Genomic DNA, 56,679 nt, shown 5'->3' with positions numbered 1-56,679 from the left:
TCACCTGCCACAGGGGAAAGTTCCAGGGCATCACCGCGAGGATGGTGCCGATGGGCAAGAAGGAAACGTGAACCTGATCGTCTCCCTCTACGTTGACTGGCTCATCAGCCAGGATCGCCGGGCCATTGTCAGCAATCCAGTCGATGGTCGCGGCACACTTCTCCACCTCTGCGCGGGCTGAAGCCAGGGTCTTGCCCATTTCAGCGGTGATCAGCCCAGCAATGATTTGCGCACGCTCGCGCAGGATTGCGGACAGACGACGATAGGCCGTGACACGTTCGCGCATTGGTGTGGCACGCCACAAGCGGAAGGCAGCGGCGTTTACGTCCAGCAGTTGCTCGACTTCGCTCTGGGTCTGAAACGGGTAAGTCGCGATCAGTTCACCGGTCGCCGGGTTACGCGAAGTGGCGAAAGCAGGGGCGGTCGAAATAGCGTTCAGGTTGGTCATCGGTATCACCTCGTTGGCGGTGGTGCAGCGCGTTGTGCGCTGCGATGACCGTCACATTAGGTAAGCCCGAGAGAGCCAGGAAGGCGTGTTGTTATCCTATGACTGCGGGTCATAGGCAGTGTGTCGAGGGATATAGGTCACCATCGAAAGATCCGGGCGTCCCTCTGGCGTCAGGGCCACATAGGTGAAATCGATATAGCCACTCACCGGGTGCAGCAGACGCTTGCGCCCTTCGTCGAAGCCTTTGACTTCTGTGTCCTGCCACCACTCGCGGAATTCCGGGCTCAGGGCGGACAGCTCCTCGATCAGGCTGTCGAAAGGCGCCTTATCCTGCGCCAGCGCACGGGAAGCGCGAAAAGCGCTGATCATCCCGCGCGCCATCTGCTCCCAATCCAGGATCAAGGTTCGATAGGGGATGTACAGGAACAGCAGGCGCAGGGTGTTGCGCTCATGGGGCTCTAACGAACCGTAGTCGACGAACAGGTCGGCGATTGCATCGTTCCAGGCCAGAATGTCCAGTCGTGAATTACGCACATAGGCCGGAATGGGATTGATCGCACGCACGAGCATTTCCAGCCCTGCGCTGACGCCGCCGCCAGTTTCAACCGCGGGTGCTTCAAGCGCAGACAATGCAAACAGGTGGGCGGACTCGATACGGTCGAGTTTGAGCACTTTGGCGATGCGGCGCAGTGCGTCTGGTGAAGGCTGGATATCGCGGCCCTGCTCCAGCCAGGTGTACCAGCTGACGCTCACTCCGGCGAGCACTGCGACCTCCTCGCGGCGCAGCCCTTGCGTGCGACGCGGCCCTTCCGGCAGGCCGAACTCTTTGGGCTCAAGACGCGCACGTCGGCTAGAGAGAAATTTCCCGAATTCCCGGCGCTGTTCCATGGAAGGTCTTTTCGCCATAATCTTTATCTCTCCAGTCCAGTGATCGATACCGGTCGTTGAATAAGCGAGGTGCCCAGTGCCTTGTCAGCTGCTCACTGGCGCCAAGGGGTGCTCCAAACAGCCTGGCGCACTGCCTTGCGACCAGTACAAGATGGATCGTCCAATCGGCACGTCCCGCTAACGCATGCGCCTCCGACATCGGTAAATCCTGATACTACAGATAATTGAACAAAGTGATGAAATCCCGTTCGACTCGCTTCATATATTCCCTTGATGGCTCGGACACATCACCGCTCTTCCGGCTCAGATGACCCACAGACTGCTCTGGAAACAGCCCGCGATACACAATTCGACTTGATCATTTCTGACATTGGGATGCCGAAAGTGAACGCCCATGAGCATCCAGCCATGCGTTCGCAAGTAAAATGACGTTTCATTAGATCGCCATGAAAATTAAACACCTTGTATAGGCAAGTTCTGTTTTCAGCCCGCCGACCTCACACTTAAAAAACCCTGTTCCTTCCGCATATCAGGACTTGTGCCGACAGACACCCGCGCCCGAAGCAGAAATTCTGCATACCTATTTGCACGCCCCGCAGGCTGAGCGGGACGCATTGCGCGTACAGCTCAACGAATTGCAAACCATCCTCCAATCTCTGAAGAGCGGACGAGAATTCGACGGAACGCAGAAACAAAAAAACCCGCCAGAAGGCAGGTTTTTCAAGGCTTCCAAGGAACTGAACAGCTTCCAGTGGAATGTAAAATGGTGCCCGAACCCGGAATCGAACCGGGACGCCCTTACGAGCGGGGGATTTTAAGTCCCATGCGTCTACCAGTTTCGCCATTCGGGCGGTAGCGCGGTGTTGCAGGGTTGGGAATATATAGACCCCGGCGCTTGGACGCAAGGTCGAAGCGTACCTTTATGGTGCTCATTGCAAGCTGAAAAAGCTCGGCAGATCAGTGATCTACGCAGTAAACCCGGCATTGCATCAAGCCGGTTGGCTGACTGTCCTGGGCCGATACCACGGGTTAAATACAGCACTAGTTTTCCAGGATCAGCTAAGTTGAAGACTTTGGCGATACCAAAACCCATGATCAAACAGGAATGATCCCAATGCGCACCTTTTCAATCCAACATATAGATCATGTTGTTTTACGCGTGAAGGACATCACCCGCAGCCTGGCGTTTTACACCTCGGTACTGGGCTGTGACGTCAAAAAGCGCCGTGACGACCTCGGCATGATCCACCTGAGTGCCGGGACGTCCCTGATTGACCTGGTCGATGTGAACGGGTCGATCGGTCGTGAAGGCGGGGAGCCGGCGGGCAAGCAGAGGCATAACGTCGATCACGTTTGCCTCAGGGTTGAGCCTTTTGATGAGTCTGCCATTCTCAACCACCTGGCTGAGGCGGGTGTGTTTGCTGAGAAGGCGCAGCAGCGCTATGGCGCAGACGGGACTGGCTGGTCGATTTATTTCAACGATCCGGATGATAACCGGATCGAGTTGAAAGGCCCTGCCATTTAGGCTGCCCCTCAGTTGGCAAGAATAGGTAGATCCAGCTAAATCCATTACGACCCGTAAAGCATATTGCTTTACCGTAAAGCATTATGCTTTACTCTTCCGGCATACAGAGCGAAGCCTCTGCTACGCGTTTCTGATCAACGAGGAAGGTGTCATGGCACAGATAAATTCGCGAGTCGCGGACGAAGACAAGGAAAAAGCTGAAAAGGTACTGAAACTCCATGGGCTGTCTATGAGCGGTTACTTTGCCAGTATCGTGGAATACATAGCGGATAGCGGTGCTATCCCTTTTGAAATAAAGCCAAAGCCCAAGCTGATAAACCTGGATGAAGTTTATGCCGAGGCTGTCAACAAATTTATAGACCTTCACCACCGATTGCTGGCGTTAAAATGCTCCCTGCAACCTGGCGTTGAGGATCAGTTAGAGCAATCTCAGCCTCATCGTAATGACTTTCACCTCATCACCGCTTATTTACGTGAAAACGAACGATACGTTTACCGAGCACCATGCCAGATTGAAAAAATCACGATCAGTGATGGGCAAGTACTCGATTTTTCCAGCAGTCGTGAAGGGTTTAACACTGCACAGTCGTCGCTCGCTGAAGCATTAAACTGTGTGAGTTTCAATAACTATCCCTTACGGCAGTCTGATCTGGATGAAATGGATGCTCCTCTTGCTGCGGCTAAAAAGGTTCTCGATTCACTCCGTTCTCGGTGCTCACACGATCTGAACGAAGAATCCAAAGCAGCATTTTTTGCAATAGCTGCCAAAGATGCAATCCAAGCCGCTAGAGCGCTGACTGACGGCCCCTATGATCCACTGTCTTTTCCACCCACATTCAATACAGTTGATGCCTGTTGCCGTGACGCCCTTGCATGCCACAAGCGAGTTGGCCCTGGCAAGTGGAGCACTCAAGCAGCAAGGATCGCTGAACATCTGGTCAAAATGAGAAACGAGATTGATCGCTGGAACCAGGAGCGGCTCACTCATGCGACCCTACAAAACAATTATGAATGGCTGAATTTCAAAAGCGACATTATCGACATGACTGACGAACTTGTACGCGCGTTGCTGCGAAGCACGATGCGTAATGGTTCGCGCTAATTGGCCGGTAATCTAACTGTCACGAATCAGGGCAAGGACACCCTACTTAAAAGGGTCGGCATAATGAACTTCATGCAGCCCTGATACTTGACCTTCAACGCACTAGTCAAAAGCGCCGTTAAGCACTTCGTAGATGATCCCGGAAGCAATAGCCACGAGGATCAGATCCGTGCCTGCCTGCTGCCATTCGTAGCCGTCGTAATGAGGCAGCCTGCCGAGTAATCGGCCGTCCAGCTTTTTCGCAATCCCTGGAGGCAGCGGCTTTCCTCGGGCGAGGTTCTTTTGTATGCCAGGGGGCAGTGGTGGGCCAGGCCGCCAATAATCACGATAGCCACCGAGCACGCCCAGCACGCTGCCTCGATCAACGCTTGGACCATAGTGCGAATCGCCGCCTTTGCCCTTCTTGCCCTGCCCGCCTTGGCCGTTGCCGTTGCCGTTGCCATGGCCTTGCCCCTTCCCGTTACCAGGATCAGCCAACGCCGTCGCCGAGCCCGCGACCAGGGCAATGCAAGTGATGACGACTACCAACGAGCGAGATTTGAACATGATCATTCACTCCAGAAGGGACTGCCCTTTTGAATATAGATCGAATTGCCGAAATCAGTAGCGCTCGCCCATTACGGAGCGCTCAAATGCAGCCCGCTCAACTTTATAAAACCGATTCTCTTGCGAACGCCCTGCGAAGGTTTTTATTGAGGTATGCGAAAGCTGCCCGCCGATTTTCTCCATCGCCCGTTGCGAGCGAATATTGTCGGCGCCGACGTGGAACCATACGGTATCGACCCACTGAAAGGCGTGCTTGAGCATCAGTTGTTTAAGCTCGCCATTGGCCCCACCGCCCCATTTTTCACGCGCCAGAAACGTGTACCCGATCGCCACTTCACGCTGCGGCTCACTGAAGTCGTAGTAACGAGAGCTGCCCACTACCCTGTTGCTGCTTCGGTCGATCACCACCACAACGCTGGGGGATGCCAGCGCCTGCTCGAACCATTCGCGAAACACCGGTTCCTGGTAGCGCGTGGGGCTGGGGTGCTGGGCCCAGATCAACGGGTCGCAGGCGACGCCATACAGGGCCTCGAAATCCCCGGCTTCCAGCGGGCGCAGCTCAAGTAACGCGCCCTTGATGGAGGGCGGGATGGGTAGCGATTGCATTACTGTACTCCAGGCGCTGACAGTGCCAGATCATCGCGCATGGGATATGGCACTCGCAACAACCGATGAGCCACAGTGAAGCTACACCCCCACTTCTCTGTTGCGTGCAGTGGGCACAAGGCTGGGATCAACTTTGGCCATGAGCTGGGTGAGCGTGTCGAGGTCCGGCAACGGCAATGCACTGATCAAGACCTTGTTCTGACGGCACACCAGAAACGCCGGTATACCTGCTTGCCTTTCATCGTAGATCATTGCGTAACGCACGTGCGGGTTGTCCATGCAGAACGAAAACAGATCAAATTTCACGCCTTTCACCAGTGAAGCGTTGATGATCAGCAGGTCCAAGGGTTCGCAGTCATACTCCAGCGCGCTTAATACCTCCTCCAGCCGGTGCATCGGCGCAATCCGGTAGTAACCCAGTTGGTTCAGGGTACGCTCGATCCTCAACCGGGAGAAATGCTGGTCATCTGCGATCAGAATCCTGAGTGCTTTATTTGGCATTTTTCGCATCCTCGCGATCAGTCCTACGTACTCCATCACTGATAAATAATCGTAAACGTCGCCGACGCGTTGGCCGGCCCTGGCGTGACCTTGGACTGGGTTTGCAGATAACGGGCGCGCAACGGGATTGAATAGCTGCTTTCGGTCACTCGCAGGGCCAGGCCACTGTTTTGATTCGTCGCTAAAGGCAAGCCGATTCCGTTAGGGGTTGCGACCTGCACACCTACGCCTGTGGCGGCGGGTGCAGTGCTGCCCGTTGTAGGGTCGAGGCTCAGCACGCCATTGCCGCCGTTGATCGCAGTCCGCGCCGGGTCGACGCGATATTGCAGGGTGTTATTGACCACGGTGCCAGGCGTGCTACTGCCGGAGGGTGAATTGCCGCTCTGGGAAATCCAACCGGGACCTGTGGTCCTGAAGGTCCCCGTAAACGCCGGGCAATCATTTAATCGAATGGCAAAATCGACCCAGGCGCTGGCAGTGTTGACTCCCGTAAATGTCTTGGTCTGATGTGTACCCATAGGGACGTTCACATCCGGCGTGCTGCAGGTGCGCGACACAATCTGGATACTGCCGGAGATGCCCATTTTGAAGCCCAGCATTCTGGCGTCGCCAAAACTGCCAAATAGGCTCACGGTTGGCAACGTATTGCCCACCAACACGCCCGGTTCCACATCGCCCAGTTTGATTAATATCAATTCAAAATTGGAAGGTCCGTCAAACGGGACCAGGCACCGCCAGCCCGGCGTACACGAGGTCCAAATTTTGCTCGTTGCCCGTGGCAGAGGGCCGCCCGTGCTAGTGAAGGCGACCCCTAGTCCTTGAATGCTGGTTCTGTAGACTTTGTTGGCATACACCCCGCTGGTCACATTGGCCAGGCCATAGCCCGAATCAACCGTAATCTCAGTCGACTGTTCATACGGAGCATACAAGCACTCCAGCTTTACCGCCTGGCCCGCTGCCATGCTGAACTTCTGTCGATAAACTTCGGCGCCTACCGGCACATCGCGCCCGACGGTGATCGCCGATATTTGCAACGGCATGGAGCCATTCGCTGGCTGGATGCCATTCATGTAGGTGCACGTGACCGCCATGGCCGTGTCCGCCGCTACCCACAATGCGATGACTGCCAATCCCGAGTTGATCAAAGCCCTGATGTTCATAACGGTACCTTTTGCATAGTGTTGGGCCGCACGCGGTCAGCGACCTGTTTGCCTGCCGCACACACGGCGTCCAGCTGCTGCAACTGCTGGCCCTCGCCCGGGCCCGGTGGAATGATCAGTGCACACTGCTGATGCGCTTTGCTGCCCCAATGGATCAGCAACTGCCGGGTATCAGGCTTGATGCGTGCGTAGAGCTGACCGCCCTGCCCGACCACGCCCACCGTGGCGCCTTCGCCATCCGTTACGCCGGCCCCAAATGGCAAGCTGCTGCCATCGTCCAGGCGCACGTTGAGCAGTACTGCCCGCCCCTGGTTGGTGGTGTATTTGAGGTGCACTACGGCGCCGGCACGCGGCGCGACCTGCTGGCTGGTTTCGTTGAATTCAACGTCCAGGGAACTGCCGATCGGGTCGATGGCGACCTCGTTCAATTCATAGGGGCGCAAATACGGCACCACGGCGTTACCGCTTGCATCGAGCCTCAGACCTGGATAGCCCGACACCTTGGCGCCCTGCGCACCCGGCGCGCTGATCACTGCCATGGTCTCGCCACGATAAGGGGTCATGGTCATACCGTCGGCATGGGCCACCAGCGTGCCGCTGGCGCCCACGGAAGCACTGGTGTAGCCGTCGCCACGCCCCAATGCGGCACTGAGCATCGCCCTGGCGCCGGTGTACTGCCCGTTGAGCGCCACACTTTTGCTATTGCTGCCACCGTCATGCCCGAAGGTTGCGCCGTAGCCGTACTGGCGATCGTCGCCCGCGGTGCCGCTGATGCCGGCCTGCTCGCTGTAGTTGCCGCGCGTGTCACGGCCAACCTGCGCCGTCACCTGTGGGCCATAACCAGACCCACCAAACTGGAGGGGCATGCTCATGGTCAGCAGGAAGCTGTTCTCCATATCGCCCAGGCCCATGCGGCTGCGATTGGCGTTCACGCTGAAACTCACGCGATTGAATTGCTTGCTGTAGCTGAACTGGTACTGCACATCACTGCCCGGCTGGTTCCAGTAATTCTGCGCATAGCCGCTAAGAGTCACTTGGCCCCAAGGTCCCAACGTCTGGTCTGCGGTGATGGACAGGCGGCTGCGCGGGCGTCCGAACATACGGGTGTCCCAACCATTTTTCTCGGCATCCACCAGTTGCACGGCATTGCTGAAATCCAGGTAGTCACCGGTAGAAAAACGGTAAGCCGCCACCGAGAAGTTGCTGCCGGTACTGAGTACATTCTTGCTATAGGACACACGCATGCTCTGGCCTTTGGCCGTCCCGGCAGCCAGCTCGGTCTGGGCGTGAGTCACGTCTACCGCCATGGCGCCGATGGGCGTGCCAAACGCCAGGCCCGTGAGCAGCGCCGTGTAGTGGTCGCTCGACTGCAGGCCACCGAAGCCTGTGAACGTGTTGTTCAGGCCATATTGCAGCGTGCCTTGCAGCACGCGTGCCTGTTGGTCGACAAAGTTGTTGCGGGTTTCACCGGCGGTGAAGCTGAATCGCGAGGTACCGGGGCGCAACAACTGGCTGACCGAGGCATAGGGCACGATAAAGTTCTGTTCGGTGCCGTCTGCCTCGGCAATGCTCACGTTAAGGTCACCGCCGTAGCCGGTGGAGTACAGGTCATCGATCACGAAAGCACCCGGCGCTACGGTAGTCTCCAACAGGACGTTGCCGGCCTGGCGAATGGTCACGCGGGCGTTGGTGCGGGCAATGCCACGGATGACCGGGGCATAACCGCGCATGGAATCAGGCAGCATGCGGTCATCGCTGGCCAACTGCACGCCGCGAAAGGACAAGGTGTCGAAGATCTCGCCACTGGTGTTGGACTCCCCCACCGTCAACTGGCTTTTCAGCGCCGTCACATCACGTTGGGCGTAGGTGTCCAGAGCCTGGTACTTGTTGCCCTGACGCGATTGCCAGCTCATTGACGCGTTGTGGCGCAGGCGCCAGTCGCCCAGATTAAGGCCTGCATTAAGGCCCATGAACGCCGAGTCATAGTCGCCCGCGCGGGTGCGATTACGGTTGGCGTTGAAGGTGTAACTGAGCATGCCGGCGGTCACACCGCGGTCCCATAACTCAGGGCTGACGTAACCCCGGGAATTACGCTTCAAGGCGGCCTGAGGAATGCTGAGGTCTAGCGCCTGGTTCTCCGGTGAAAAACTCGCGCTGGCACCTTGGATCAAACTGCCCAAAGACACGCAGCCTGTGGTGTCCAGCGGTTCGGACAGCTTGGACATGTCCACGCCCTGACGTTCAAGCCAGCCATGGTCCATGCACACCACCGGTTTGCTGCCGTCGGGCTGGGCCTCGATACGAATGTCCTGACGGCTGTTCAACTGGCCGTTGAGCAACACATCGGCGCGGTATTGCCCCGGCGTCACCGGGTTGCCGGCCTGGTATTTACCCAGGTCGAGGTTACGCGAGTCCTCAGGCAGGAATGCGTCGTTGAACTGCACCTCTTGCGCCAACACGCCCTGTATTCCCCATGCACCAGGCGCGATGGCCAGCACCTTGAGCACCAAGGCTGTAAGCGGATTCAAGGCAAAGCGAGGCTGCGCCCGCAGGGCAAGCCTGGAGCTGGAAGAGGTTTGCATAATTAACTCGCGTGTAAAGACGTCAGGAGTTGATCAAGGCTTGAGTGCTTTCCGAGTCGGGATCAGCGCGCCGTAATCGTTGATGGCGTTGAACTCCACTTGGGCATCGGCGGCAGGCCGAGTCTTGAGAGTCGGCAGTGGGAACTGTCGGGTTTCACCCGGAGCGACCATGCCGTCCTCACTGCGAGCACGTACTGAGCCCGACACCAGTTCCAGTTCAACCAGCGACACGTAAAAGGCCGACGGGTTGAACGCCTGCAAGGCCAGGCCCAAGCCATCACGGCTGGAAACCACTTGCCATTGCACCTGTTCAATCGCTTCAGTGGCGGTTCCGGGCAACTCGGTGGGGCGATAGAACAGCTTGATTCGCGAGCGAAATGCCATTTGCAGGGTGTTAAGGTCCTCACCCGCTTCGGGCTTGGGCGGAATTTCCAACACGTTCAGCCAGAACACCGATTCCTTGTCCGAGGCCAACGCCGCCCCCGTGAACAATACCCGCAGACTTTGGCCTTTGGCCGGGTCGATACGTGCCACCGGCGGCGAAAGCAGAAACGGTGCCTTGGAACTGGTGGGAGTGGATGTAACACTGCCGGTGTCGATCCACGCCTGCATCAGTGCAGGCTGCGTGCCGTTGTTATTGAGTTTGACGGTGACTTCCTTCTGTCCGGCCGGGTAGATCACCCGCGTGCCGGTAATCACCACACCCGCAATGGCCTGGGCGCTTGCCAGGGCCAGAAGGCTTGCCAGCAGCAACTGTTTGAGTGGAAGTTTGCAAGGCATGACAGTGTCCCATCGCCGCCAGAAAACACGCCCTTTTATCGACCACACAGGGCGTGTGTTCATTGGCGAGCGACTTACTGATAATTAATGGAGTACGTCACGTTACTGATAACGGTGCCCGGCGTAGTTGCGGCCTGGGCGTAGTACTGAACGGCGTAAGGCAGGTCGGCACTCAGTGTTGTTGTATCGATGCTGATACGGCTGGTAGACGCTACTTGCCCGGTATCACCGGCTTTGATGGCTTTACCATTTGAGGCGTCAACCAATTGCAGTTGCGCCTTGGTGGCGGTGCCGCTCAAGTTCTTCAAGTTGCCGCTGGCCGGGTCCACCGAGCCACCGGCTTCAAAGAACGCAGAGGCGGTTTTAAGCGCCGCAGAGCACTTGCTCAGTTGAATGCTGAACCCGGTCTGGCCCGCCACTTGGCCCTGTGCAGCCAGCGAAGCGGTCGAAATCGTCGGCAGCGTGACGGTGCTGCCTGCTGAGCCTGCCGCGCCATTGACTGCGACTTGGCAAGTTTCGGCTTTCAGTTCGCCGTTGAAATTGATGGTGCCGTCCGACGCCATGGCGGCGGAAGTGGCGGTGGCGGCGACCAGTACAGCGAGGACGCGGGCTTTGTAATCCATGAGTAACTCCAAGAGCGCAAGATGCTGAGTAGAGAGTGAGTTCCCTGTTGCAGGAGAACGGCTGTGTTGTTGCGGAGTTAAGTGTAAGGAAGTGACCGAACTGCCCAAATAGGACTGCTCCGAAAAAGCAACTAAGCCCTGCAGATTTTAATTAATTAACTTGGCGATGGCCGCGCAAAACAATTCAATCTACCGAGGAGGGTTTTTATTCTGCAGACAACTTTATGGTCAATAGGAGTGCTCCTAAAAACAACGCCGTCACCCTAACAATTCAACGGCAACGCTCAAGCGCTTAATGCTGCCCACTGTTCAACCATACGGCTGAGATGACCGGCAATAACGACAGTTGGCCAGGCTGTTTTATCCTGCAAGGCCGCACCGATCAGGTCAGCCGTGGTCGCGATGTCTATCCACCCCGCCACTAACGCGGCGGCCTGCAGGTTATGCGCGGCGTGCAACGCCAGGCTGCGATCACGCAGGGCTACCGCCTCAAGCAAGCCGCCAAGCTGTTTGCGAAGTATTTCAGGCCCGGAAGTACTCGGCGCCGATGAGGGTTGCAGCAGGTTGACCTCGCACCACAGTTCAATGGTTTCGCGTAGAAGGCCCTCGCCAATGGGTTTGCTCAGCGCGCCATCCATACCCGCTTCAAAGCAGCATTCCAGCATGTCATTGCCGGTAAGCTGTGAGACCGCGATGATCGGGCAGTGTGTACGCTGTCGCTGGCTCTGCACCTGCCTGAATTCACCGGCCAGTTTATAGCCAGCGCCTGCTGGCAGGTCGCAGTCGATAAGTATCAAATCAACCTTGTGTGCATTGAAAAACCTTAAACCCTGGTTGGCATCGTCCATTGGTAAGGGATGGCAACCTAACGCGCGCAACTGCGTCACCAGCCCTTGCTGGTCGACATTGGTGCCCCCCACCACCAACACCGTCAAGCCCGCAGGTTCGTCGGGCGAAGGCACCACCTGCGCAGGTGAATCAAGCGGCGCAGCCCATTGAACCGGTAACCTCACACCCACGCGGGTGCCTTTGCCCTGGAGGCTGCTGAGCGTCAACTCGCCCCCCATCAACTGCACTAACCGCTGGCAGATCACCAACCCCAGCCCGTTACTGCCCCTGGCACGCGCGGATGAACTCAGCAATGAGGCGTGTGCCTGGTCGGACAACCCGATCCCATTGTCGATGACCTCAATCATCAGTTGCCGATCGCCCTCAAGCACCTGAAACCGAATCTCGACCTGGCCACTGCCGGAGAACTTGATGGCATTGACGATCAGGTTACGCAAGACCTGCGCCACGCGCAGTTCATCCAGCAATAACGGGGCGCGCAGGTGCTCACCCGTTACCGTCAGTTCAAGGCCTTTTGCCTCGGCAGACGCGCGCTGGCTGTCCACCACGCGCTGGACCAGCACACCCAGGTCCACGGCTTCCACATTCAGCGTCAATTGCCCGGCCTCCATCCTGGAGATATCCAGCACATCGTCCACCAACCGCAACAGGGTATTGGCGCCGTTGTTCGCAAGGGCCGCAAAGTGATGTTGCTGTTCGTCAAGTGCGGTGTGCTCCAGCAACTCAACAGCGGCCAGTATTGCGTTCATGGGCGAACGGACTTCGTGGCTCATAACCGCCAGGAACATCGCCTTCTCCCGTTCGTTATGGATGGCGCGCCGGCGTTGCACGCGGCTTTGCCACACCAGCGTGATGAGTATCAGCACGCTGCTGAGCAGCAACCACAACTCACTTTTGTAGTGATCAAGGATGGCCTTGATGGGCGGGATATCGAGGTTCATGTCCGCGAACCAGGCATCGTAGATCGCCTGGCGCTCATCGCCCGAAATGGACCCCAGTACCTTCTGCAGAATCGATAGCAAAATCACGTCGTTGTCGCGCACCGCCATGCTTACCCCGGTACGCTGCTCGGGCACCACACCGGAAACCTGCAGCACGCCCTGGTACTGGCGAGACAGATACGGGATCAGCAACCACTCGGAAGCAATGGCGGCGTCCGCATCGCCGTCCTTGACCATTGCCATCATGTCGATCGCGTTCTGGGCCGAAATGATCGTGATGCCCGGCACCCGCTCACGCAAAAACGCCGAATAGCCTTCACGCCCCAGCATCACCAGGCGTTTGCCGGCGAGCTGGCCCAGTTCGGCAAACGGCTGATCGTCAAAACGGCTGATAAGGATGGTCGAGCTGTTGTTGTAAGGCGCGGTATAGAGAACGCCGCGATCTTCAGCAGGGTCGTCCGACCGGCGCCGGGTGGACAAGATATCCACCTCGCCACTGAGCAGCATGTCTTTGCGCGCACTGCGTGAGGTGGTCGGCACAGACTTGAAACGCAGCCCCGTACGCCGTGCGATCAAGTCCAGGTACTTGGCCGACAGCCCTCGCAGTTCGCCACCGCTGATGTACTCAAAGGGCAACAGGTTATCGAACACCCCCACACGCAATACCGGGTGGGCTGCAATCCAATCGAGTTCCTGTGGTGTCAACGCCAACGCCGGCGCGTTGGCCTGCGCAAAACACAGACCAATCTGGCCCATCAGCGCCAACACCGCCAACAAGCGCCACATCAAGGCACCATCCGGTGCGAACGAGTGGCAGGCAGTGCATCAACCTGCCGATCGCCGCCCAAGTCACGCCATTGTTGGAGCAGCAACCGCAAAGCCTGCGCATACGCCGGGTCATCCCATCCCGACTGCGCGCGCAGCAGGTTTTGCAGGTTTCCGGCAGCCTGACCCATCGCCGACCATTCCATGATCAGCGCTGCGCCGTGCAAACGGTGGGTCACGTGCAGAGCGGATGAGCGATCACACAGCGCAAGCGCCTTGGTCAGGCTGCCCAGGTCAGCGGCCACTTCGCGATTGATTCCGGCCTGGTCCAGCACGGGGGCCATCAGGTTTAACCGAGGGTCTGCCAGTGTGACGTCGCACCAACGCTCAATCACCTCGCGCAATGGCCCCAGGCGAATAGGCTTGCTCAACACCGCGTCCATTCCCGCCACCAGGCAGCGCTGAAGATGTTGCTCACCGGTCAAGGCAGAGATGGCAATGATCGGGCAACGCAGTCGGCCCACCTGCTGTTCGAATCCGCGCAGTTCGCGGGTCAGGCTGTAGCCATCCTGGTCCGGCAGATCACAGTCCATCAGGACCAGGTCGTAACGGGTGTGCACAAACAAGGCGCGGGCTTGGGCGGCATCGCCGGCTATCACCGGCAGGCCACCGAAGCTGTTGATTTGTGCGCCCAACACCTGCTGGTTCGCCCGGGTGTCCTCCACCACAAGGATCTGCAATGCTTTGCCAGCGTTTGCCGTTAATGGCGCCTCTGCCGGTTGCGATGCAAGGGGTTGCGAGGCGATGACCACGGGCAAGCAGATCGTCACCGTGGTGCCTGTGCCCGGCACGCTCCTGAGCGTCAATGTCCCGTTCATCAAGTTGACCAACTGCTGGCAGATCACCAGCCCCAAGCCTGAGCCGCCCGCGCGTTTGTATGACTGGCTATGCTGAGCGTAGGGTCGAAACAACGACGCCTGCAGCGCCGCCGAAATGCCGATGCCGGTGTCGCGGACCTCGATCTGCAAGCGGCCGTTGCTCGCGTCCAGGCCGACCTGGCAAACGTAGATATCAATACTGCCCGCATCGGTAAACTTGATCGCATTCGAGAGCAGATTATGCAGGATTTGCGTCAGGCGCGCACTGTCGAGCATCAACAGGGGCAACGCCTCCTGGATGTGCGCATTCAGCTCCAGGCGTTTTTCCCTGGCCCGCAGGCGATGCAGCCCGACGACTGCCTGCACCAACGCCGTCACATCTGTCGACTCCACCTTCAGGCGTTTCGGCTTGACCTGCGACCCGGAGGTTTCAAGCACATCGTCCAGCAAACGCAGCATCGCGTCGGCACCACTGTTGGCCAGTTGGGCAAAGTGGCGTTGTTGCTGATTGAGCCGTGTATGCCCCAGCAACTCCATCGCCGCCAGCACGGCGTTCATGGGCGAACGTATTTGATGGTTCATGACCGCCAGGAACATGGATTTTTCTTGTTCATTGCGCAATGCCCGCCGGCGCAACCGATGACCGCGATAGACCAACGCGCACAAGCTGGCCAACGCCAACACGCCGAGAATGAACACATGCGCATAATGATTGACGATGTTTGACAGGGACGGCACGTCCACTTCCAGGTCGTGATACCAATTCTCATAGATATCATTGCGCTGCTCCGCCGTTATTGAGCCCAGTACCTTTTCAAGTATGGAGCGCAACATGAGGTCATCAGCGCGCACGGCCATGCTCACATCCAACATCTGGCTGCCGACCACGCCGGAAACTTCCAGCACGCCCTGGAATTGTCGATACAGGTAAGGCATTAAAAAGGTTTCCGAGGCCACTACCGCCTCGGCCTTGCCCTCCTTCACCATGGTCAGCATCTGCAGGGCCGAGGTGCTTCTGATTAGATGGGACTTGGTGGCCTTGTCCCGGAATATCGTCTCGTAATATTCCACATCGGGAATCATCACGTTTTTGCCCTGCAGTTGTTCAAGGTCGAAGACACCCGGGCTGTCGACACGCGTGACGATGATCGGCGAGGTGGTGTGGTAAACCAGCGCAACAATGCCCTTGGTTGCAGGCTCAGAGCGAAAGCGCAAGTATGAGGACAGCAGGTCCACTTGCCCTGCCAGCAGCATGCTTTCGCGTGCGGCCAGAGTATTTCCGGGCACGTAGCTGAAACGAAGGCCCGTAGCGGCCGTCACGAACTGCAAATACTGCATGGACCGCCCGCGCAGTTCCCCGCCGCTCATGTACTCGAAGGGAATCAAGCCCTCCACCACCCCGACGCGCAACACGGGGTGCAGTGCTATCCACTGCAGTTGCTCGTCGCTCAACGCGACGGCACCCGCACAGACGAGCGGCCAGCCCAGCACCATCAGTGCCAATAACACTGCCCTGCACAACCCGATTGTCATGGCGTGCCGATAAGTTTATTCAACTTGAACAGCTCGTTGTTCGAGGTGACCCCAAGCTTGCGAAACGCCGCGGTTTTCTGGGTGCTGATGGTTTTGATGCTGCGGTTGAATTTCTCTGCAATCTCACTCACCGTCATGCCCGCCAGGTAACAGCGAATGACTTCCTGTTCACGGCTGGTCAACTCCGCCTGGACCAACGCGTCAGGCGCATCGCCACGGCCTTGGCCAGTATCGCTGGTCACCGTCTCCGCCAGGCGGTAGGTCATGTCGGTACTCAGGTACACCGCACCCGCCGCCACCTTGCGGATGGCCTTGACCAACTGCGCCATTTCTTCACCCTTGCCGACAAAGCCACGGGCACCGACACGCATGGCCAGGCTAACCGTCGCCGGGTCGTGATGCGTGGACAAAACAAGGATATGACAGCTGGGAAATTTGACCCGCAAGGCGCGGATCAGTGAGACCCCGTCCAGCTCGTCGGGGTTCAGGGAGAAGTCCAGCAGCAGTAAGTCTGCCGGCACCGAGGCGAGGCCGGCGATAAGGTCGCGGCTGCGCGCATAAATGCCAACTACTTCAAAGTTTGTCTCGGCCGCCAACGTCGTGGCCAGCCCGTGTCGAACAACTGCATGATCATCCAGCAAAGCGATACGTATTGGTTTCATCGTGATCGACCCACTCGGCACAGCGCTGTCGGAATACTGGGATACCCCACCGCTACAACGTTCAGCCCGTCTTTGAGTATAAGCAAGGATCGGTAAATCACACCCCGCTCGTTCCCAGGTGTCGGGAACCAGGATCAAATACCCTCAATAATGTGTTTGATTCTGAACAACTCATTGTTCGATACCACGCCCAACTTGCGAAACGCCGAGGCTTTTTGTGAGCTGATGGTCTTGATGCTGCGATTGAATTTTTCGGCGATATCGGTAATGGTCATACCCGTCAAGTAACACCGAATCACGTCCTGTTCACGCGCGGAAAGGCTGACAAAACGCAAGGCTTCATCGCGGTTCTGCTCGTCACCGATATGGTTCACCGCCGTCGCTTCGGCTACCCGGTAGGCCATGTCCGGGCTCAGGTAGACCTCCCCGGATGCCACCAACCGAACGGCACTGATCAACTGGTTGATATCTTCACCCTTGCCAAGAAACCCGCGCGCGCCGACACGCAGGGCCAGGATCACGGTGGCGGCATCGTGGTGCGTGGAGAACATTAGAATGCGGCACTGTGGGTACTTCACCCGCAACGCTCGAATCAACAAGATGCCGTCCAGTTCGCTGGGCCCGAGTACGAAATCCAGCAACAGCACATCCGCCGGCAGCAACGCAAGCCCCGCCATCGCTTCACGGCTGCGGGCGTAGACACCCACTACTTCAAAATCAGGTTCCTGCTGCAATCGATTGATTAACCCGTGCCGCACGATTGCATGATCATCGAGCAAAGCGATTTTTAAGCGTTTCATAACGTGGAAGGCACTCTTTATAACGAGCAAAAGGATGAGGCCAGTCACATTCTCATCTTTAGTAAGTTCTCGTCATCGCAGACGAACCTATAAAATCAACGGCATCCGTGATATTGAACAATCGCACATCACACACATAACACATAACAACTGCCAAACTAACTCAGCGACCGATAGTTCTTAAACAGTGAGAGGATGCGAAAGTTAATGCACTGACACTCATTCGGATATCAGATCACTCCTAAAAGCGCTCAGCACCTGCACTATTTTCCCGCTGAATAACAAAGTTCAAGAAATCTTCCATTTCCATGGGGCGAGCCAGCGCGTAACCCTGCCCCACTCGGCAACCCAAACGATAGAGCAACGCAATCGTCGACTCGTCTTCGATGCCCTCAGCCACCAAATTCAAACTGAGCAGGCGCGCCCAATTGACGATACCGGCAATGACTTTGCGTGAAGACGAGTGCTGTTCCACCCCACGTACGAACGAGCCGTCGATTTTCATCTCATCAAACGACAGGTTCGCCAACAGGTTCAACGTAGCAGCGCCTGTGCCGAAGTCGTCCATCGAAACCTGGAACCCCTTGGCCCGAATTGCCGTCAACGAGGCGGACAGGTAGAGCTCATCCGGTTCGGGTACATCTTCTGTAAGCTCGATTTTCAACAGCCGGTTCGGCAGGCCGGCCTGGCGCATACGCGCGGCCAGGCGCTCGGAGAAGTCGGGAGTGCAAATGGTTTTGGCCGACGCATTTACAGCAATGGGAATGCCGATATGTTCGCGCTTGAGCGCGAGCATGGCCTTGATCGTCCACATTTCCACCAGGCTGAACAGCAGCAGGTCCAGACCCAGGCGGTTGACCAAGGGCATCAATACCGAAGGAGGGATTTCCCCAAACCGTGGATGCTTCCAACGCACCAGCGCTTCGGCTCCCACGATACGCCGGCTCAGCAGTTCAAATTGCGGTTGGAACACAAAGCGCAAGCCCTCGCCTGTGGTCAGCGCGTTGATCACCTCATCTTCGGCCAAATCATCGAACGTGTTCATGTTCAGCCTTGCGTCCGGCTGCGTACGCGTCAGCACGACCGCGCGCAACGCGTCGCCCAGCGCCAGGGTTGCGCCTTCGCGCAGGATTTGCACAGAGATGCCCGCCGTTCGCGCCAACCGCGCATGGGACTCCAGTGCGCTAACCGCGACCCCGCCCATGTACTTGATCCAGAGCGGGCTTGCAGGCTTTTTGCGGGACAAGTCGACCTCGCCAGCGGGCGCGTCCAAGGCCGTCTCTCCGGTCCAGAAGATGCAGGGCAGCCGAGCCAGCGTGCCCGCTTCGTGAAGCCCCCTGAGCAGGCTCGGCAACATCAGCCCATCACCGCACTCTGGGCGAATTTCACAGACAATGACGTCGATCGGGGACTCGCGCAACCAAGCCTCAACGGCGCTCAAGGTGCCAATATTGGCAATCGGAGTTACCCCCATGCTGCTCAAGGCGAAGGCGAGCCGATGCGCACAGGCAGCATCGGATGCCAACGTGACGACACGTAGCGCGCTGAACTCGTTGGGCACGGCGGCATTTTGGATCATGACAAAAATTTCCCGAGATTGTTTCAGGAAAAAAGCTTATCAGCGCCAAAACAGAAACAAATAGGACTGGGACTAAAACCGCAGTACCGCTCAGGCGACCAGTTCGCCCTTACGCGCCAACGCCCACGGCGCAACCAACCGTTGCGGCGTCTGGCAGGTTTTGCGCTTGAACACGAAGTTGCGACACTTCTCGGCAAATTGCTGGCGGTTGCGCACCATGTCCAGCTCCATCTGGGCCAACTCGTTTTGGCGGCAGCGTTCCATTGGCTCAAGGTCGATATTGGCTTTGCGCGTGCGTTGCGCGGCGTATTTCTCATCGCTCGGCGCACCTTGGGCCGCTTGCAGCAACCATTCACTGAACGCACTCGGGCAACGTGGGCCAATGTCCTGCACCATGCCCCACTGCTGTGCCTGAATGGCGCTGATCGGCAGGCACTCTTGCGTGAGCTTATGGGCAATTTCGCTGCCTACCGCACGCGGCAGGCTGTAAGTCCAGTATTCGGAGCCATACAGCCCCATGCTCTTGTAATGCGGGTTAAGCACCACACCGGCGCGGGCGAAGACGATATCGGCCGCCAGGGCCAGCATTACACCGCCGGCGCCGGCACTGCCGGTCAGGCCACTGACCACCAGTTGCCGGGCGCTCAGCAGTTGCTGGCACACATCGTCGATCGCCTGGATATTTGCCCAGGCCTCCAGCCCCGGCACGGGGGCGGCCTGGATGACGTTGAGGTGTACGCCATTGGAAAAGCTGCCGCGCCCACCTTTGATCAGCAGCACCTGGGTGCTGCGCGCCTTGGCCCAACGCAGTGCAGCGACCAACCGTTGGCATTGTTCGGTGCTCATGGCGCCGTTGTAGAACTCGAAGGTCAACTCGCCGACATCGCCGCACTCTCGGTAGCGAATCGGTTGATAAGCCTGTTCATTGAAGGCTTGGTGGGCGATTGAGCTGTCCAGCACGGGCACCCCCGCCAGGCGCCCGGCCAACACGTGACGGGCCGGCAACTTGAAGGTCTCCTCGCCTGGCTGGGCCTTGCGTTTAAGTGAGCCGACCCACACGCTCTGATCGCCGGTCGCGACCAATACCGCATCATCCTGTACCGCGAGCATTTCACCCGGCAGGCCCCGGCGTGCATCCAGGTGCGCGTCGTACAAGTAATACTGCTCGCCGTGGATACTGGCCAACACACCCGGCTGGCCGTCGGCGGCGTCGATGCTGCGTTTGATGAAGCGCGCGCAGTCGTGCCAGCTGAAAGCCCGGTCTACCTGCTTCATGTTCGGCTGCAAGCGCCCGATAACGTTGGGCTGCGTGTAATCCAGCGGCGTAGGGAGCACACCACGGGTGAATTTTTCCACCACGTCGCGAATACAGCTGATCGCAGCATCACTCACCAGGCCGTTGTACAACTCGGACTTGCGCACCTCGGCGGGCATGTCGAATTCGCAGGTCGACCAGACCGGCCCCGCGTCCATCTCCTCCACCGCCTGCAGCGCGGTGACGCCCCAACGACGAGCCTGCTGGGTGATGGCCCAGTCCAGCGCGCTGGCGCCACGGTCACCGACAATCCCCGGATGAATGATCACCACCGGGCGGTCGAGGTTGCTCCACAGCTGCTGCGGTACGCGGTCCTTGAGGAACGGGCAGATCACCAGGTCGGCGTCCGACGCCTCGATTTGCCGGCACACCGAGGCTTCATCGGTGAACAGCACCACGCTGGGGTCAAACCCCGACTGGCGCAAATCCAGCCAGGCCCGCTGGGTCAGGCCGTTGAATGCAGAGGACAACAAGATGATCTTCAATGATCGCATGGCAGACTCTTCCTTGAGGTGCACGGCCACAGGCTCGCATTGAGCCGTCCCTGGCCTTTGATGGAAGCACAAGGTTAAAAGGCCTGCCAGGCGGGGCACCTGATCGAGATCAATGTTCGGTCAGCCAGGACAAATTGCGTCGCAAGAACCGGAGTTTCAGCGACTTGGCGCGCGCCTACACTGGCGCAAATGCACCGTGACCGATGCTTTCATGACCACCGTTGCCGCCACCCTCGAACGCCTGGATTCGCTTCACCGCATTCGCGAGCAAGCCCGCTCCCACACGATGAGTGCAGCCCTTGGAATTGGCGCCTATAACTGCTGTAGTGAAAAACCACCTGACGGAGCATCACTATGAACCCGACGAAAACCGCATTGGTCCTGATTGAATTCCAAAATGACTTCACCACTGCGGGTGGGGTGTTTCACGACGCGGTCAAAGGCGTCATGCACAGCACCGACATGCTGGCAAACACTGCAGCCACCGTTGAACAAGCCCGAAAACTCGGTGTGAAGATCATCCATATGCCGATTCAATTTGCCGACGGCTACCCCGAACTGACGCACCGCTCCTACGGCATTCTCAAGGGTGTGGCAGACGGCAGCGCCTTTCGGGCCGGCAGCTGGGGCGCCGAAATCAGCGAGGCACTGAGCCGTGAGCCGGCTGACATCCTGATCGAGGGCAAACGCGGCCTGGATGCGTTTGCCACCACCGGCCTGGACCTGGTGCTGCGCAACAACGGCATCCAGAACCTGGTCGTCGCGGGCTTTTTGACCAATTGCTGCGTTGAAGGCACGGTTCGCTCGGGTTATGAGAAAGGCTACGACGTGGTGACGTTGACCGACTGCACCGCCACCTTCAGTGATGAGCAACAACACGCCGCCGAGAACTTCACCTTGCCGATGTTCTCGCAAACGCTGAAACACACCCAGTTTCTACAAGCATTGAACGCCCAATAAAAACAACGGCGACTCATCACTGAGTCGCCGTCTGCTTGCGGGCCGGCCTCACTCGTCAGGCACGTACTGCATCTCTCCGTTGCCAAACGACCAATCCTCGCGTTTCACATCCACCAGGTTGATCCACACATCCTCTTTGCGCAGCCCGGTCTTGGCCTGGATGCCCTCAGCGATAAATTTATAAAAAGCCTTTTTCACCGCGATGCTACGCCCGGCGCTCCAGGTCACCTGGATAAACACAATGTTCGGCGTGTAGGTAATCCCCAGATAACCCGCTGCCGGATACACCAACTCATCCTTGGCGTGACGATTGATGATCTGGAATTTGTCGTGCTCAGGCACATTGGCCACGCTGGTCATGGCGGCGTAGATCACGTCACCAATCGCAGCGGCGGTTTCAGTGGAGGTGTCGGCGGCCAGGTCGATTCGAACTAAAGGCATGGGAAATTCCTCGGCAGGTCAGTGGCCGGTGCTCGAAAGTGGCCATAGGCACTACGCTAGCCCGAAAGACAAAATTCATCAAGCGCATATTCATTTATTTAATAATGCGCAAATTGCATATTTCCAGTGCTCCCGGCACATTCATAATCAGCGCTGATCGACCAGGCAATCAGCGCCTCGCGCCCCTAAAGCATCGGCGACAGGCTGACCACCCGCAGCGCCAGCCCCTCATACGCGTCCAGCGTGATGGTGAACTCACCTTCAGCAGTCAGATCGCCCTCGACCCGCTCATTGATAATGTCCACCACCGGCCCCGGCGCAATGTCGGTCAGGTGCAGGGTTTCGGTCAGCGGCGTACTGCCGAAGTTAAGCGCGGTGATTTGCGTGCCCTTCCCGGCCGGCAACTCGTGAACCATGATCAGCAACCCCGGATGCTCCACATCCGGCACCAGAATCTGGCGGCTGGCGGCGATTCCGTAGGCGTTGCGCACGGCGAGAATTTTCTGCAACTGGGACGCGAACGACTCCGGGTCCTGCAACTGGCTGTTGAGGCTGCCGTACAAGGTTTGCGCGCGCGGCATCTGGCCGGCGGAAAGCTCAGCATTCGGGTTCAAATCCACCAGGTCATAGGCACCGCGATGAATCCAGCGGGTGTCGCCATCGCCCATCAAGTGGGCAACCGCATCGGCCGCCAACGGCAACGCACCGACCAGGTCCCAGCCAGACAGGGCAAACACCCCAGGCTGCATGGCGTTGTACATCACCAGCAGCACATGGATCCGGCGGATCTGCTCGATATCGGCCGGCGTGATCGCCTCCAGGTCACGGATGCCCAGGGCCGCCGTGATAATGCTGGCGGTGGTGCACGACACACCATTGGTGACGAACTTGAGGTTATACGGCGCATGCTCGCCGGCCAGGCGTTCGTACATCTGCTCGCGGATATGCTCGCGCAGGCTGTTGCCGGGGAAGGTCTGGCCTTGGTAGAGGTAACTGTCGTGGGCGTGCAGGGTCCAGAAGTGCACCAGCTCCAGGGTCAGTTCATCGTGGTTTTGCAGCGCATGAATCAAGGAACCGGGGTCGATGCCCTGGCTGTGCATCTCGCGCAGCATCAGGCGCAAAAATTCGGTGTCGCCCATCAGCAAGGCATGCTGATACGCCGGACGCGTGATGAAGTCGTAGGACAGGTCGGCACCGCCGTGGGACATGGCGGCGATATCGTCGACGGTGAGGTTCAACTCCTGAAAGCTGAAGCCGCCCGCCTTGCGAATCGCCCCGCCGAGCAGTTGGTTGCCGGTGATCGACAGAGGATGGCTTTCCGACCAGGCAGTGCCGTCCAGCTTGCGTTCCACGCCGAGGAAGCCGTTGGCGTCCAGGCGCAGGATCTTGGCGCCCATCACATCAATGGCATGCAGGGCGTCGCCGATGATCATCTGCTGCGCGGCAAACGAAGGGTCCAGCCAGTTCAGCGACGGCTGGCCTTCCTTGAAGTAATGCAGGTACACCCAGCGACGCGGTTTGGCGTCCACGCCAACGACCACCGGGGTCGCGCTCCAGTCGGTTTCCTTGACGCCGGGTTCGAAGAAGATCACCCGCTGCAACTGGCCGACGATGTAATGCTTGTCACGCAGCGCATCCACCTGCGCGGGGCTGAGGTTCTGCGCATCCCGCCCTTCGGCCACATCGGGCAGCAAGGGCCAGTCTTCCTCGCGGATCTCGACCATGTGGTAAAGCCCCGGATAATCCTCATACGCCATCTCGGCCAGGCGGAAGTCTGCGCCCTTGCCGGTGTGGGATGGGATCACATCGTCGATGATCACCGCGTTGTGCGCGGCGGCCATGCGCGTCAGCGCCTGCAACTGCGCTTCGGTGCCCAGCTGTGGGTCAATTTCGAAGCTGATGCGGTCGAAATTGCCATCGATGGTCGGCGTATGCCGCGTACCGTCGAGCCCGCCGGACTTTTTCAGCGGGCCGTTGTGAATGCCCTGGATGCCGATCTTCGACAAGGCCTGCCACAGGCTTTCGTCGCCCAGGGCTTCGAGCACCGTGCCGTTTTCACGGGTCACGATCGAGGCCGGGTACGCGGTGAACCACACGGACGACAACGCTGAGGCATCACGCGGCCGGGTCTGCGCGTACGGCTGCTGCCACAAGCGCCCTTGCCCGCTATAGAGCCTGGCCCGCTGACGCGCCGCATTGAGCATGGATTGTTGCACCAGCCAGTTCACATGATCGTTGTCCGCCGCCGTCATAAGCCTGTTTCCTCTTGCCGTGAAAAGGTTATTCGTAAGCATAGGAGCAGCGGATGCCATGATTCGTTGCATTTACTCCAATTGCCGATACTGCCTGGGCGTAAACCCGGTCAATGCCTTGAACTGGCGGGTAAACGCGCTGTGGTCGGTGTAGCCGCATTGCAGCGCCACCTCGGTGATCGGCAGTTCGGAGTGCAACAGCCGACGCGCATGCTCCAGGCGCACCTTCTGAATCATCTGCCGGGGCGTGAGGTGGAATACGCGTTTGCAGTAGCGCTCCAGCTGCGCCACGGAAATCCCGGCAATGCGGGTCAGCTCGCCAAGGGTGACGCGTCGGTTGAAATGCTGGCGAATGTGTTCATCCACGGCAGCCAGGCGCTGGTAGGCCGGGTGCGTTTCGCTGGCCGATTGCAGGTCCACCGAAATACCCGCCAGGCCGATGATCGTGCCCTTGTCGTTGTACAGCGGCCATTTGTGGGTCAGGCACCAGCCCGGTTCGCGGCTGCCATAGAGGTGAAGCTCAAGCTGGTCTTCGAGCACAAACCCCTGCTCCAGCACGCGCCGGTCCTGCTCGGTGTAGCCCGGCCCCAATTGCGCGGGGAACACTTCGGCGCTGGTCTTGCCCAGCAGTGGATGCAGCTGTTTAAGGCCGCAGCGTTGCACCAGGGTGTGGTTGGCGAGCACGTAACGGGCGTCGATATCCTTGATGAAAATCGCGGCATTGGGGATTACGTCGAGCAAGGGCAACAACTGCCCGACCCCGGCCAATAGTTGCTCGATGCTGTGGGGGCGATTGGCCTGTAGAACGCTCGCAAATGCACTGGGCAACATGGCCTGGACTCCGGTTTTTTTAGGCAGATTGCACTATGCCAGCCTGAGTATCCACACAACCTTGTGGGAGCTGGCTTGCCTGCGATGGCATCCACTCAGTGTGCCTGATGTACCGAGTCAACCGCATCGCAGGCAAGCCAGCTCCCACATAAAAAGCCTGGACCTACAGATTCAAACTGTGCCGAATTCGTCATCCACATCAACGCAAAACATCAATCGCAGCGCCCCTTGATCGGTTCAGGATATCGCCACTGCATGCCTATCCAATAACTCACAAGAAGGCGCCGCCATGTCTGCTCAAGGCAAGTTCAAGAAACAACTTTCACTGATGGACCTGACCTTTATCGGGTTAGGCGCCATCTTCGGTTCGGGCTGGTTATTTGCAGCCAGCCACGTGTCCGCCATCGCCGGCCCGGCGGGGATTATTTCCTGGTTGATCGGCGGCTTCGCCGTGCTGCTGCTCGGGATCGTGTACTGCGAACTCGGCGCCGCCCTGCCCCGCGCCGGTGGCGTGGTGCGTTACCCGGTGTACTCTCATGGCCCGCTGCTGGGCTACCTGATGGGTTTTATCACGCTGATCGCGTTTTCAAGCCTGGTGGCCATCGAAGTGGTCGCCTCGCGCCAATACGCCGCGGCCTGGTTTCCCGAACTGACCAAGGTCGGTTCCAGCGACCCGACCACCCTGGGCTGGCTGGTGCAATTGGCCCTGCTGTGCCTGTTCTTTGTGCTCAACTACCGCAGCGTCAAGACCTTCGCCATCGCCAATAACCTGGTGAGCGTATTCAAGTTCATCGTGCCGCTGCTGGTGATTGGTGTGCTGTTCACCTTCTTCAAACCGGCGAATTTCCAGACCCAGGGTTTTGCCCCGTTCGGCCTGTCGGGCATCGAGATGGCGGTGTCGGCCGGCGGAGTGATTTTTGCCTACCTGGGCCTCACGCCGATCATCTCGGTGGCCAGTGAAGTGAAGAACCCGCAACGCACGATCCCGATTGCCTTGATCCTCTCGGTGCTGCTGTCGACCGCCATCTATGTACTGCTGCAAACCGCGTTCCTCGGTGGCGTGCCGACCGAGATGCTCGCGGATGGCTGGGCGGGTATCAGCAAGCAACTGGCGCTGCCGTATCGCGATATCGCCCTGGCGCTGGGCGTGGGCTGGCTGGCCTATCTGGTGGTAGCCGACGCCGTGATCTCACCCAGCGGCTGCGGCAATATCTACATGAACGCCACGCCGCGTGTGGTGTACGGCTGGGCGCAGACCGGCACGTTTTTCAAGATCTTTACGCGCATTGATGAGAAATCCGGCATCCCGCGCCCGGCGCTGTGGTTGACCTTTGGTTTGTCGGTGTTCTGGACCCTGCCGTTTCCGTCCTGGGAAGCGCTGATCAATGTGGTGTCGGCGGCGCTGATCTTAAGCTACGCGGTGGCCCCAGTGACCGTCGCCGCGCTGCGCCGCAATGCACCGGACATGGTACGGCCGTTCCGGGTCAAGGGCATGGCGGTGCTCGGCCCGCTGTCGTTCATCATCGCCGCGCTGATTGTGTACTGGTCGGGCTGGAGCACCGTTTCGTGGCTGCTGGGCCTGCAAATCCTGATGTTTGTGGTGTACCTGCTGTGTGCACGCTGGGTGCCGACCGCGCACCTGAATCTCAAACAGCAAGTGCGCTCGTCGGCCTGGCTGATCGGCTTCTACGCGGTGACCATCCTGCTGTCCAAGCTCGGCAGTTTCGGCGGCATCGGCGTGATCAGCCATCCGTTTGACACCCTGGTCGTCGCCCTCTGCGCCCTGGGCATCTACTACTGGGGCGCCGCCACTGGTGTGCCCGCGCACCTGGTGCGCCTGGAACACGAAGACGACGAAAGCGAAGCCGTCAGCGATGCGCATTACAGCGCGCCACTGTCCCCGGCCACTCACTGATGGAGCCTGTTATGAAGCGCCTGCATGTTATCGACTCCCACACCGGCGGCGAACCGACGCGCCTGATAATGGACGGCTTCCCTGCGCTCGCCGGCGCAACCATTGCCGAGCAGTTGCACACCTTGCGCAGCGAACACGATCAATGGCGCCGCGCCTGCCTGCTGGAGCCGCGTGGCAATGACGTGCTGGTCGGTGCGCTGTACTGCGCGCCGGTCACGCCCGGCGCCACCTGCGGGGTGATCTTCTTCAACAATGCCGGCTATCTGGGCATGTGCGGCCACGGCACCATCGGCCTGGTTGCCTCCTTGCACCACCTGGGCCGCATTGGGCCTGGCGTGCACACCATCGACACGCCGGTGGGTCCGGTAGCCGCCACCTTGCACGACGACGGCGCCGTGACCTTGCGCAACGTGCCCGCCTACCGTCATCGCCGGCAGGCAGCGGTGGACGTGCCGGGCTATGGCGTGGTGCATGGCGATATCGCCTGGGGCGGCAACTGGTTTTTCCTGGTGTCGCAGCACGGCCACAGGCTGGCGATGGACAACGTCGACACCCTCACCGACTACACCTGGGCGATGCTCAAGGCCCTGGAAACCCAAGGCATTCACGGTGCAGACGGTGCGTTGATCGACCATATCGAACTGTTCGCCGACGACGCCCACGCCGACAGCCGCAACTTCGTGATGTGCCCCGGCAAAGCCTACGACCGCTCACCGTGCGGCACCGGCACCAGCGCCAAACTGGCGTGCCTGGCGGCTGACGACAAACTCGCGCCCGGCGCCACCTGGGTGCAGGCCAGCATCACCGGCAGCCAATTCGAAGGCCGTTATGAATGGGATGGCGAGCGCATTCGCCCCTTCATCACCGGCCGCGCCTACATGACCGCCGACAGCACGTTGCTGATCGACGAGCAGGACCCTTTTGCCTGGGGCATCTGAGCCCGGGCCTTATTTAACTGAACGCTGGAGTTAGAACAATGAGCGACAACATCTTTACCGGTTGCATCCCTGCACTGATGACCCCGTGCACGCCTGAACGCACACCGGACTTCGATGCCCTGGTCGCCAAGGGCCGTGAACTGGTCGATATCGGCATGAGCGCCGTGGTGTATTGCGGCTCCATGGGTGACTGGCCGCTGCTGACCGAAGCCGAACGCCAGGAAGGTGTGGCCCGGTTGGTCGCCGCTGGCGTGCCGACCATCGTCGGCACCGGCGCGGTCAACAGTCGTGAAGCGGTGGCCCACGCCGCCCACGCGGCCAAGGTCGGCGCCCATGGCTTGATGGTAATCCCGCGCGTGCTGTCCCGTGGCGCTTCGGCCACCGCGCAAAAGGCGCACTTCTCGGCGATCCTCAAGGCCGCGCCGAACCTGCCGGCAGTGATCTACAACAGCCCGTATTACGGCTTCGCCACCCGCGCAGACCTGTTCTTTGAACTGCGCCGTGAACACCCTAACCTGATCGGCTTCAAGGAATTTGGCGGCGGCGCCGACCTGCGCTACGCGGCAGAAAACATCACCTCCCAGGACGATGCCGTGACCCTGATGGTTGGCGTCGACACCCAAGTGGTGCACGGTTTCGTCAATTGCAACGCCACCGGCGCCATCACCGGTATTGGTAACGCGCTGCCGCGCGAAGTGCTGCAACTGGTGGCCCTGAGCAAAAAAGCCGCCACAGGCGACGCCAAGGCCCGGCGCCTGGCCCGTGAGCTGGAAGCCGCGCTGGCCGTGCTGTCGTCCTTCGACGAGGGTTGCGACCTGGTGCTGTATTACAAGCACTTGATGGTGCTCAACGGCGACCAGGGCTACGCCCTGCACTTCAACGAAACCGACGTACTCAGCACCGCCCAACAGCGTTATGCCGAGCACCAGTACGCGTTGTTCCGCCAGTGGTACGCCAACTGGTCGGCTGAGCAGAACGTCGCCTGACACCCTCGCGCGCCGCTGTGGTTCTCACAGCGGCCAACCCTCACTTTTCAAGGACTCCCCATGACTCTGACGGGCAAGATGCTGATCGGTCAGCACGCAATCCTCGGCCATCGAGAAGCAATCCAGGCGATTAATCCCGCCACCGACCTGCCTTTGGCGCCTGCCTACCTTGGCGGCGATGGCGAGCATGTCGACCAAGCCTGTGCCTTGGCCTGGGCCGCGTTTGACACCTATCGCGACACCTCGCTGGCAGTGCGCGCAGCGTTTCTAGAAGCGATTGCCGACAACATTGAAGCCCTTGGCGATGAACTGATCGAACGCGCCTTAGCCGAAACCGGCCTGCCGCGCGCGCGGATCCAGGGCGAACGCGGCCGCACCTGCGGGCAATTGCGCACATTCGCCCGCACGGTGCGCGCCGGTGAATGGCTGGATGTACGCGTCGACACCGCGCAACCGGCGCGTGAGCCGTTGCCGCGTGCGGACCTGCGCCAGCGGCATATTGCGCTGGGGCCGGTGGCAGTGTTTGGCGCGAGCAATTTCCCCTTGGCCTTCTCGGTGGCAGGCGGCGACACTGCCTCTGCGCTCGCCGCCGGTTGCCCGGTGATCGTCAAGGCCCATGGCGCGCATCCCGGCACCAGTGAACTGGTCGGCCGTGCACTGGCCAAGGCGGTTAAAGACTGTGGTTTGCCCGACGGTGTGTTTTCGCTGCTGTATGGCTCGGGTCGTGAAGTCGGCATTGCATTGGTCAGCGACCCGCGTATCAAAGCCGTGGGGTTTACCGGCTCACGCAGCGGCGGCATCGCCCTGACCCAGGCGGCGCAAGCGCGGCCGGAGCCGATTCCGGTGTATGCGGAGATGAGTTCGATCAACCCGGTGTACCTGTTTGCTGCGGCGCTGAACGCGCGTGCTGAAGCATTGGCCCAGGGTTTTGTCGCCTCGTTGATCCAAGGCGCCGGGCAGTTTTGCACCAACCCTGGCTTGGTGATTGCGGTTGCAGGCCCGGCACTGGAGCGCTTTGTCGCCACGGTGAATGAGTTACTCCCGGCGTGCGCCGCCCAGACCATGCTGACACCAGGCATTTTCCAGGCCTATGAAGCGGGCGTCGGCCGCTTGACCGAACACGCCCAAATCGCCGCCCAAGGCATGGCGGCGCAAGGCCCGAATCAGGGCCAGGCACAGCTGTTTGTGGCCCAGGCCAGCGCGTTTTTGCGCAATGAGCATCTACAGGCGGAAGTCTTCGGCGCGGCCTCTCTGGTGGTGGTGTGTGCCGACGACGAGCAAGTGCGCCAGGTTTCCGAGCATTTGGAAGGCCAATTGACCGCCACACTGCACCTGGACGACGCCGACCTGGCACGCGCCCAAGCCCTGCTGCCGGTATTGGAACGCAAGGCCGGGCGCCTGCTGGTCAACGGCTGGCCGACCGGTGTGGAAGTGTGCGACGCCATGGTCCACGGCGGCCCGTTCCCGGCCACCAGCGACTCACGCAGCACCTCGGTCGGCACCGCAGCGATCCTGCGCTTTCTGCGTCCGGTGTGTTACCAGGACTTCCCGGACAGCCTGCTGCCCGCTGCGCTGCAACACGCCAACCCGCTGCTGTTGCGGCGCTTGCTCGACGGCCACAGAGAGGCCTGAACCATGAGTGACAGCAACCGTGCTGATATCGCTGTGATCGGCGCCGGCATCATTGGCGTCGCCTGCGCCCTGCAATTGGCCCGGCAAGGCCAGCGCGTGGTGGTCATCGACCCACAGGCGCCGGGCATGGGCGCCTCCTATGGCAACGCTGGGCATTTGGCCACCGAGCAAGTGTTCCCGATTGCCGACGTGTCGATCCTTAAGCGCCTGCCCGCCATGCTGATGGACCCCATGGGCCCGCTGCGCCTGGACTGGAAGTACCTGCCACGCGCCCTGCCCTGGTTTGCGCGGCTGTTACTCAACCTGCGCCCGGCGAGCTACCGGCGCACGGTGGCGGGCATTCGCGCGCTGAATGAGGCCAGCCTGGGCGCGTGGCAGCGCCTGCTGCTGTCCATTGAGCAGCCGCAGTTGTTACATACGGACGGTTCGTTGTTAGTGTTCGAGCGTGCTGAGTCCGGGGAAGCCATCGACGCGTTGCGCCAACGCATGCGGCAGCAGCATGTGCCGGTGGAATTCTGGCCCCGCGAGGCCATATGCAAGGCCGCGCCGCAACTGAGCGAGGCGATCCAGGGCGGCCTGTTCTTCCCCGCTACAGGGCATTTTATCGACCCATACAGCGTGGTGGGCGCGCTGGTGAGCGCGGCCAAGGCGTGCGGTGTGCAGTTTGTGCAGCAACGCGTGCTTGATGGGCGCCTGGACTCAGACGGCGTATCACTGCTGACCGATCAAGGCAGCCTGAGCGCTCGCCAGGTACTGATCGCCTGCGGCGCCCATTCGGCCAAACTCACCGCTGCACTCACCGGCACATCGGTCCCGCTGGACACCGAGCGCGGCTATCACCTGATGCTGCCCCACGAGCACCAGCGCCTGCCCTTTGCCGTGACCTCGTTCGAACGCAAATTCATCATGACGCCCATGCGCGATGGCCTGCGCCTGGCCGGCACGGTCGAGTTCGCAGGCTTGGCGCGCCCCGCCAATATGCAGCGCGCCTGGCAGTTGCACCGCTTGAGCCAGGGCTTGTTTCGCCAGGATTTGAGCACCCGTGACGCAACCCCTTGGATGGGCTTTCGCCCGTCGTTCCCGGACTCGCTGCCGATCATTGATCGGGTGGCGGATGGCAAGGTACTGCTCGCGTTTGGGCATCAGCACTTGGGGTTGACGCAGGCGGCGGTGACGGCGGAGATGATCGCGCAACTGGCCGCGACGGGTAAGAGCATGCAGTTGCCGGACCTGGCACCTTACCGCTTGGCGCGTTTTTAGGCTTTGTGGCGAGCAGGCTTGCCCTGCGTTGGGCTGCGCAGCAGCCCCATACCGTTACACCTGACTCACCGAGTCGTCTGAATGAGGGGCGGCTTCGCCACCCAACGCAGGGCAAGCCTGCTCGCCACAATCACAATCACAGTGACAATCACAGTGACAGTGCTCGCCCCCAACGCTACTTGACCAAGCGCTTCTCTTTGGACGGCCGATAGCCGAAATACGCGCTATAGCACTTACTGAAATGGCTCGGCGACACAAACCCGCACGCCACCAGCACATCCACCTGTGACAGCTCGGTGTGCTGCAACAGGCGCCGCGCCTCGGTGACGCGCAGCTCCATGTAATAGCGTTGCGGCGTGGTGCCCAGTTGCTCCTTGAACAGGCGTTCGAGCTGGCGCCGCGAACGGCCGGCGTAGACCGCCAATTGGTCCAGTTCCAAGGGTTCTTCGAGATTGGCGTCCATCAGCTTCACCACTTCACGCAGTGGCGCGCTGACGCTGATGTTCTCTGTGGGTTTGATACGCCGGTAGCGCGACTCTTCAAACGCCAGGATGTCCTCGATGCCTTCGACCAGGGCTTTGCCATGCAGGCTTTTGATCCAGTCCAGGGCCATGTGGAACGCGCCCGATGGACTGGAGGCCGTGAGGCGATCGCGGTCGATCACGTAGGGTTCACTGGTGACCTGGGCAGCTTTGGAAACTTCCGACAGCGCCGGGCGATGTTCCGGGTGGATCGCGCAGCGGTAACCCTGCAACAGCCCGGCGCGACCAAGGAACCAGGCGCCGTTCCATAGGCCGGCGAGGCTCACACCCTGTTCGGCGGCGCTGCGCAACAGCTGGATGAAATCCTCGCCGGCTTTGAGTTCGGTGCGAAAACCGCCGCAGATCACCAGCAAATCCAGGTCGGGCAATGCCGACGCTTGCAGGCGGGCATCCGGGCGGATCACCAGGCCCAGGTCGCTGATGACTTCGCCCTCGTCACAGCCGAACGTGCGCGTGGCAAACAGATCGGGGCGTAGCAGGTTGGCAGTGATCAGCGTGTCGAGGGTCTGGGTGAATGCCGGCAGGGAAAAGTGTTCGAGCAGCAAAAAACCGACGCGGGTGACCGGCGACGGCTGTTGGAAGTTTTCATTGAGGTAGCGCAGGTTCTTGCCTTTCATGCCACCGCTGAACTGGCGTCTTTCCATCGAGGCTTGGCCCACTCTTATTATTGATGCAGTGGGCGCTATCTTAGGGGCAAATGCGCCGGCTGTCGTGCCGCATTCCCACGAAGAATAATTCCGCTGCTGCGCGCCGCTCTACTGGCCGCCACCCCGATGAAGGACGCTTGCCTGGTGATGGTCAACACGGCCTTCAAGCCTGATCTTTACAAAAGCGCCCGCCTCCCAGGCCCTTGGCCTGGCCGCTGCGGGCCCATCTGATACGGTTTTTTCTTTACTATCTGCGTCTGTATCGAAACGCCAGTGAAGCGGACAATGGGCGCCATCCCGACACTCCTGTCGACTCCCTTCCCTTCGGAGGCCTTATGACCAAGATGGCACTTTTCCTGTTCGGTTTTCTGGTGCTGACCATCGGCATCGGCTTGCTGGCAACCATCTCGCCGGTGTGAGGCACTGCTTCACGCAAAAAGCATCGGGTACAACGACAGTACCAACAGCGCCGCCATCGACCCGTTGAATACCCGCAACCAACGCGGGTCGCGCAGCACGTTGCGCAAGCCACTGCCACAGCCCACCCACACGCACACACTGGGCAGGTTGACCACGGCAAATACCAGTGCGATCACCAACACATTGGTCATGTAGCCTTCGGCCGGCGTGTAGGTGGTGATCGCCCCCAGCGCCATGATCCACGCCTTGGGGTTGACCCATTGAAACGCGGCCGCGCCCAGAAAGGTCATGGGTTTGCCACGCTCGTCAGGGTTCTCGGACATGCCGCCAGCCGTGGCGACCTTCCACGCCAGGTAAAGCAAATAGGTCGCGCCCACATAACGCAATACCGTGTAAGCCCACGGAAACACCTTGAACACTTCGCCCAGGCCCAGACCTACCGAAATCACCAACAGCATGAAGCCGATGCTGATCCCCAGCGCGTGGGGCATCGAACGGCGAAAGCCAAAGTTCACCCCCGAGGCGAGCAACATGGTGTTGTTCGGGCCGGGCGTGATCGAGGACACGAAGGCAAACAGTACAAAAGCGGACAACAGGCTGGTGGACATGAACATGGCGCGGCATCCAAACGGTAGTGATATACCTGCGACAGTAGTGGGTTACAGCCCTTGTCGCCCCGTACAGCTAGGGGCGGATCGAGGCGTACACTTTGGCGTTATCGAGCAGTTGGCGACAGCGTGCGGCGCTGGCTTGTTTGCCTCGACCATCAAAGCCGGACTTGCGCGGCTGTCGAGCAGTTGGAGGATTTTGCATGGCTGTGTAAGGCGCATGGGTTAGGCTGGACGCGGTAAGGGGTTCTACGCGCAAAGACCAAGGAAGAGCATGATCACCATTCATAAAGCGACAACAGCTGATATCGATACGCTGCGCGAGGTCGGCTGCCAGACCTATCGCGAGCATTTTTCGACGTTATGGTCGCCTGCCGGTATGCAGGGTTTTCTTGAGCAGGATTTTTCACCCACTGCGCTGCGCCAGTCACTCGAGCTGCCAGGCAGGCATACGTGGTTTATTGCTTGCGATGAACAAGGCAAAGCCGTCGGGTTTGCCAAAGTGAATTGGGCAGTGCCTGCGCCGTTAACCGGTGAAGTGGGCGCAGAGCTGCAGAAAATCTACCTGCTTAAATCCGCCGCCGGGTTGGGTTACGGCAAGCAACTGTTGCAGTGTGTTCGCGATGAAGTGGCGCAACGTGGTGAACCATTGCTGTGGCTGGACGTACTTAAAACCAATGCCAAGGCACAGGGCTTTTATGACGCATTCGGATTTCGCCACATGGGCGAAATCCCCTTCAGCACGGACCTTGCCGACATCGGGATGGTCGTCATGGGACTTGAATTGAAACAGCAGGCGCAGCGCTAAAATGGCCGAACTGATAGAGGGCCTCGACGGGCCCAGAACCGCGCAACAAGAACTGTTTTACGACCTCGACGATGCACGGGCAGTTATCGGCTGGTCGGTGGTCGAGCTGACGGCGATGGCCGCGAACGGCAGAACAGCCGATGAAGCGGTGGCCCTGATGAAAATGTGCGCACTGCTGGCTGCGCAACAGGCAAAGCTTGGCGTGTACGCCGAAGAGGTTAAGGCACAGCGTATTGTCCGCGCTGAGGCCTAGCGAGTAATAAAAAAGGAATTTATACATGCCGTTTTCATTGGAAGAAAGAACCGCGTTGCTCGCGCTCAAGGGCGTAAACGCTGCACGTTTTTATGACCATCACCCATCAATTAAAGGCGAACACCGTTACTGTGGCGAGCAGGCTTGCCCTGCGTTGGGCTGCGAAGCAGCCCCACCTCACCCTAACTGACGTATCACGCCGCCTGAATAGACTTAAATAGAACCGTCCCTTCGGCCGTGTTTTTAATAAAAGAGAATTCATTTGCTGTGCTCCCCCCTGCACTACCTAACCTCGGACATTTCCCACAACCTAACGAGGTTGAGCTATAGAAAGCAACTTGGCTAGGATCCACCGTCGCAGTAAATCCTGTGGCCGGGTGTCGCAACCTGAAGTAATCTGAGGCGCGGTAGCGCCATAGCTCTGTAGCAGGCGCTTTTTTTATGCCTGCTTACCGCATCGATGGTGGACCGTGTGAGGCGGGCTCTTGCCCGGCTGGTTTCCTCAGAAGCTGGTTTGCGACCCTTGCACGGTCCACCACCCACTCGTGTCGCAACGACGGTGGTGGCCTCTTAATTTTCTGAGGGTCAAGAGGATGTTTTCTACAAATCGCAACTGCCCTGTTATTGAAGTCGAAGTGATAAACCTGAATGCTCACTCAGTGCATTGCACGGTGGAGGATCATTCATGAACGCCAGCAAAGAAGATGAAAAACTCTCCACCAGTGTTTTCAAAGTAAGGACTGATGTGAGTTCAGAAGATGTTTTGGTCAATGCAAGTGAGATTCTGGCTTCAGCATCGATTATGGCTAATGAACAAGCGTTCGGATCAACTGGATCGCGACGGCTTCAAATATTCGGGTTGGCGCAATTGATTGAGAACGCGCAACTGCTCGTGGATGATGCGCTGGATAAATTGAGTCCAACAGCCGCTACCCATTGACCGCCTAGTAATTGAAGACGGGGAAAACCACCATTTTTAACATTCAGACATTGTGGTCTGCTCCCGGCATTACTAATCTTAATGAGTTAATCTCGGGTTTAAAAAACCTCGCCGAAGCGAGGCTTTAAGTTAGAACACTGAACATAAACTTATGTAGCTTGAGCCTGGTTTAGGAAATATTCCGTTTCCTCCCTATTCATAACTGCAAGTTTCTTCTCAAAATTTACGTACTCCGTCTCAGTTTTAATTTCCGCGTATTTTAAAGCAGCCTTTGCCTGAGACGGCCTTTCTATAAAAACCTTGTCATTCACTACTAAGCGCGATGCAAAATCCTGTTCAGACATGACACTCTCCCTTACAGTTAAAAGCCCACAAAGCAATCATGCACTCTCATGTTTTCTTTACACCTGTTAAAAGTAACAGGTCTTTATATCGATTCAGAATTTGCTATAAACATGAATCACTAAAATAGTTATTAAGCATCAATAACTCAGTATTTAACTATCCGAGCGCGTCTGCCAATGCCCTCGACAGAATCGCCCGAACATCCGAGGCAAAATCCTGCAGAGCGTCACTCATGTAGTTCGCCCGAGGCTCAATGCGCCAACCGTTGGCCTTGCGCTCAGCGACCAAGGCAGCGCGAGCGCCCTTCTCCCGGTGCCAACTTCTGGATACGTTCAACTAAGTACGCTGCCAAACCAGCTTGCCGGCCTTGCGCACCGCGGCCTTGATCTCTCTTGTCGAAAGCATCGCGGTGAAACTTTTCGAAGCCTTCATGCAATGACTTCAGGATAAAAACTCGCCAGCCGGGCGTGAAGCGTTTATACGCGCAACGCTCCGCCGTGCCCTTCTTTCATGCAGGCATAAAAAAACCCCGTAGACGTTAATCTACGGGGTTTTCAAGAGTGGAGGCCGAGGTCGGAATCGAACCGGCGTAGGCGGATTTGCAATCCACAAATATCCTTAATATTTTCAATAGCTTATATCAATATCAATTCCGCAGTGATAACATTTTTACCTCGCTGGAGCCCTCTGAAATCGGGTGGTTCCATTTCAGTTGCGGAATGGATTTTCTATGCTTAATCGCCTAACGGCTCATGTGCCCGGCCAGGAACTCAAGCGCATCGCGAAACAATTGCCAAAAGCAGTCATTGCGTGGATGTTAAATGGGATACGTTGTGCACCTGAAGTAATGAGGCACCGCTCCCCTCCTTCATCGCTAAATTATGAAAACGCAAGCCCATGATTTTAAGGGTGAAATTCGGATCTTCGCGTTTTATCACGTCCAAGAAAGGCCCCATCGTACCACCGTCGGACTGTCGCTCTATTTGGATGCGGAAAGTTGAGTTATTCACTGAGTATGCGAGAGGACCATTTCATCTGGCCCCCTGCGACTCGTCCCGCTGCTGGCTACCTTCGGCAAGCAGCCCCTTTCGCTTAATTGAGTTTCAACCGCCTTCAGCTAGGACTATGGCGATGCCATTAAACCCAATTGCGGATCGCCGCTGATATCACATAGGGGCAGCAATTTGTTGCTCAAACTTTGAATCGGCTGATTAGCACGCCAAACGACGCTGCCAGTCGAGACAGTTCGGAACTCGAAGCATTTGTTTGGTGTGCTCCAGCCGCTGTTTGCGTCGAAAGATCCTGAATGTTGACCAGATTACGATCAACCTCACGTGCAACCTGAGCCTGCTCTTCAGCGGCACTTGCGATCACGAGGTTCTTTTCATTGATGATTGAAACACCGTCGGTGATGCGGTCAAGGGCCTCGCCAGCCTCAATGGACTGCGTCCGCGTATCGGCTGCAAGCTCTCTACTTTTATTCATCGCAAGGACGGCTTCATCGGCTCCCGAGCGAACCTGTGTCATCATCGACTCGATGTCCGCTGTCGACGCCTGGGTCCGATGGGCAAGTGCGCGCACCTCATCCGCTACAACAGCGAACCCACGCCCCTGCTCACCAGCCCTTGCTGCCTCGATCGCAGCGTTCAGGGCCAAGAGGTTGGTCTGCTCCGCAATGGCCCTAATCACCTCAAGTACTTTCGTAATCTCTCTGACGCGGGTTGCAAGCACCTCAACTTTTCCTGTTGAGTTTGAAATCTCATCGGCCATCAGTCCTACAGAATTAACCGCCCTGCGCACTTGATCACGCCCTTGCATAGCACTCACACTGGTTTTCTCAGAGGCGTCAGCGGCACCTGCCGCGTTTCGAGCAACTTCATCCACGGCAGCAGTCATTTCGTTCACCGCCGTTGCCGCCTGCTGAATCTCATCATTCTGACGCGTTAGACCTCGTGAGCTTTCTTCCGTGACGGCGTTTAGCTCTTCAGATGCAGAGGCCAGTTGGTCAGCAGCGCTGCCAATCTCCTTTACCGTAGTTCGGAGGTTGTTCTGCATTTTGTTCAGCGCGCTCAGCAGTAAACTGACCTCATCTTGCCCACTTGTTTCGATATGTTTAGAAAGGTCACCCTCCGCTACTTCTTCGGCGATGCGTACAGCAATGGAGAGCGGCCTCGTGATCGAGCGGGTGATTAGCATTCCCAAAGCGATGGCTGCCAGGAAAGCTATCATTACCCCTATGCCCAAGATCCAGTAAGCGCTGGCAGCAGAGGCCTCTGACGCAACCGCTATTTCACTGCTTTGGCGATAGTTGGATGCAACCATGACTTTAAGCTCTTCATTAACGGCTTTGAAAGCCGGCGAAAGTTGCTGCTGGAATAGCTGCGTAGCGCCATCAATGTCGCCCGCTGTCGCCAGAGCAATCACTTTATTCGCCCCCTGCACATAGGCTGGCCAGTCTTTTTCGAACTGATCACCGGCCACACGCTCGTCATCGGCGAGAGGTGTCTGGCGGTACTCGTTGAAAAGCCGGTCAACTTCCTTCTGATTATCGGACATTGATTGCACTGAGGCGTCAAATTTAATCGACTCTGCTTTAGAGTATTTATATAGCAAAGCAGCATGTAGATTCCTGGAATATGATAAAGCAAGCGCGCGTGCATTAGCCGTATTGTAAACAGATACAAGGTTATTGCTAACGATTCCTCTTATTGCTTCTGTTAGCGTTTTGATACCAGAGGCCCCTAACCCCCCTACGCCCAGTGTGATAATTGCACATACTACAAATGCAGAGATTAATCGTGTGGAAAGATTGATGCTACGTAATGCGTCCATAGTATTTCCGACGAGTTTTCGATTGGCTGACCAAGCAGACTTGGGTTTTTAATATATCTGCAAATAAATTCATTACTTTAATTTCATTTAATTCCAAATGATAAGCTTTTGAGTTGTTGCCTTATAGGCTCACTGGAGAGAGTCAGGCCGGGGCCTCCTGACAAGGGTATCAGCAGGCCCCACCTGGTGTTCACGGAAAATGCCAGGGACACTCAGAACAGCCCTCCCAAAGCAGCCGGTTCCCAGTTCATGATCACCAGCTCACCGCTCAAGCCAGCCTTTCCCTGCCGCTGGTTGGCCGTGCTGTACCTAATATCGAGGGTCTCAAAATGGAACCCCTCAAACACCCGTCGGATATCTGGATGGTCATTGATGCTGACCATCACCTTGCCTTTGCAGCGGCGCATGAAGTCGGCCATCCGCTCGTAATTCTCGAACGGGAAGTCAACCCCGTACCCGGCGGTCTGCCAATAAGGTGGGTCCATGTAGTGAAAGGTGTGCTCACGGTCATAGCGTTCGGCGCAGTCCACCCAGGGCAGGTTCTCAACGTAGGTGCCAGACAACCGCTGCCAAGCTGCAGACAGGTTCTCCTCGATCCGCAACAGGTTGATGGCCGGGCCGGTGGTCGCGGTTCCAAACGTCTGGCCCGTCACCTTGCCAGCAAAGGCGTGATGCTGCAGGTAAAAAAATCGTGCGGCGCGTTGGATGTCGGTGAGGGTTTCAGGGCGGGTCATCTTCTGCCACTCGAACACCTGGCGGGAACTGAGCGCCCATTTGAACTGGCGCACGAATTCTTCTAGGTGGTTCTGCACGACACGATACAGCGTCACCAGGTCGCCGTTAATGTCGTTGAGGACTTCAACAGGCGCAGCCTGGGGACGCATGAAGTAGAGCGCGGCGCCGCCGGCAAATACTTCAACGTAGCATTCGTGGGGTGGGAAGAGAGGGATAAGGCGGTCGGCCAGGCGGCGTTTGCCGCCCATCCAAGGGATGATGGGTGTGGACATATAAAAGCAAGACCTTTGCTGTATGGATAAACAGTGCTAGGCTCGCTCCGCTTTGTGCACGAAGCAGGAGCCTTGGCTGGACTTGCAGGGGCAATCTGCGGGGAAGGTGGCCGGGTTGGATGTTGACGCATCCCGCTCGGCCGCTCCTTTTACTTCGGTGTAGAAACTTCTTTTGCGTAGGCCTGACAGGCCCGCAGAGCGATCAATCCTTGGTCGCCGGCATCGGTGATGCCGATAATTCGTTGAGCATGCGCTGGGTCAAGTTGGGCTCTTGTGGTGCCATGAACCACGCGGCCGGTGGCGGTGGTGGTTGGCATTGAAGAGCTGCCGGTGGCGTCGGTGGTGGCGAGTACGACTGACAGCCGCAAATCAGCAGTAGCCAGGCGATCACGCAGGCGAGCCTGCTTGGTTTGTTCATCGGTCAATTCCTGGTGGTGGGTTTCGTCTTTGTCACGCAGGCGCCGCTCCAGGGCGAGGCGCTTATCCTGCTCGTTGCGCTGCAGGGCAGCGCCGGCCAGGGATATCTCGGTTAGGGTGTCGGCATGGAGGCGGGCCTGGCGCTCCAACTGCTGGCCGTAACGCCAACCTTGAGCGGTCCAGGCCAATGCAGCAGATCCAGCAGCCAGGACCACCAGCACCAGGCCCATGGCCGCAATTCGGAACTGCGCAGGAATCAGATCGAGGAGACGCATAAAACCGCCCTCGCCCTGGCCCACAGCTGCAGGCGGTCTTCCAGACCGTTAAGGCCGCCATTGATCCGGCGGGTGATGGTGTTGAACTGATCCTGATCCGCGAGCGCATTCAACCCGTTTACCGACCAGAACCACGCCGCAGACTCTGCGGCCCACTGCGGCAGCTCCAGCAATTCAGGCGTGCGCAGCAATCGCTCATCACCGAACAGTGCCAGGCTGCAGCGCAGATAGTTGTCGTGACCTGTGATCTGAATCAACCCACGACCGCGATACCGCTGACCATCTCCGTCGGCCTCCGGCGTGTTGCCAAGCTTGACAGCCAAGGTGCCGGTGTCGTACTTGCTCAGGTACTGATCGCCGCCCAGTTCGCGGACGTACTGCAGTTGCCCCGACTCGTGGCCGACCTGGGCGAGGAATGCCGCCTGGCGCTTCGGCGTATCGATCTTACGGTTGACCATGGCTGCGTTAAGGGCAGATACAAAAACGCCCGCTTGGCGGCGGGCGTTCGGCATGATGCGTTGCAACTGTTGCTCGGTAACAGACATAAAAACTCCAGACATAAAAAAACCGCACTGAGGCGACAATGGGATGTACTACTGCTTCTCGACACTCACTACTTTGAGCGGTTTCTTTTCCTTCTTTTTCTTGCCTTTGGATTTACCTTGCTTTCCGGCATTGCACTCCACCGTGGTCGACCAGCCAGACTGGGTGAACACCTGCTCGACCGAATCCGCTAAGTACTCTCCGTCAAGACCGACCTTGAAGCCCTGGGCGTTGATCAGGCGTTCGGCAAAAATGTCTGTTCGGCCAGGCATCTCGAAACGCACATCGGCGGTCGAGCGATTGAACGCCGCCAACCGAGCCTTGGCGGCAGCCTCGGCAGCGGTTTTGTTCGGGTAGATATGTCGATCGGTATGCACCGCCGGCAATCCATCGGGGGCGTCGTCGTTGTCAACGGTGACCACCGACAGCTTGCCGTCCTTCTTGTTCTGATGCTTGGTCGCCACTGCCTTATGAGAGTTGCGATCTCCAAGGCTGAATTGCCACCGACTGAGGTCGCTTTTCGTCAGGGTGATCGCGCCAAACGTCTTGCCGCTGGCAGTCTGGCTACCCTGACGCGGCATCACCAACAGCTTGCCGTCGGCCACCTTGGCCGTGCAGTCGTATTGCTTAGCCAGGCGCGTGATGAAATTAAAGTCGGACTCGTTGAGCTGATCCACCCGGGCGACCTTTGTTGCCACTGGACACACCGCCTGCCAACCATTGCGCGCCGCGATGTCAGCGACGATTTTCGATAGCGGCACGTCCTCCCAGCTTCCGCTACGGATGGTCTTGCCACTGCCGCGCATGTCGCTGGCCTTGCCCTTGATCACAATCGTATCCGGCGGGCCGGATACTTCGACCGTGTCCACCGCATAACGCCCCAAGCGCGCCAAGGACGTTTCTGTATAGCCCAGATAGATTTCAACCGAGCCGCCACGCCGAGGTAGCCCCACCTGACTGTCACGGTCATCTATACGCAATTCAAACTCATCGGAGTCCATGCCCGGCTTATCAGAGGTGCGCAGCAACAACAGCCGATCATTGATCAGACCCGTGATATCGATGCCATCGGCAACGATTCGAAAAGAGGGAGTCATTGATTTTGTCCAAAAAAATACCCGCACTAGGCGGGTTGTAAACGAAGTGCCGTTACGCGTAACGCAACGGGATGATGGCGGTGTGGTTCGGGCTCAATCCCACAAACTAATCCCTTCCTCGGTCGGGCTGGGCAGGTCCGGCAGAACGATCACCACCCCCGTGCGGTAGGGCTGGGGCTCGTCTGCCAACCCCTGATTGGCATCAAGCACCGCCTCAACGCTTCCGTTTAGATGGCCGTAAAAGTTGTGACAAAGGACATCAAGCATGTCTCCATCAGACGTTCTGCATGTCGTCGCCATAGCGCGCAAACTCCAGAGTGAACCCTTGTTTACGGGGAATACCGCCGTGCAGCAGAGCGCCCTGTTCCTCGTTGATGGATTTCAGGCACCAAGTCCCGATCACTTCGCCATAACCTGTGGTCAGGGTCAGCGGCTGCAACTTGCCGCCGATGGTGCGTAGCGTATCGAGCTGCTTGAGGCCGCCCTTGAAGCCTGGGTAAATCGTCCCCTTGAGAGTGAGTTTTTCCTCGCCGATGCCCACGGCCTGCTGCGCCGGGCGCCGAGACAGTCGCTCTTGAGAAGCCCAGCGGAATTCGGTCGAGCGGCTCAGCTCGTCGAACGCGGCCGTGTCCAGATTGAAGTAGTACGGCTGAACCTTGGGGTCACGGGGCTGGATGATCAGCAAGTGCGGGAACGGCTTCACCGCTTCCGGTGCCGGCGTGGCATCCACGGCAAAGGCACTGGTGGGCACGATGTTCGCCAACGACGGGCTGACCTTGCCGGCGATGTTGTTGATCGCCGTTGCCGCCCTGCCCGCCTGTTCCTTCAGGGCGCCCATCCGCTCCTGCACTTCGGTGGCCGCCCGTGTCGCGCGGCCGTACACAGCCACCACCTGGCCGACCTTGGCCTGCGCTGCATCCACGCCGCGCATCACCCTCTGCAACTTGGCACCGACAGCCGGCCCCACGAACGGAATGTTTTCCAGTTCCGAGGCCGCGCCGGTTAACTCTCTGATTGCTCCGTTGACTGGCCCAAGCATGCCGTCGGCACTACGTCTGCCAGCCTCCCCCGCTTCGACCAGGTACTTGAGGCCCGACTGCATCTGTTCCATATAAGCCATAGGGCCTCCTTACAGGTGCGGTTCGTCGTACAGCTTCGCGGCATTTTGTTTCGCCGCATCAGCCATCAATAGCCGCATGTGCGGCATGAGGTCTTGCGCCAAGCGTTGCGGGTCTTTTACATCCCCTTGCACCGTGACCGGCATGCTCAATGAGTACTCAAATTTCTGGTCCACTTTGGCAGGAACCGGCTTCTCCGGCTCTTTGGGCTGAATCGCCACAGCCGCCGGCCTGCTCGGTGCAGCCACAGCCAGAGAGCGTGCAACATCCCCCAGCACCGGTGCCTGCGGTGCTGGAGCCATCAGCAGAGCACCCGAAACGCTCGCGCCATTGAATGACTTGCCCATGGTCGCCAAGCTTGGAATGGCTGGCCCCGGCCGAGGTGCCATCAGTAAAGGTGTCACCGGAGGCGCGGGCTTTTCATCCTCACCCCCAAACCACGACTTACCTGCAGCTGCGCCCAGCGCCGAACCACCCATGCTGCCCAAGTAAGCGCCTACAAGCCCGCCAATGGCGGTGCCAATAATCGGCACCACCGAGCCAATAGCAGCTCCGGCAGCTGCACCGGCCATGGTGCCGGCAAGATTGCCAGCGGCGGCGCCGTAACCCTCGGCCTTTTCGTCCTTGGTCTTGGCGTTCTCATAGGTATCGAATGCCATGGCGCCAGCCTCCATCAGTGAGCCACCAGGTATCATCTTGGCAGCTTTACCGATCTTGCCGGCCGCTTGCACTACCCCGCCCAGTTTGGACAACGCGCCGCTGGGCACCTGAACCTGCGGGATCGGCAAGTGCGGGACCAGCACCGAAGGGCGTGATACTGAGGGAGTCGGGACCGGCACCGACGGTCGGGGAACTGGTGGACTCGGAACAAGCACCGGGGGCCTTGGGAGTGACGGACGCGGCGCCGGCACAGGCACAGGAGGCCGTGGAACTGACGGACGTTGCACCGGCACAGGTGCTGGAGTCCGTGGTGGCCGTGGCCCCGATATTGAAGGTCGTGGCGCACCACCTGCACGAGACGTTATAGGCCGACGACGTGAAGGAATACGCCTTGAACCACGACCACGTCGACGCAGTTCGCCTATACCTTCATTCGACCCACCCATAGCGCTTGCATTGACGACGAAAACCTTTTGAATATCAGTGCCGCTCGCTGCCGAATCGCCAACCTTGCCGGCTTCTTCATTACCCGACACTGCGTCTTTTGCCAGAGAAACAACTTTTAGACCTGTCGCGACAATATCTAACTTGCCGGGTTTCTTATCATCCTTACCCTCGACATCATCTAAATCACCCTTGAGAGCGGCCACGGCCTTGAGCCCGGTCTCAACCAAAGACAGGGCTTTACCGGCCTTCCCCTTGGGCTCGCTGACCTTGCCATCTCCGCCGCTTCCATCCGGGGAGTTCGTCACAAAGACTTTTTGCACTTCGCCGGCCTTGCCACCCAACGAACCCCGCGCGACGTTGAGCAATCCCTTAGCGATTTTGAACGAACTAAGCAGCCCCTTTAGCGCGACAAGACCGCCACCCACCGCCGCGATGCCCGTCACCACCCCGGGCGCGCTGTCGGAGAGCGAGGTAATACCCTTGGTGACTTTGGTCAACGCGTCAGCCACGGTGTCCGTGACCGGACGCAGAGCATCCCCAACGCTCCGCATCGCGTCATCCATCGACTGAGCCATTTCGGCCCACTTCTGCGAAGACGCCTCGCGTCGCTCGCTCAGGTTCTTGTCGAGAATGCCCGTCGCATCACGCGAATCGTTTTTGAGCTGGCTGTACAACGCCTTGTTCTGCATATAGGCAGAAAGCGCGGCCTTCACCTGCATGTCAGCGAACAGGTCGCCAGTGCGCAACGATTCCTCCAGCGAGGCCATCATGGCCTTGGCTTTCTCCGGGTCGGACTCCTTGCTGATTTTCGCCGTGGCCTCGGCCATTGCCGCCGCACGCTTAGGATCGGTGGCTTGAATATACTTCTGCGCCAACGCCATACTGGTTTCCAGCGTGGACATACCGTTCTGCAAACCGGTCTGCATCGACCCCTTATAGTCGATACCGGCCTTTGCATACGACTTGACGGTATCGCCTGAGCCGATTTTGCTCATCCAGTTTTTGAGGTTGTTTGCCGCCTCATCGGCGCCGCCAGCAGACTTCATCTGGACCTGCAGCATGGCACCCAACTGCGTCACCGCATCCATGCCGGTGATGCCCAGGCTGCCCATGTTTGCCAACAGCTCAGGAAACCACTTGGCCATGTCCGCCGCTTCAAAGCTGCCCGCCTGCCCTTGGTAGGCAATCGCCTCCAGGGCCTGCTGCATCTGCTTAGGGTCGGTGATCTTGGCGTTTTGCCCCAGGGCGTTGATCATTTTCGCCGTGTCGACACCGTTCGATCCTTGGCCCACAACAAACTTGGCCGCGACCGGTGCATATTCCAGGGCCTTGCTCAACTCCATGCCGGCGCCGACCAACTGGTTAACGACGTCGGCTACATCGTTACGCGCCATACCGGTGTCGCGCGAGGTATCGATAATCTTGCGCGACATCTCCTTTTCTTGCGGCTTGTTGGCAATACCGGCCTTGATCGCGATGTCACGAACAATGGCCCCAAAATCCGCGCTGACCTTGGTCGGTACAGCCAACATGCCGACACCGACAACAGCGGCGCCGACGGTGCTTTTCATGCTGTTCTTACCAGCTTCCAGTTGCTGATGCCCCCGGGCTTTAAGCTCGGCTTTGTTGGCGGTCTGTCCCATGGAACGATAGGCTTTTTCCAGCCGGCCGACCTCGATGCCCTGCTTTTTCAAACTGTCGAGATTGGAGTTCAGCCTCCCCAACAGCTTGGATGCACCCTCAGAGCCGCTGTCATGGGCTTTCTTCCATTCATCACGCAAGCGAATGGTGTCGCCGATAGTGCGCTGTAGAACACGTGCCTTGTTGCCTTCCGCCTCAAGACGCTTGATGCGCCCTGTTACATCTTTAAACGCAGCACCGACTGTCGAACTGACGGCGCCGCCGATCACCAGCCCGAGGGCAATTTTGTTCGCCATGTCATGGCCCTCATTTGCATAGTTTTATCGGAGGCGGCTCAGTCCGTGAGCCACCACACCATTTCTGCAAATGGCATCGACAGAATCTCGGCAGCGGAAAATCCAGTTTCCGCTGCCAGACGTTTCGCGGCCATTTTTATGACGGCAGGATCAAACCCCGTCGTCTTGGTCCATGCGAAAATAGCCGGCCTGCAGGCGGTTAAAATCAACCAGCTTCAGGCCCTCCAGATCTGCGATAGGTGCTCCGGCGAGCGCGGCAAACAACACCAGCTCACGCTGCTCGGCATCACCGGCAGCGTCACGATTTGCCGCACGCACATCGCCCACTGTCGGGGAGCGCAGGGGCAATTTATCGACCGATACGCCATTGATTTCACTTGGACAGGAAAGCGTCACCACGGCCTGATCGGTGGTCACCGACAACCACGGCGGCATCACATCCGTGTAGTCGGTTTCGGGAACCAGGTGCGAATACGCGGCTTGAACACGGCGATAGTCCGTCAGCTTGAGACCTTCGAGATCCTTAACACCGACCTCAGCCAGTCCGGCGAACAACATCAGCTCACGCTGCTCCTCATCGCCATTCGACGCCATGTCGGCTGCCCGCACTTCGCGCACGATTGGGGCACGCAAGGTGAGCGTCTCAACCAGCACGCCGTTGGCATTGCTTGGCCGCGTGAGCGTCACGACAGCAGCGAGCGCACTGAGCGACAACCAGGCCGGCACCTTCTTAGTGTTTGCTTGATTCATCTGGATCTTTTCCCTTAGAGGCCGAGTGCGACGCGAATGTCAGCGAGCTGGTCTTTGCCGTCGACGACTTGAACACCTGCGACCATGTCGATTTCGTACATGACGCGGCCGTCGATTTCGAGCTTGTAATAGGACGCCGCAATCGCGTGCTTGATCTCCGACGAATCACCGGCCTTCCAGTCGCCCAGGTCGACCTCTTTGAGCAAACCGCGAATGGTGGCAACTACGGCCGTCACTGCTCCCTTATGGCCCCTGAAGGCACCACGGAACGTCGCGTTGAAGGCTGTACCATCGGCCAAGCCAAAGTGTTTCAACGACTCACGACGCACGCCCTTGGTGACAAAAGAGGGCTCCATTTTTTCCAAACCCTGGGCCATCTCAATGGGTCCAGCCATACCACCGCCGCGATATTCATCGGTCTTAATCGTCAGCTTGGGCAGGGTCAAACTGGGCACGTCACCGGCGAAGTTCACGCCGTCGACAAACAGGTTCGTGTTGTACAAAGTTTGAGGAATCATTTGTTTGGCCCCTTAGGCTGCTTCAAGAACTTCGGTCATCCACTGATCGGTGACTTCGAAAAGGAAATTCGGGTTTTCTGCCGGCGGCACGTCGGTGAAGCGGATGCGCCAATAAACTTTGCCCAGGGCGATCTGGCTGGCGGTGTTCAGTTCGGTGTCCGGGAACACCTCAAAATTGATAATCGCGCCCTGCGCTTTCAGGTCGCGCATGAAAGCGTCCAGGCCGTCGGTCACATCCTTGACGTAGGTTTTGGTGATTGAGCGGTCTACCGCCCACTTGTGGCCGGCCTGCACCGCATCCATGAGAATGAACAGTGTGCGAACGCGCGTGACGAACGCCCACTTCGGATCGCTCGACAGCGTACGGTTGCCCCACAAGCGATAGCCGTCGTCTCGGATGATCGTCGCGATATTGGCGTTGTTCAGCAGGTTGGCGCGGCACGTCTCGTCGCCGTCCAGGTACTCGACAGCCCGGGTCGTCCCGGTGATACCGGTGAACTCCTTGTTCGACGGCGAGGCCCAGAAGCCATACTCGGCGTCGGTCCAGGCGAACAAGCCCGCCGCCCATGCAGAGCCAGGTGCATCCACCGTCTTGCTGAGATCGGTGTCCCAGTACTGAACGCCCGGGTCAACCATGAACAAATTGCGACTGCCGAAGTTCTCGGCGTAGAGCATGGCGGCCTCGTCTGTGGTGCGAGGACCATCGAGAATACCGATAGCCCGCAGCTTCTGCGCCAGGCTATCAAGCGCGGTAGCCACTGCTTGTGTGGCCGTATGTCCCGGTGCAATCAACAAACGCGGTTGCGCGTTGAACAGGCTTTTGCCATCCAGCAATGCCTGCAAGCCGGTACGCTGACCCGACGCCAAAACCCCGCCGATGATCGCCGAGGTTTGCAGCGCCGCGTCTTCCAGCTTCGGCACGCCTATAGCGACGATCACCGCCTTTGCCTTGGTGTAGATCGCTTTACAAGCCTTGGTGATTGCCGAGTTTGGACCGAAAGTGGCAATGGCTTCTCGCTCAGTGGTGATTAACTTCAACTCACCAGCCTTGGCCGTGCCCCCATCCAGGCCACCTGGGGTGAAGGTGTCGCACAGTCCGATAATGGAAGACGACGGCAACGAAATAGTGCGCGCGCCGGTCTTGATGTCGGACGTGGTAACGCCGTGAAAGAAACTCATAAGGTTCGATCTCCAGATACGAAAAAGCCCCGCATGAGCGAGGCCGTGGGTTGTTCGTGTTACGCGTAACGGAATAGAAAACGCCCCGTCAGTGCGGGGCGTTTATTGAGTTGACTTCGGAAGCCAGGCCGGCACTTGCGGGCGATGTGCGCTCAAAGGAAACTCGCCGACTTCCGGCCAATCACGCAGTCGTCGTCGATAGGCTTGTAGCTCAGCATATTGCTCAGCAGTAAGGGAAGTCGGAGCCCCCTCTTCCAGCTCGTCGCGGTGGCGAGTCACAACGCTATCTGTCCCGGTGAGCTGCAAGTCACGCCAAGCTCGCTCAACCATTGCCAGTTGTTCGGGAGACGGCCCTGGCGCAGGTACGAGGCACGGGAAGCCATTATCGCCCCAACCTATCACCTTGCCTTCGCCTTGCCCCGCCAGCAGTTCAGCATGCACCTCAGGGGAGATTTCCACCGCGTCATCGGGGATAGAATCGTTGAATCCCGGATCGTAGAAGAAGCCTGTTTGTTTTGAAGCAAACATAAATCGACCTCCTAAAGAGATTTAAATGCCTTTCGCAAAATAGGTACTTGCTTGCGTGGCCACAGTGAGTGATGAGTTCCAGAACCTGACCTGGCCCGCAGATTCGTTATAAGAGTTAATCCCTGGACTCCCCGCCTGCGATGCGCCCGCCCCGGCCACAATCGCTAAGGGTCCATTGGGGAATTTGATCGGGTAATTGATCAGGACCGAACCGCCAGCTGGGATCGGAGGAACGATGCCCCATTGCTCGATATGACCGGAAGGCAATTTCTGATAGCCGTTCGCCGCAAGACGCGCGGAGAAACCTGGCGAATACTTAAGCGAGGCGTCCCCACCATCAAAACTCCACCCGCTACCTCCTAACAGTCGGCGAAATACGCCCAGAGAGCCGACCGGGATGAAAAATGGCCCTGGCTCAGTGATCGTATTTGTCAGGGTGTCCCCCGTTGCAGCGACCACCCAGACACCGCCAGACAAAGAGCTCCCGATAGTGATCAATGACGCGGCTGCAACACTCGACGCTGGGGGTAAAGCAACCGTCGAAAGCTGTGCAAAGTTACTCAGCCTTCCCACATCTGCCGCAGTTAAAGCTGTGTCGCCCGTGTAGTTCGTTTGCCCTGCATAACTGCCAAGAGCGCGCTGCACATACTCAGTAGTCGCTAAGCGCTTGCTGATATCAAACTGTGCAGGGGTTGGTGCGGTTGGCGACCCCAGGAGCACGGGAGAATTGATCGGCGCAAAACCTTGAGTCACGTTCTGAAAGGTCAATGGCGTGGTGCCTAGAACGATCACACCATCCGTGATCAACTGCCAGCGCGTATCGGCCAAAGTGGCGCCTTGCTCGACCGACACCAGAACCGCCGACGTCACTTCTGCATTGCTGTCAGCATCGTCCGAACGCTTCCATACGGCAGCCGCAGCGATGTACAGGCCGTTGTCCTTAGCCACCGCCTGGTTTTTTACCAATACCCGATCACCCGGAGCTAGAACAACGCCGTCAATCGTCAGGAGGCCGGCGAGTGCGATGTTGGCGGTAGTTGCCACGCGTACAGATTGCTTGTTATCAAGCTTGTACAGCTCTTCCATGATCCGCAGATCGACGTACTCGCGCGTTGCCAGCACCACCGCCGGGTCAATCTTGAGTGTGATGTTGCCGGTGCTTGCAACGATGAAATTCATCCGCACGACTTGAGTCCGGCCAGACCCTTGCGACAGCGCAGGCTTGAAGCTCGGCGCACAGTTGGCCACCGCCACCAGGTCCCCGTCAGCGTCATACAGGCCGATTTCGCGAATCCAGCGTCCGCCTTCATCGGCCGGGATAATCTGCTCGGCGATGATAACCGCCGGGTTCACCGGATCGACCCGCAGTTGATTCAAGGGACGACGGCGCCATTCGTTGATCAGCCGAGTCTGCGCCGCATTGGGGATGGGGTCAGTGCCGTTGGCATCACCCACGCCCATGTCAGTGAACTTCCAGGGAATGCCGAGCGCGTCAGCGTTCGCCTGCTTGGCCATTCCCACGTTTGTGAGGATGGCGAAAAACTGCGAATTCGCATCAATCATAATAAACGTCCAGGGTGTCAATAGAGTGTTCGCGTCCGACCACGCCAAAAGCCCCGGTGACCTCAATGTCACGCATGACCGGCGGGTAAACGTCTATTTCGTCGCCTTCGTACAGGGCAACACTGATATTCAAAACACCTTGTGTTTCGAGACTGATCGCCAGCCCCGTCAGATGCCGGCTGACGGGCTTGGCGTCATCAATCAGCCGCTCCAGCTCCTGATACATTTCCTCAGTGATACCGGTGTCGAGGACGCCAACTTTCAACGCGAAGGTGCCAGGTATGCCTTCCGGCACCATCTTGAACCACTCGATAATCTCGATCAGGTAGCCCAGCGGCTCGACCACTCGGCGCAACGCACCGATGGTCCCTTTGTGGGCATGGATGTAATAAGAGGCCTTGATGGCGGCGCGCTTGGTCGCCTCAGTCCATCGGTAATCCCAACGATCCACCGACCAGGCCCACGCCAGATGCGGCAGCAAATGAACCGGGCAGGTATCGGCGTTGTAGAGGTCGCGCAGCGGTGCAATCGTTTTCTCAAAAAACGTAGCCTCCATGGCCCGTTCCAGTTGCGTGCTGTTGATCGGCAGTAGGCTTTTCATGTCAGACCGCCAGCGTCACGGTGTAGCCCGTACAGAACGCTGCCTGGGCCTTGGTCGGGGCCAGGTCCTGCCATCCAACCAGCTCGACTCGGGAAACGCCGGCAACGTGTAGCTGCGCATCCACACCGGATCGTGCCACCTCCACGCCAAGCCGCTTACGGGGGTTGATCCAGGCGGCCAACCGGCTTTTCGCCTCAACCAAACTGGCGTCGGCTTCGGGCCCAGCGCTGGCCATGTGCAGAATCGCGTTAATTTGGTAGCGGATCACCTGGGCACTCTGCACCGTCACTCGATCTCCCACCGGCCGCACGTTTTCGTCATTCAGCGCGGTGGCCACTGTAGCCAGCAGTGCTGGCGGCGCCACGCCTTCCCCTTCCAGCCCCAACACCGTTACCGTCACGTAACAAGGCGCAGGGCTTTCGGCCGTGGCATCTGCCACAAGCCCGGACGCGTTTCGCGCATGCAGGATGTAGCTGTTACGCGGGCCTGCCGTGGTCAGCCCCTCATAAGCCAACTGAATACGCTCTCGAAACGGGTCGTCGTCCTCCTTGACCTCCGGCACCGGCGGCACTGCCAGCAGATCCGCAGCCTGAATAACCAGGCGCTTTAGATTGACGTTGGCCCCCAAGTGATCGAGGTCTCCGCGTATCGCGTGTGCCAGCAGTACAGCCTTGCCGGCGTCATTGACCCGGGCGCGGTTGCCGACCTTGATGTAAGCCCCGACCTCCAACACCTTAACCACTGGGTCGCTTTCAAGCGCGGCGGTCCAGTTGCCGCCCATATACCCACGAAAAACGCCGAGCCCTTCCTGGTACACCTCTTCAAAGTCCAGCGGCTCCAACACGGTCGGTGCCGGCAACGAAGACAGATCCACAATACTCATACGGCCACCTCCAACGTGACGGCGTCGCCCAGGTACTGCCCGACGATCTTCAGATTGATTTGCCCGCCGATAACGGAAACGACGCGTACCTGATCCAGTTTCAAACGCGGCTCCCAACGCCCCAGGGCGCGGGCGACTTCCGCCTGGACTGCGCTTTTCCAGCCCTCATTAACGGGCAAGTCAACAAACCGGCGCAGCTTGCTGCCGTACTCCGGCCGGTGCCGGCGGCTGCCCAACGGCGTGCCCAAGATGTCGGGAATTGATTGACGCAAGTGCGCGATGCCGGAAATGGGCTGGCCGGTGTGGCGGTCCATTCCGATCATTGTGATTACTCCTTCAGTTGCTCCAGATCTGGGTGCGTTTTCAGGAACGCATATTGATCATCGCCACATGCAGTGACGCGACCGGCAATAACAGGAAGCGTCTCGCCGCTGGGCAGGATCAGTGTTCGCGAGGTGAAAACCTTGTCGCGAAAGACGCGCGCGGGGCCGATGGACTCCACCGCGTCAGCAGTCACCGGAAAACCAAGCGGCGCGGGCTTCAACCCTGCAACCGCTATTGCTTCGACGGTCCCGACCGAATCGCCATCAGTTCTAGACTTACTCATAAGGCAAACTCCAGGTGTGAAAAAGCCCGCACTGGGCGAGCTGTTGTGAGTTGAAATTAATGCGTGTGGTGGTTGCTGTTACCACCGGCGTCAATGATCGCGCCGGCACTGGTGATGCCCTTTGTAACGTGCAATGCACCATCGATCAGCACCGCTGCTTTTAGATTGATGTTGCCGGTGGTTACATTCACAGCGCTGTCCGTGACGATCGCCTCTGTACTGGCGACCTTGATCGTCACCGTACCGCTCGGCAGGGTGATGTTGTAGCTCTTGGCCTGCCAGTCGTAGATCAGCGAGCCGCCATCATCAAAGCGCCAGACTTCCACATGATCGCGGTTATCCGGTGGTGGGCCGGCATTGCCATACAAACCCGGGATGAAAGTGCCTTGGGCCACGTCACCGCTGGCACTGACCAACGTCCCCTGCTCGCCCATGGATGGCGCCCGCCAGTGCCTGGCCTTGCCGGCGGCAATACTGTGCCAGCGCACCCAGGCGCTGACCCATTCGCCATCGGACACCCGGCACACCGGCGGTGAGGCGGCCAGATCGAGCGCCACCACATAACAATCCTTCACCACCCCGGCGAGCATGCGGTCATGCTGGGCACTGGCATAGCTGCTCACATGTCCTCCGCCGGCACAAAGTCCTCTTTGACATCGTTGTTGAAGCCAAACAACAACATGCCCGGCGGCTGGTCAGGCCAAGGCCATTGTTCAGGGCCGAGGTATACCTGCTGCGTCCATTCCACCAGCCAAACGGTGTACCCATCCAATGCGGGCTGGGTCCAGTCCTGCAAGGCCTGGACGAACTCTGCTGGCTCGACCGCCAGCCCCCAGGTCTGTGCCCGCAGTAAAACGGCGAGTTGGGTAACCAACTGCACCGCCTGCTGCTGATGCAATGGATCGATGGGGTCAACGATGATCCGCGCTTCGAACTTACACACCAATGCAGTTTCGCCCGTGCCGATATCGTTACCGGGCTCGATCTCAGCCAGCTCCAGGAACACTGCCGGTAACGCAATGCGATCCTGAATGTTCGGCCAGGCTCTCACTGTCTGAACCCCTGGCAAATGACTCACCAGGTGTTGCTCGACCGCTTGGTAAAGCTGGTCCAGGCTAAAAGGTTCGTCAGCCATTACCCGATCCTCTTGAGGTATTTCTGCAGCTCAAAGTTGAGTTCCTGTTTCAGGATCTCCAGTAAGCGTTCATCAGCCTTTTGTACCCAGCTTTCAAAATGGGGACGGGCTTGCTCCAGAGAGACCTTCGCCTTTGCCAGCGGAAAGCGACTGCCGTTTTCCGCCACCCATCCCGAACTCGACCCGCGCCCCGGCGACACCGTGCTGTCAGGGTAATCGTCAGCATTGAAGTGCTTGCTCGCGGTACGAATCCAAATGTCCGGCTGGTTTCCGTAAACCTTCTTGAGAAACGCGCCCTGATACCGCCGCCCCGCCACCGACACACCGCTGCCTGTCTGCCGTGCGCGGCCGATCCGGCTGGACTCGATAGCGTTCAAACCGAACCACAGCTTGCCGCTCGAAGCCCCGCCGGACACCGGGTAACTGCGCAACCGTTGACGCACCGCCGCGACAGCTATGCGCTCTTGCCGACTAACCGCACGGGCGATGTGCGTGCGCAACCACCCCAGTGTCTTGTTGATGGCTCGACGGTGAGCAGTCGCAGCAGCCTTGGGCACCAGCTTGGCAAAGTCCTGAAACGCCTGCAGGTCTTCGGCTGACGACTGGATGGAGATCATGCCGCCGCCAGCCGAGGGCTTGTAGTAACTACCGATGCTCATGGGCGTAACCTCAGAATCAAGGCGACCAGACCGTCGCCACTCGGCTCCAGCTGCAGCAGGTCGTAATCGCCGCCGCCATCCAAAGCAGGCAAGTCAATGCTGACCAATAGCCCGCGTTTCAAGCCTTCCGAATCGCTGACGCGGATTTCAAACCGAGGCTCGCGCAAGCCGGTGTTCAGCTTGCCGAGCTTGGGCTGCAACCAGGGCGCCGCGAACATGCCGAGCACTGGTTCGTCACGACCCTCGATCCGTGCGGTATCGCCCAGTGTTTCGAACACCACCGCGTCGATGTCGTCGATCAGTTCGCGGAAGGACACGGTCACATCTCCAGCAGGATCTGCGCCCGAGGCCGCGTGCACAGGTGCAGCGGGTTGGACTGGGCTTCACCGGCCACGCCCTTGTTGAACGGCAGCGGCTCGATCTTGCTGTAGTACGGAATGCCCTGGGTGTTGACCGTTTCCATGTAGTCGGCCGGCGCGAAGGAGGAGATGTAAAGATCCGGCACACCTTCGGGAATCAGCAGCGCCTTGTCGTCGTGGACGAAAGCAACACCGGCCACCTTGCCGCGATAACGCTCCCAGACGATCCCGCCGAACTCGAAGCTTTCACGGGCATCACCGCGCAGGGACGCGGCCTGCATGGTGTTGAGGTAGGTCTCCTTAACCGACTTATGCACGATGAGCTTGTTCCAGAAGTTCTTGCCGCACATCGCGCGGGAGCCGCTGCTGGTGACACTGCCGAGGGCTTCCTCCTGCATGTCCAACGCTTCGCCGCATTTGACCCGCAGCTCGGTGTCTGGACTGTTCAGCCCCATCTGAAGCTTCTGACGATTCACGCCGAAGGATTTATAAATATCCAACAGGACCGTCTTGCCATCGGCGTCCAGGACCTGACCGTTCAACGCGCCCATACGCTGGAACTCGTGGGTGGCATCCAACTGGCGGCGCGCTTTCGCCAGGCGCTTGTTGACCACGTCCTGCACGGCCTGCAACTCACTGCGGGTACCGAAGGCGCGGATGCCTTGGATCTCATCGGCCTTGATGGTGAAGCGTTCCGGCAGGTGGACGGTGTTGAACGGGATCAGTTGACGCTTGGTACCGCCAACCACCAGGCCTGAGGTACCGCGCTCGCCCGCTGGCACCAGGGCCAGGGTGTCTCCGTCCTTTTCGATCTGCACGGTCAGCGTGCTGATGCCCTCTTCCCGGAAGAGGCCCAGGCTGCTGATGCGGCCCGGCAGGTATTCCTGGTCATTGATTGCAGCGGTCAGCGAGGAAACGCTGAACGCATCGTCTTCAAAAATGGCGATATCGGCCATGAGTACTCTCCAGAAACGAAAAATCCCGCACGCAGCGGGATGAATAAAAGGGGGTGAAAGTCTTAGCGGGCGATCACGAAGTGGGTAGCCAGGGCCTTTTCAGCAGCAGGATCAAGGCCGGTCAGATGTGCTTCGCTGACCTCGGCCAGCCGCACGATGGCGCGACCGCGACGTGGCACATCCGATTCGCCCAGCGGCCCATAGAGGATTGCGATGGCGTTTTCGGTGCCGTCTTCGGCGGTCGGCCTATACG

At 58.7% G+C, this 56,679-nt stretch carries 56 protein-coding genes, 1 tRNA gene and 1 pseudogene (2 of these 58 cut by a window edge); 12 read left to right on the top strand and 46 right to left on the bottom strand.

Annotated elements, in window-relative coordinates:
* The 3 genes from AOA59_RS22130 to AOA59_RS22120 all read right to left on the bottom strand — a co-directional run.
* Positions 1–448, bottom strand: partial view of an NAD-dependent succinate-semialdehyde dehydrogenase gene (locus tag AOA59_RS22130; RefSeq protein WP_099489071.1) — the start only. It extends 962 nt beyond the left edge of the window; 448 of the gene's 1,410 nt are visible here — the first part of the coding sequence; its start codon is at positions 446–448; its stop codon lies beyond the left edge, outside the window.
* Positions 449–544: 96 nt separating this feature from the next.
* Positions 545–1,354: a helix-turn-helix transcriptional regulator gene (locus AOA59_RS22125; protein WP_099489070.1), complete on the bottom strand. Its 810-nt coding sequence runs from the start codon at positions 1,352–1,354 to the stop codon at positions 545–547.
* A gap of 746 nt (positions 1,355–2,100) precedes the next feature.
* Positions 2,101–2,187, bottom strand: a tRNA-Leu gene (locus tag AOA59_RS22120).
* Positions 2,188–2,450: 263 nt separating this feature from the next.
* On the opposite strand from AOA59_RS22120, the gene AOA59_RS22115 reads away from it, so the two are divergent.
* Entirely contained in the window at positions 2,451–2,861 is a 411-nt protein-coding gene (locus AOA59_RS22115) for a VOC family protein (RefSeq protein ID WP_069787387.1), read from the top strand.
* A gap of 151 nt (positions 2,862–3,012) precedes the next feature.
* Positions 3,013–3,963, top strand: a complete 951-nt coding sequence (locus tag AOA59_RS22110; RefSeq protein WP_099489069.1) for a type II toxin-antitoxin system RelB/DinJ family antitoxin — start codon at positions 3,013–3,015, stop codon at positions 3,961–3,963.
* 102 nt (positions 3,964–4,065) lie between these two features.
* Here the strand turns inward: AOA59_RS22110 and AOA59_RS22105 are convergent, their stop codons facing one another.
* The 13 genes from AOA59_RS22105 to AOA59_RS22045 all read right to left on the bottom strand — a co-directional run bounded on the left by AOA59_RS22105 (position 4,066) and on the right by AOA59_RS22045 (position 20,577).
* Positions 4,066–4,509, bottom strand: coding sequence for an anti-virulence regulator CigR family protein (locus AOA59_RS22105; RefSeq protein WP_099489101.1), 444 nt, complete (start codon positions 4,507–4,509; stop codon positions 4,066–4,068).
* A gap of 54 nt (positions 4,510–4,563) precedes the next feature.
* Complete coding sequence (locus AOA59_RS22100; protein WP_099489068.1) at positions 4,564–5,115, bottom strand: GNAT family N-acetyltransferase; 552 nt, start codon at positions 5,113–5,115, stop codon at positions 4,564–4,566.
* An 81-nt stretch (positions 5,116–5,196) separates the two neighbouring features.
* Positions 5,197–5,616, bottom strand: coding sequence for a chemotaxis protein CheY (locus AOA59_RS22095; RefSeq protein ID WP_099489067.1), 420 nt, complete (start codon positions 5,614–5,616; stop codon positions 5,197–5,199).
* A 35-nt stretch (positions 5,617–5,651) separates the two neighbouring features.
* Positions 5,652–6,776 carry a fimbrial protein gene (locus AOA59_RS22090; RefSeq protein ID WP_099489066.1) on the bottom strand — a complete coding sequence of 375 codons (1,125 nt, stop codon included), beginning with the start codon at positions 6,774–6,776 and terminating at the stop codon, positions 5,652–5,654.
* Positions 6,773–9,358 (bottom strand): fimbria/pilus outer membrane usher protein, encoded by a 2,586-nt coding sequence (locus tag AOA59_RS22085; protein WP_256593083.1) that lies wholly within the window; start codon positions 9,356–9,358, stop codon positions 6,773–6,775. The genes AOA59_RS22090 and AOA59_RS22085 overlap by 4 nt, the downstream gene beginning before the upstream one ends.
* A 33-nt stretch (positions 9,359–9,391) precedes the next feature.
* On the bottom strand, positions 9,392–10,138 hold the full coding sequence (locus tag AOA59_RS22080) for a molecular chaperone (RefSeq protein WP_058420383.1): 747 nt from the start codon (positions 10,136–10,138) through the stop codon (positions 9,392–9,394).
* A 74-nt stretch (positions 10,139–10,212) separates the two neighbouring features.
* The gene (locus AOA59_RS22075; RefSeq protein WP_017138856.1) at positions 10,213–10,761 is read right to left on the bottom strand and encodes a fimbrial protein; all 549 of its coding nucleotides are present in this window, start codon (positions 10,759–10,761) and stop codon (positions 10,213–10,215) included.
* Positions 10,762–11,045: 284 nt separating this feature from the next.
* A complete protein-coding gene (locus AOA59_RS22070) occupies positions 11,046–13,337 on the bottom strand; it encodes an ATP-binding protein (RefSeq protein WP_099489064.1) in 2,292 nt (763 codons plus the stop codon).
* A complete protein-coding gene (locus AOA59_RS22065) occupies positions 13,337–15,727 on the bottom strand; it encodes an ATP-binding protein (RefSeq protein WP_256593082.1) in 2,391 nt (796 codons plus the stop codon). Before AOA59_RS22065 ends, AOA59_RS22070 begins: the two co-directional genes overlap by 1 nt.
* Positions 15,724–16,389, bottom strand: a complete 666-nt coding sequence (locus AOA59_RS22060; RefSeq protein ID WP_058420385.1) for a response regulator transcription factor — start codon at positions 16,387–16,389, stop codon at positions 15,724–15,726. Before AOA59_RS22060 ends, AOA59_RS22065 begins: the two co-directional genes overlap by 4 nt.
* A gap of 134 nt (positions 16,390–16,523) precedes the next feature.
* Entirely contained in the window at positions 16,524–17,189 is a 666-nt protein-coding gene (locus AOA59_RS22055) for a response regulator transcription factor (protein WP_099489063.1), read from the bottom strand.
* A gap of 241 nt (positions 17,190–17,430) precedes the next feature.
* Complete coding sequence (locus AOA59_RS22050) at positions 17,431–18,768, bottom strand: EAL domain-containing protein (protein ID WP_058420387.1); 1,338 nt, start codon at positions 18,766–18,768, stop codon at positions 17,431–17,433.
* Between the two features lie 90 nt (positions 18,769–18,858).
* A complete protein-coding gene (locus tag AOA59_RS22045) occupies positions 18,859–20,577 on the bottom strand; it encodes a hydrogenase maturation protein (protein WP_099489062.1) in 1,719 nt (572 codons plus the stop codon).
* 354 nt (positions 20,578–20,931) lie between these two features.
* Between AOA59_RS22045 and AOA59_RS22040 the strand changes: the two genes are divergently transcribed.
* A complete protein-coding gene (locus AOA59_RS22040) occupies positions 20,932–21,537 on the top strand; it encodes a cysteine hydrolase family protein (RefSeq protein WP_099489061.1) in 606 nt (201 codons plus the stop codon).
* Positions 21,538–21,585: 48 nt separating this feature from the next.
* On the opposite strand, the gene AOA59_RS22035 is transcribed toward AOA59_RS22040, so the two are convergent.
* The 3 genes from AOA59_RS22035 to AOA59_RS22025 all read right to left on the bottom strand — a co-directional run bounded on the left by AOA59_RS22035 (position 21,586) and on the right by AOA59_RS22025 (position 25,061).
* Complete coding sequence (locus tag AOA59_RS22035; RefSeq protein WP_099489060.1) at positions 21,586–21,978, bottom strand: tautomerase family protein; 393 nt, start codon at positions 21,976–21,978, stop codon at positions 21,586–21,588.
* A 185-nt stretch (positions 21,979–22,163) separates the two neighbouring features.
* Positions 22,164–24,230, bottom strand: coding sequence for a maltose alpha-D-glucosyltransferase (treS, locus tag AOA59_RS22030; protein ID WP_099489059.1), 2,067 nt, complete (start codon positions 24,228–24,230; stop codon positions 22,164–22,166).
* A 72-nt stretch (positions 24,231–24,302) separates the two neighbouring features.
* A complete protein-coding gene (locus tag AOA59_RS22025; RefSeq protein ID WP_099489058.1) occupies positions 24,303–25,061 on the bottom strand; it encodes an AraC family transcriptional regulator in 759 nt (252 codons plus the stop codon).
* 289 nt (positions 25,062–25,350) lie between these two features.
* Here AOA59_RS22025 and AOA59_RS22020 point away from each other — a divergent pair, with 289 nt between their 5' ends.
* The 5 genes from AOA59_RS22020 to AOA59_RS22000 are packed head-to-tail and all read left to right on the top strand — an operon-like array spanning position 25,351 to position 31,792.
* Complete coding sequence (locus AOA59_RS22020) at positions 25,351–26,976, top strand: APC family permease (protein WP_099489057.1); 1,626 nt, start codon at positions 25,351–25,353, stop codon at positions 26,974–26,976.
* Positions 26,977–26,987: 11 nt separating this feature from the next.
* Complete coding sequence (locus AOA59_RS22015; protein ID WP_099489056.1) at positions 26,988–27,914, top strand: 4-hydroxyproline epimerase; 927 nt, start codon at positions 26,988–26,990, stop codon at positions 27,912–27,914.
* 38 nt (positions 27,915–27,952) lie between these two features.
* Positions 27,953–28,900 (top strand): dihydrodipicolinate synthase family protein, encoded by a 948-nt coding sequence (locus tag AOA59_RS22010; protein ID WP_069787382.1) that lies wholly within the window; start codon positions 27,953–27,955, stop codon positions 28,898–28,900.
* Between the two features lie 60 nt (positions 28,901–28,960).
* The gene (locus AOA59_RS22005; protein WP_099489055.1) at positions 28,961–30,532 is read left to right on the top strand and encodes an aldehyde dehydrogenase (NADP(+)); all 1,572 of its coding nucleotides are present in this window, start codon (positions 28,961–28,963) and stop codon (positions 30,530–30,532) included.
* A 3-nt stretch (positions 30,533–30,535) separates the two neighbouring features.
* Positions 30,536–31,792 carry an FAD-binding oxidoreductase gene (locus tag AOA59_RS22000; protein WP_099489054.1) on the top strand — a complete coding sequence of 419 codons (1,257 nt, stop codon included), beginning with the start codon at positions 30,536–30,538 and terminating at the stop codon, positions 31,790–31,792.
* A gap of 175 nt (positions 31,793–31,967) precedes the next feature.
* Here the strand turns inward: AOA59_RS22000 and AOA59_RS21995 are convergent, their stop codons facing one another.
* The gene (locus tag AOA59_RS21995; protein WP_099489053.1) at positions 31,968–32,951 is read right to left on the bottom strand and encodes a GlxA family transcriptional regulator; all 984 of its coding nucleotides are present in this window, start codon (positions 32,949–32,951) and stop codon (positions 31,968–31,970) included.
* 233 nt (positions 32,952–33,184) lie between these two features.
* Between AOA59_RS21995 and AOA59_RS32095 the strand changes: the two genes are divergently transcribed.
* Positions 33,185–33,400, top strand: a complete 216-nt coding sequence (locus AOA59_RS32095) for a hypothetical protein (protein WP_139114119.1) — start codon at positions 33,185–33,187, stop codon at positions 33,398–33,400.
* Positions 33,401–33,409: 9 nt separating this feature from the next.
* Here the strand turns inward: AOA59_RS32095 and AOA59_RS21990 are convergent, their stop codons facing one another.
* On the bottom strand, positions 33,410–34,015 hold the full coding sequence (locus AOA59_RS21990; RefSeq protein WP_099489052.1) for a LysE family translocator: 606 nt from the start codon (positions 34,013–34,015) through the stop codon (positions 33,410–33,412).
* A 268-nt stretch (positions 34,016–34,283) separates the two neighbouring features.
* On the opposite strand from AOA59_RS21990, the gene AOA59_RS21985 reads away from it, so the two are divergent.
* The 3 genes from AOA59_RS21985 (at position 34,284) to AOA59_RS21975 (ending at position 36,010) form a co-directional block, all read left to right on the top strand.
* Positions 34,284–34,817: a GNAT family N-acetyltransferase gene (locus AOA59_RS21985; protein WP_099489051.1), complete on the top strand. Its 534-nt coding sequence runs from the start codon at positions 34,284–34,286 to the stop codon at positions 34,815–34,817.
* Position 34,818: 1 nt separating this feature from the next.
* Positions 34,819–35,070, top strand: a complete 252-nt coding sequence (locus tag AOA59_RS21980; RefSeq protein ID WP_099489050.1) for a hypothetical protein — start codon at positions 34,819–34,821, stop codon at positions 35,068–35,070.
* Positions 35,071–35,755: 685 nt separating this feature from the next.
* Positions 35,756–36,010, top strand: a complete 255-nt coding sequence (locus AOA59_RS21975) for a DUF6124 family protein (protein WP_099489049.1) — start codon at positions 35,756–35,758, stop codon at positions 36,008–36,010.
* A 149-nt stretch (positions 36,011–36,159) separates the two neighbouring features.
* Here AOA59_RS21975 and AOA59_RS21970 read toward each other — a convergent pair whose 3' ends face one another.
* From AOA59_RS21970 to AOA59_RS21855, 25 genes and pseudogenes are all read right to left on the bottom strand, one after another.
* Positions 36,160–36,354, bottom strand: a complete 195-nt coding sequence (locus AOA59_RS21970) for a hypothetical protein (protein ID WP_099489048.1) — start codon at positions 36,352–36,354, stop codon at positions 36,160–36,162.
* 1,192 nt (positions 36,355–37,546) lie between these two features.
* Positions 37,547–38,410, bottom strand: a complete 864-nt coding sequence (locus AOA59_RS33590) for a methyl-accepting chemotaxis protein (RefSeq protein WP_371919083.1) — start codon at positions 38,408–38,410, stop codon at positions 37,547–37,549.
* Positions 38,402–39,187 (bottom strand): annotated as a pseudogene (locus AOA59_RS33585) (MCP four helix bundle domain-containing protein); the annotation flags it as partial. The pseudogene AOA59_RS33585 and the gene AOA59_RS33590, both read right to left, overlap by 9 nt.
* A 212-nt stretch (positions 39,188–39,399) precedes the next feature.
* Positions 39,400–40,194, bottom strand: coding sequence for a DNA adenine methylase (locus AOA59_RS21960; RefSeq protein WP_099489046.1), 795 nt, complete (start codon positions 40,192–40,194; stop codon positions 39,400–39,402).
* 149 nt (positions 40,195–40,343) lie between these two features.
* Positions 40,344–40,886 (bottom strand): lysis system i-spanin subunit Rz, encoded by a 543-nt coding sequence (locus tag AOA59_RS21955; RefSeq protein WP_099489099.1) that lies wholly within the window; start codon positions 40,884–40,886, stop codon positions 40,344–40,346.
* Positions 40,868–41,431, bottom strand: a complete 564-nt coding sequence (locus AOA59_RS21950; protein ID WP_099489045.1) for a glycoside hydrolase family 19 protein — start codon at positions 41,429–41,431, stop codon at positions 40,868–40,870. Before AOA59_RS21950 ends, AOA59_RS21955 begins: the two co-directional genes overlap by 19 nt.
* Positions 41,432–41,479: 48 nt before the next feature.
* On the bottom strand, positions 41,480–42,526 hold the full coding sequence (locus AOA59_RS21945) for a phage late control D family protein (RefSeq protein WP_099489044.1): 1,047 nt from the start codon (positions 42,524–42,526) through the stop codon (positions 41,480–41,482).
* A 93-nt stretch (positions 42,527–42,619) separates the two neighbouring features.
* Positions 42,620–42,826, bottom strand: a complete 207-nt coding sequence (locus tag AOA59_RS21940) for a tail protein X (RefSeq protein WP_099489043.1) — start codon at positions 42,824–42,826, stop codon at positions 42,620–42,622.
* Positions 42,801–43,646 carry a phage tail protein gene (locus AOA59_RS21935; protein ID WP_099489042.1) on the bottom strand — a complete coding sequence of 282 codons (846 nt, stop codon included), beginning with the start codon at positions 43,644–43,646 and terminating at the stop codon, positions 42,801–42,803. Before AOA59_RS21935 ends, AOA59_RS21940 begins: the two co-directional genes overlap by 26 nt.
* 9 nt (positions 43,647–43,655) lie before the next feature.
* Complete coding sequence (locus AOA59_RS21930) at positions 43,656–46,688, bottom strand: phage tail tape measure protein (protein WP_099489041.1); 3,033 nt, start codon at positions 46,686–46,688, stop codon at positions 43,656–43,658.
* Positions 46,689–46,838: 150 nt separating this feature from the next.
* The gene (locus AOA59_RS33580; protein ID WP_099489040.1) at positions 46,839–47,438 is read right to left on the bottom strand and encodes a phage tail assembly protein; all 600 of its coding nucleotides are present in this window, start codon (positions 47,436–47,438) and stop codon (positions 46,839–46,841) included.
* Positions 47,439–47,452: 14 nt separating this feature from the next.
* Positions 47,453–47,956 (bottom strand): phage major tail tube protein, encoded by a 504-nt coding sequence (locus AOA59_RS21920; RefSeq protein ID WP_099489039.1) that lies wholly within the window; start codon positions 47,954–47,956, stop codon positions 47,453–47,455.
* A 12-nt stretch (positions 47,957–47,968) separates the two neighbouring features.
* Positions 47,969–49,135 carry a phage tail sheath family protein gene (locus tag AOA59_RS21915; RefSeq protein WP_099489038.1) on the bottom strand — a complete coding sequence of 389 codons (1,167 nt, stop codon included), beginning with the start codon at positions 49,133–49,135 and terminating at the stop codon, positions 47,969–47,971.
* A gap of 102 nt (positions 49,136–49,237) precedes the next feature.
* A complete protein-coding gene (locus tag AOA59_RS21910; protein ID WP_099489037.1) occupies positions 49,238–49,663 on the bottom strand; it encodes a phage tail assembly chaperone in 426 nt (141 codons plus the stop codon).
* 21 nt (positions 49,664–49,684) lie between these two features.
* Positions 49,685–51,226, bottom strand: a complete 1,542-nt coding sequence (locus AOA59_RS21905) for a phage tail protein (RefSeq protein WP_099489036.1) — start codon at positions 51,224–51,226, stop codon at positions 49,685–49,687.
* Positions 51,219–51,827 carry a phage tail protein I gene (locus tag AOA59_RS21900; protein WP_099489035.1) on the bottom strand — a complete coding sequence of 203 codons (609 nt, stop codon included), beginning with the start codon at positions 51,825–51,827 and terminating at the stop codon, positions 51,219–51,221. Before AOA59_RS21900 ends, AOA59_RS21905 begins: the two co-directional genes overlap by 8 nt.
* A gap of 1 nt (position 51,828) precedes the next feature.
* On the bottom strand, positions 51,829–52,710 hold the full coding sequence (locus tag AOA59_RS21895; protein WP_099489034.1) for a baseplate J/gp47 family protein: 882 nt from the start codon (positions 52,708–52,710) through the stop codon (positions 51,829–51,831).
* Entirely contained in the window at positions 52,707–53,033 is a 327-nt protein-coding gene (locus tag AOA59_RS21890; RefSeq protein ID WP_099489033.1) for a GPW/gp25 family protein, read from the bottom strand. Before AOA59_RS21890 ends, AOA59_RS21895 begins: the two co-directional genes overlap by 4 nt.
* Before the next feature lie 5 nt (positions 53,034–53,038).
* Entirely contained in the window at positions 53,039–53,317 is a 279-nt protein-coding gene (locus tag AOA59_RS21885; protein ID WP_099489032.1) for a hypothetical protein, read from the bottom strand.
* A 56-nt stretch (positions 53,318–53,373) separates the two neighbouring features.
* Positions 53,374–53,907: a phage baseplate assembly protein V gene (locus tag AOA59_RS21880; protein WP_099489098.1), complete on the bottom strand. Its 534-nt coding sequence runs from the start codon at positions 53,905–53,907 to the stop codon at positions 53,374–53,376.
* A gap of 29 nt (positions 53,908–53,936) precedes the next feature.
* Positions 53,937–54,452 (bottom strand): hypothetical protein, encoded by a 516-nt coding sequence (locus tag AOA59_RS21875; protein WP_099489031.1) that lies wholly within the window; start codon positions 54,450–54,452, stop codon positions 53,937–53,939.
* Positions 54,452–55,111, bottom strand: a complete 660-nt coding sequence (locus AOA59_RS21870; RefSeq protein ID WP_065929225.1) for a hypothetical protein — start codon at positions 55,109–55,111, stop codon at positions 54,452–54,454. The genes AOA59_RS21875 and AOA59_RS21870 overlap by 1 nt, the downstream gene beginning before the upstream one ends.
* A complete protein-coding gene (locus AOA59_RS21865; protein WP_065929224.1) occupies positions 55,108–55,428 on the bottom strand; it encodes a hypothetical protein in 321 nt (106 codons plus the stop codon). The genes AOA59_RS21870 and AOA59_RS21865 overlap by 4 nt, the downstream gene beginning before the upstream one ends.
* Positions 55,429–55,430: 2 nt before the next feature.
* Entirely contained in the window at positions 55,431–56,426 is a 996-nt protein-coding gene (locus AOA59_RS21860) for a major capsid protein (RefSeq protein WP_099489030.1), read from the bottom strand.
* A gap of 62 nt (positions 56,427–56,488) precedes the next feature.
* Positions 56,489–56,679: the 3' portion of a head decoration protein gene (locus AOA59_RS21855; protein WP_099489029.1), read on the bottom strand. 148 nt of this gene lie beyond the right edge of the window; the window shows 191 of its 339 coding nt (coding positions 149–339); its start codon lies off the right edge, out of view; the stop codon is at positions 56,489–56,491.

The sequence above is a fragment of the Pseudomonas sp. 2822-15 genome (assembly GCF_002742515.1).
GTDB lineage: Bacteria > Pseudomonadota > Gammaproteobacteria > Pseudomonadales > Pseudomonadaceae > Aquipseudomonas > Aquipseudomonas salomonii.
Note: the sequence above shows the minus strand (reverse complement) of the source record. Positions and strands in the feature narration are given on the sequence as shown.

Excerpts from the sequence above, each read along its gene's own strand:
- AOA59_RS22125 (WP_099489070.1), bottom strand. The coding sequence starts at position 1,354 with ATGGCGAAAAGACCTTCCATGGAACAGCGCCGGGAATTCGGGAAATTT.
- AOA59_RS22115 (WP_069787387.1), top strand. The coding sequence starts at position 2,451 with ATGCGCACCTTTTCAATCCAACATATAGATCATGTTGTTTTACGCGTG.
- AOA59_RS22110 (WP_099489069.1), top strand. The coding sequence starts at position 3,013 with ATGGCACAGATAAATTCGCGAGTCGCGGACGAAGACAAGGAAAAAGCT.
- AOA59_RS22105 (WP_099489101.1), bottom strand. The coding sequence starts at position 4,509 with ATGTTCAAATCTCGCTCGTTGGTAGTCGTCATCACTTGCATTGCCCTG.
- AOA59_RS22100 (WP_099489068.1), bottom strand. The coding sequence starts at position 5,115 with ATGCAATCGCTACCCATCCCGCCCTCCATCAAGGGCGCGTTACTTGAG.
- AOA59_RS22095 (WP_099489067.1), bottom strand. The coding sequence starts at position 5,616 with ATGCCAAATAAAGCACTCAGGATTCTGATCGCAGATGACCAGCATTTC.
- AOA59_RS22090 (WP_099489066.1), bottom strand. The coding sequence starts at position 6,776 with ATGAACATCAGGGCTTTGATCAACTCGGGATTGGCAGTCATCGCATTG.
- AOA59_RS22085 (WP_256593083.1), bottom strand. The coding sequence starts at position 9,358 with ATGCAAACCTCTTCCAGCTCCAGGCTTGCCCTGCGGGCGCAGCCTCGC.
- AOA59_RS22080 (WP_058420383.1), bottom strand. The coding sequence starts at position 10,138 with ATGCCTTGCAAACTTCCACTCAAACAGTTGCTGCTGGCAAGCCTTCTG.
- AOA59_RS22075 (WP_017138856.1), bottom strand. The coding sequence starts at position 10,761 with ATGGATTACAAAGCCCGCGTCCTCGCTGTACTGGTCGCCGCCACCGCC.
- AOA59_RS22070 (WP_099489064.1), bottom strand. The coding sequence starts at position 13,337 with ATGTGGCGCTTGTTGGCGGTGTTGGCGCTGATGGGCCAGATTGGTCTG.
- AOA59_RS22065 (WP_256593082.1), bottom strand. The coding sequence starts at position 15,727 with ATGACAATCGGGTTGTGCAGGGCAGTGTTATTGGCACTGATGGTGCTG.
- AOA59_RS22060 (WP_058420385.1), bottom strand. The coding sequence starts at position 16,389 with ATGAAACCAATACGTATCGCTTTGCTGGATGATCATGCAGTTGTTCGA.
- AOA59_RS22055 (WP_099489063.1), bottom strand. The coding sequence starts at position 17,189 with ATGAAACGCTTAAAAATCGCTTTGCTCGATGATCATGCAATCGTGCGG.
- AOA59_RS22050 (WP_058420387.1), bottom strand. The coding sequence starts at position 18,768 with ATGATCCAAAATGCCGCCGTGCCCAACGAGTTCAGCGCGCTACGTGTC.
- AOA59_RS22045 (WP_099489062.1), bottom strand. The coding sequence starts at position 20,577 with ATGCGATCATTGAAGATCATCTTGTTGTCCTCTGCATTCAACGGCCTG.
- AOA59_RS22040 (WP_099489061.1), top strand. The coding sequence starts at position 20,932 with ATGAACCCGACGAAAACCGCATTGGTCCTGATTGAATTCCAAAATGAC.
- AOA59_RS22035 (WP_099489060.1), bottom strand. The coding sequence starts at position 21,978 with ATGCCTTTAGTTCGAATCGACCTGGCCGCCGACACCTCCACTGAAACC.
- treS (WP_099489059.1), bottom strand. The coding sequence starts at position 24,230 with ATGACGGCGGCGGACAACGATCATGTGAACTGGCTGGTGCAACAATCC.
- AOA59_RS22025 (WP_099489058.1), bottom strand. The coding sequence starts at position 25,061 with ATGTTGCCCAGTGCATTTGCGAGCGTTCTACAGGCCAATCGCCCCCAC.
- AOA59_RS22020 (WP_099489057.1), top strand. The coding sequence starts at position 25,351 with ATGTCTGCTCAAGGCAAGTTCAAGAAACAACTTTCACTGATGGACCTG.
- AOA59_RS22015 (WP_099489056.1), top strand. The coding sequence starts at position 26,988 with ATGAAGCGCCTGCATGTTATCGACTCCCACACCGGCGGCGAACCGACG.
- AOA59_RS22010 (WP_069787382.1), top strand. The coding sequence starts at position 27,953 with ATGAGCGACAACATCTTTACCGGTTGCATCCCTGCACTGATGACCCCG.
- AOA59_RS22005 (WP_099489055.1), top strand. The coding sequence starts at position 28,961 with ATGACTCTGACGGGCAAGATGCTGATCGGTCAGCACGCAATCCTCGGC.
- AOA59_RS22000 (WP_099489054.1), top strand. The coding sequence starts at position 30,536 with ATGAGTGACAGCAACCGTGCTGATATCGCTGTGATCGGCGCCGGCATC.
- AOA59_RS21995 (WP_099489053.1), bottom strand. The coding sequence starts at position 32,951 with ATGAAAGGCAAGAACCTGCGCTACCTCAATGAAAACTTCCAACAGCCG.
- AOA59_RS21990 (WP_099489052.1), bottom strand. The coding sequence starts at position 34,015 with ATGTTCATGTCCACCAGCCTGTTGTCCGCTTTTGTACTGTTTGCCTTC.
- AOA59_RS21985 (WP_099489051.1), top strand. The coding sequence starts at position 34,284 with ATGATCACCATTCATAAAGCGACAACAGCTGATATCGATACGCTGCGC.
- AOA59_RS21980 (WP_099489050.1), top strand. The coding sequence starts at position 34,819 with ATGGCCGAACTGATAGAGGGCCTCGACGGGCCCAGAACCGCGCAACAA.
- AOA59_RS21975 (WP_099489049.1), top strand. The coding sequence starts at position 35,756 with ATGAACGCCAGCAAAGAAGATGAAAAACTCTCCACCAGTGTTTTCAAA.
- AOA59_RS21970 (WP_099489048.1), bottom strand. The coding sequence starts at position 36,354 with ATGTCTGAACAGGATTTTGCATCGCGCTTAGTAGTGAATGACAAGGTT.
- AOA59_RS33590 (WP_371919083.1), bottom strand. The coding sequence starts at position 38,410 with ATGCAGAACAACCTCCGAACTACGGTAAAGGAGATTGGCAGCGCTGCT.
- AOA59_RS21960 (WP_099489046.1), bottom strand. The coding sequence starts at position 40,194 with ATGTCCACACCCATCATCCCTTGGATGGGCGGCAAACGCCGCCTGGCC.
- AOA59_RS21955 (WP_099489099.1), bottom strand. The coding sequence starts at position 40,886 with ATGCGTCTCCTCGATCTGATTCCTGCGCAGTTCCGAATTGCGGCCATG.
- AOA59_RS21950 (WP_099489045.1), bottom strand. The coding sequence starts at position 41,431 with ATGTCTGTTACCGAGCAACAGTTGCAACGCATCATGCCGAACGCCCGC.
- AOA59_RS21945 (WP_099489044.1), bottom strand. The coding sequence starts at position 42,526 with ATGACTCCCTCTTTTCGAATCGTTGCCGATGGCATCGATATCACGGGT.
- AOA59_RS21940 (WP_099489043.1), bottom strand. The coding sequence starts at position 42,826 with ATGGCGACGACATGCAGAACGTCTGATGGAGACATGCTTGATGTCCTT.
- AOA59_RS21935 (WP_099489042.1), bottom strand. The coding sequence starts at position 43,646 with ATGGCTTATATGGAACAGATGCAGTCGGGCCTCAAGTACCTGGTCGAA.
- AOA59_RS21930 (WP_099489041.1), bottom strand. The coding sequence starts at position 46,688 with ATGGCGAACAAAATTGCCCTCGGGCTGGTGATCGGCGGCGCCGTCAGT.
- AOA59_RS33580 (WP_099489040.1), bottom strand. The coding sequence starts at position 47,438 with ATGAATCAAGCAAACACTAAGAAGGTGCCGGCCTGGTTGTCGCTCAGT.
- AOA59_RS21920 (WP_099489039.1), bottom strand. The coding sequence starts at position 47,956 with ATGATTCCTCAAACTTTGTACAACACGAACCTGTTTGTCGACGGCGTG.
- AOA59_RS21915 (WP_099489038.1), bottom strand. The coding sequence starts at position 49,135 with ATGAGTTTCTTTCACGGCGTTACCACGTCCGACATCAAGACCGGCGCG.
- AOA59_RS21910 (WP_099489037.1), bottom strand. The coding sequence starts at position 49,663 with ATGTTTGCTTCAAAACAAACAGGCTTCTTCTACGATCCGGGATTCAAC.
- AOA59_RS21905 (WP_099489036.1), bottom strand. The coding sequence starts at position 51,226 with ATGATTGATGCGAATTCGCAGTTTTTCGCCATCCTCACAAACGTGGGA.
- AOA59_RS21900 (WP_099489035.1), bottom strand. The coding sequence starts at position 51,827 with ATGAAAAGCCTACTGCCGATCAACAGCACGCAACTGGAACGGGCCATG.
- AOA59_RS21895 (WP_099489034.1), bottom strand. The coding sequence starts at position 52,710 with ATGAGTATTGTGGATCTGTCTTCGTTGCCGGCACCGACCGTGTTGGAG.
- AOA59_RS21890 (WP_099489033.1), bottom strand. The coding sequence starts at position 53,033 with ATGATCGGAATGGACCGCCACACCGGCCAGCCCATTTCCGGCATCGCG.
- AOA59_RS21885 (WP_099489032.1), bottom strand. The coding sequence starts at position 53,317 with ATGAGTAAGTCTAGAACTGATGGCGATTCGGTCGGGACCGTCGAAGCA.
- AOA59_RS21880 (WP_099489098.1), bottom strand. The coding sequence starts at position 53,907 with ATGCTCGCCGGGGTGGTGAAGGATTGTTATGTGGTGGCGCTCGATCTG.
- AOA59_RS21875 (WP_099489031.1), bottom strand. The coding sequence starts at position 54,452 with ATGGCTGACGAACCTTTTAGCCTGGACCAGCTTTACCAAGCGGTCGAG.
- AOA59_RS21870 (WP_065929225.1), bottom strand. The coding sequence starts at position 55,111 with ATGAGCATCGGTAGTTACTACAAGCCCTCGGCTGGCGGCGGCATGATC.
- AOA59_RS21860 (WP_099489030.1), bottom strand. The coding sequence starts at position 56,426 with ATGGCCGATATCGCCATTTTTGAAGACGATGCGTTCAGCGTTTCCTCG.